57 protein-coding genes (1 of these 57 only partly in view) are annotated in these 55,282 nt (G+C 68.1%); 31 read left to right on the top strand and 26 right to left on the bottom strand.

The genetic code is table 11. The features are described from left to right. Positions 1-275 carry the 5' portion of a hypothetical protein gene (locus AVR91_RS04720; protein WP_228709125.1) on the bottom strand. It extends 361 nt beyond the left edge of the window, so only the first 275 of its 636 coding nucleotides appear in the window; the start codon lies at positions 273-275; the stop codon falls past the left edge of the window. A gap of 169 nt (positions 276-444) precedes the next feature. On the opposite strand from AVR91_RS04720, the gene AVR91_RS04715 reads away from it, so the two are divergent. Then, a complete protein-coding gene (locus AVR91_RS04715; RefSeq protein WP_016334642.1) occupies positions 445-849 on the top strand; it encodes a hypothetical protein in 405 nt (134 codons plus the stop codon). On the opposite strand, the gene AVR91_RS04710 is transcribed toward AVR91_RS04715, so the two are convergent. Further along, the gene (locus tag AVR91_RS04710) at positions 827-1,381 is read right to left on the bottom strand and encodes a hypothetical protein (protein ID WP_063271779.1); all 555 of its coding nucleotides are present in this window, start codon (positions 1,379-1,381) and stop codon (positions 827-829) included. The genes AVR91_RS04715 and AVR91_RS04710 overlap by 23 nt on opposite strands. Positions 1,382-1,525: 144 nt before the next feature. Between AVR91_RS04710 and AVR91_RS04705 the strand changes: the two genes are divergently transcribed. Beyond that, positions 1,526-2,869: an MFS transporter gene (locus tag AVR91_RS04705; protein WP_063271780.1), complete on the top strand. Its 1,344-nt coding sequence runs from the start codon at positions 1,526-1,528 to the stop codon at positions 2,867-2,869. A 152-nt stretch (positions 2,870-3,021) separates the two neighbouring features. Further along, positions 3,022-4,275 carry an HNH endonuclease signature motif containing protein gene (locus AVR91_RS04700; protein ID WP_063271781.1) on the top strand — a complete coding sequence of 418 codons (1,254 nt, stop codon included), beginning with the start codon at positions 3,022-3,024 and terminating at the stop codon, positions 4,273-4,275. A 163-nt stretch (positions 4,276-4,438) separates the two neighbouring features. Here AVR91_RS04700 and AVR91_RS44230 read toward each other — a convergent pair whose 3' ends face one another. From AVR91_RS44230 to AVR91_RS04665, 8 genes are all read right to left on the bottom strand, one after another. Continuing rightward, positions 4,439-4,567 (bottom strand): hypothetical protein, encoded by a 129-nt coding sequence (locus tag AVR91_RS44230; RefSeq protein ID WP_267284091.1) that lies wholly within the window; start codon positions 4,565-4,567, stop codon positions 4,439-4,441. Between the two features lie 70 nt (positions 4,568-4,637). Further along, complete coding sequence (locus AVR91_RS04695; protein WP_063271782.1) at positions 4,638-5,576, bottom strand: hypothetical protein; 939 nt, start codon at positions 5,574-5,576, stop codon at positions 4,638-4,640. A gap of 10 nt (positions 5,577-5,586) precedes the next feature. Beyond that, on the bottom strand, positions 5,587-6,354 hold the full coding sequence (locus AVR91_RS04690; protein ID WP_063271783.1) for an HpcH/HpaI aldolase family protein: 768 nt from the start codon (positions 6,352-6,354) through the stop codon (positions 5,587-5,589). Then, entirely contained in the window at positions 6,339-7,124 is a 786-nt protein-coding gene (hpaH, locus tag AVR91_RS04685; protein ID WP_063271784.1) for a 2-oxo-hept-4-ene-1,7-dioate hydratase, read from the bottom strand. Before hpaH ends, AVR91_RS04690 begins: the two co-directional genes overlap by 16 nt. Positions 7,125-7,133: 9 nt before the next feature. Then, a complete protein-coding gene (gene hpaD, locus AVR91_RS04680; RefSeq protein WP_143253885.1) occupies positions 7,134-8,228 on the bottom strand; it encodes a 3,4-dihydroxyphenylacetate 2,3-dioxygenase in 1,095 nt (364 codons plus the stop codon). A gap of 33 nt (positions 8,229-8,261) precedes the next feature. Further along, entirely contained in the window at positions 8,262-9,767 is a 1,506-nt protein-coding gene (hpaE, locus tag AVR91_RS04675) for a 5-carboxymethyl-2-hydroxymuconate semialdehyde dehydrogenase (protein WP_063271786.1), read from the bottom strand. Positions 9,768-9,780: 13 nt separating this feature from the next. Then, complete coding sequence (locus tag AVR91_RS04670; protein ID WP_063271787.1) at positions 9,781-10,452, bottom strand: GntR family transcriptional regulator; 672 nt, start codon at positions 10,450-10,452, stop codon at positions 9,781-9,783. After that, positions 10,434-11,906 (bottom strand): fumarylacetoacetate hydrolase family protein, encoded by a 1,473-nt coding sequence (locus AVR91_RS04665; RefSeq protein ID WP_063271788.1) that lies wholly within the window; start codon positions 11,904-11,906, stop codon positions 10,434-10,436. The genes AVR91_RS04670 and AVR91_RS04665 overlap by 19 nt, the downstream gene beginning before the upstream one ends. A gap of 92 nt (positions 11,907-11,998) precedes the next feature. Between AVR91_RS04665 and AVR91_RS04660 the strand changes: the two genes are divergently transcribed. Next, entirely contained in the window at positions 11,999-13,372 is a 1,374-nt protein-coding gene (locus AVR91_RS04660) for an MFS transporter (RefSeq protein WP_063271789.1), read from the top strand. A gap of 398 nt (positions 13,373-13,770) precedes the next feature. Here AVR91_RS04660 and AVR91_RS04655 read toward each other — a convergent pair whose 3' ends face one another. Then, on the bottom strand, positions 13,771-14,460 hold the full coding sequence (locus AVR91_RS04655) for an IclR family transcriptional regulator (RefSeq protein ID WP_063271790.1): 690 nt from the start codon (positions 14,458-14,460) through the stop codon (positions 13,771-13,773). Between the two features lie 59 nt (positions 14,461-14,519). Between AVR91_RS04655 and AVR91_RS04650 the strand changes: the two genes are divergently transcribed. From AVR91_RS04650 to AVR91_RS04625, 6 genes are all read left to right on the top strand, one after another. After that, the gene (locus AVR91_RS04650) at positions 14,520-15,053 is read left to right on the top strand and encodes a flavin reductase family protein (RefSeq protein WP_063271791.1); all 534 of its coding nucleotides are present in this window, start codon (positions 14,520-14,522) and stop codon (positions 15,051-15,053) included. A gap of 30 nt (positions 15,054-15,083) precedes the next feature. After that, on the top strand, positions 15,084-16,544 hold the full coding sequence (hpaB, locus tag AVR91_RS04645) for a 4-hydroxyphenylacetate 3-monooxygenase, oxygenase component (RefSeq protein WP_063271792.1): 1,461 nt from the start codon (positions 15,084-15,086) through the stop codon (positions 16,542-16,544). A 289-nt stretch (positions 16,545-16,833) separates the two neighbouring features. Beyond that, positions 16,834-17,535 (top strand): hypothetical protein, encoded by a 702-nt coding sequence (locus AVR91_RS04640; RefSeq protein WP_076857260.1) that lies wholly within the window; start codon positions 16,834-16,836, stop codon positions 17,533-17,535. Further along, positions 17,528-18,583: a thiamine-phosphate kinase gene (gene thiL, locus AVR91_RS04635; RefSeq protein ID WP_228708270.1), complete on the top strand. Its 1,056-nt coding sequence runs from the start codon at positions 17,528-17,530 to the stop codon at positions 18,581-18,583. The genes AVR91_RS04640 and thiL overlap by 8 nt, the downstream gene beginning before the upstream one ends. After that, positions 18,580-19,347, top strand: a complete 768-nt coding sequence (locus tag AVR91_RS04630) for a hypothetical protein (protein ID WP_063271795.1) — start codon at positions 18,580-18,582, stop codon at positions 19,345-19,347. The genes thiL and AVR91_RS04630 overlap by 4 nt, the downstream gene beginning before the upstream one ends. Beyond that, the gene (locus AVR91_RS04625) at positions 19,338-20,003 is read left to right on the top strand and encodes a class I SAM-dependent methyltransferase (protein ID WP_063271796.1); all 666 of its coding nucleotides are present in this window, start codon (positions 19,338-19,340) and stop codon (positions 20,001-20,003) included. The genes AVR91_RS04630 and AVR91_RS04625 overlap by 10 nt, the downstream gene beginning before the upstream one ends. Here the strand turns inward: AVR91_RS04625 and AVR91_RS04620 are convergent. Continuing rightward, positions 19,965-20,390, bottom strand: coding sequence for an HIT family protein (locus AVR91_RS04620; protein WP_228709124.1), 426 nt, complete (start codon positions 20,388-20,390; stop codon positions 19,965-19,967). The genes AVR91_RS04625 and AVR91_RS04620 overlap by 39 nt on opposite strands. Before the next feature lie 102 nt (positions 20,391-20,492). Next, entirely contained in the window at positions 20,493-21,140 is a 648-nt protein-coding gene (gene cmk, locus AVR91_RS04615) for a (d)CMP kinase (RefSeq protein ID WP_158077384.1), read from the bottom strand. Positions 21,141-21,731: 591 nt separating this feature from the next. Between cmk and AVR91_RS04610 the strand changes: the two genes are divergently transcribed. Further along, positions 21,732-22,163 (top strand): Fur family transcriptional regulator, encoded by a 432-nt coding sequence (locus tag AVR91_RS04610; protein ID WP_063271825.1) that lies wholly within the window; start codon positions 21,732-21,734, stop codon positions 22,161-22,163. Between the two features lie 32 nt (positions 22,164-22,195). Next, positions 22,196-24,430 (top strand): catalase/peroxidase HPI, encoded by a 2,235-nt coding sequence (gene katG / locus AVR91_RS04605; protein WP_063271799.1) that lies wholly within the window; start codon positions 22,196-22,198, stop codon positions 24,428-24,430. A 54-nt stretch (positions 24,431-24,484) separates the two neighbouring features. On the opposite strand, the gene AVR91_RS42375 is transcribed toward katG, so the two are convergent. Next, positions 24,485-25,045 (bottom strand): DUF4383 domain-containing protein, encoded by a 561-nt coding sequence (locus AVR91_RS42375; protein WP_228709123.1) that lies wholly within the window; start codon positions 25,043-25,045, stop codon positions 24,485-24,487. A gap of 55 nt (positions 25,046-25,100) precedes the next feature. On the opposite strand from AVR91_RS42375, the gene AVR91_RS04595 reads away from it, so the two are divergent. Next, positions 25,101-25,853, top strand: coding sequence for a ZIP family metal transporter (locus AVR91_RS04595; protein ID WP_063271800.1), 753 nt, complete (start codon positions 25,101-25,103; stop codon positions 25,851-25,853). A 15-nt stretch (positions 25,854-25,868) separates the two neighbouring features. Here AVR91_RS04595 and AVR91_RS04590 read toward each other — a convergent pair whose 3' ends face one another. From AVR91_RS04590 to AVR91_RS04580, 3 genes are read right to left on the bottom strand one after another with little or no spacing between them, the layout of a single operon-like run. Continuing rightward, a complete protein-coding gene (locus tag AVR91_RS04590) occupies positions 25,869-26,324 on the bottom strand; it encodes an ester cyclase (protein ID WP_063271801.1) in 456 nt (151 codons plus the stop codon). Then, positions 26,321-27,217, bottom strand: a complete 897-nt coding sequence (locus AVR91_RS04585) for a hypothetical protein (RefSeq protein ID WP_063271802.1) — start codon at positions 27,215-27,217, stop codon at positions 26,321-26,323. Before AVR91_RS04585 ends, AVR91_RS04590 begins: the two co-directional genes overlap by 4 nt. A 12-nt stretch (positions 27,218-27,229) precedes the next feature. Next, positions 27,230-28,240, bottom strand: a complete 1,011-nt coding sequence (locus tag AVR91_RS04580) for an SdiA-regulated/phytase-like domain-containing protein (protein ID WP_063271803.1) — start codon at positions 28,238-28,240, stop codon at positions 27,230-27,232. A 191-nt stretch (positions 28,241-28,431) separates the two neighbouring features. Between AVR91_RS04580 and AVR91_RS04575 the strand changes: the two genes are divergently transcribed. From AVR91_RS04575 to AVR91_RS04560, 4 genes are read left to right on the top strand one after another with little or no spacing between them, the layout of a single operon-like run. Next, the gene (locus AVR91_RS04575; protein ID WP_063271804.1) at positions 28,432-29,832 is read left to right on the top strand and encodes a fatty acid desaturase; all 1,401 of its coding nucleotides are present in this window, start codon (positions 28,432-28,434) and stop codon (positions 29,830-29,832) included. Then, positions 29,829-30,023: a ferredoxin gene (locus AVR91_RS04570; RefSeq protein WP_063271805.1), complete on the top strand. Its 195-nt coding sequence runs from the start codon at positions 29,829-29,831 to the stop codon at positions 30,021-30,023. Before AVR91_RS04575 ends, AVR91_RS04570 begins: the two co-directional genes overlap by 4 nt. 2 nt (positions 30,024-30,025) lie before the next feature. Further along, entirely contained in the window at positions 30,026-31,234 is a 1,209-nt protein-coding gene (locus AVR91_RS04565) for an NAD(P)/FAD-dependent oxidoreductase (protein ID WP_063271806.1), read from the top strand. A 1-nt stretch (position 31,235) separates the two neighbouring features. After that, positions 31,236-31,862, top strand: coding sequence for a TetR family transcriptional regulator (locus tag AVR91_RS04560; RefSeq protein WP_063271807.1), 627 nt, complete (start codon positions 31,236-31,238; stop codon positions 31,860-31,862). Here AVR91_RS04560 and AVR91_RS04555 read toward each other — a convergent pair. Next, positions 31,836-32,417, bottom strand: a complete 582-nt coding sequence (locus AVR91_RS04555) for an AAA family ATPase (RefSeq protein ID WP_063271808.1) — start codon at positions 32,415-32,417, stop codon at positions 31,836-31,838. The two genes, AVR91_RS04560 and AVR91_RS04555, sit on opposite strands and share 27 nt — an antisense overlap. 56 nt (positions 32,418-32,473) lie before the next feature. Here AVR91_RS04555 and AVR91_RS04550 point away from each other — a divergent pair, with 56 nt between their 5' ends. After that, complete coding sequence (locus tag AVR91_RS04550; protein WP_063271809.1) at positions 32,474-32,776, top strand: DUF1905 domain-containing protein; 303 nt, start codon at positions 32,474-32,476, stop codon at positions 32,774-32,776. 3 nt (positions 32,777-32,779) lie between these two features. Here AVR91_RS04550 and AVR91_RS04545 read toward each other — a convergent pair whose 3' ends face one another. Continuing rightward, positions 32,780-33,760, bottom strand: a complete 981-nt coding sequence (locus tag AVR91_RS04545) for an ArsR/SmtB family transcription factor (protein WP_228709122.1) — start codon at positions 33,758-33,760, stop codon at positions 32,780-32,782. A gap of 66 nt (positions 33,761-33,826) precedes the next feature. Between AVR91_RS04545 and AVR91_RS04540 the strand changes: the two genes are divergently transcribed. Beyond that, the gene (locus AVR91_RS04540) at positions 33,827-35,011 is read left to right on the top strand and encodes an MFS transporter (protein ID WP_063271811.1); all 1,185 of its coding nucleotides are present in this window, start codon (positions 33,827-33,829) and stop codon (positions 35,009-35,011) included. On the opposite strand, the gene AVR91_RS04535 is transcribed toward AVR91_RS04540, so the two are convergent. Beyond that, a complete protein-coding gene (locus tag AVR91_RS04535) occupies positions 34,998-35,219 on the bottom strand; it encodes a hypothetical protein (RefSeq protein WP_063271812.1) in 222 nt (73 codons plus the stop codon). The two genes, AVR91_RS04540 and AVR91_RS04535, sit on opposite strands and share 14 nt — an antisense overlap. 24 nt (positions 35,220-35,243) lie before the next feature. Next, entirely contained in the window at positions 35,244-37,274 is a 2,031-nt protein-coding gene (locus AVR91_RS04530; RefSeq protein WP_063271813.1) for an MMPL family transporter, read from the bottom strand. A gap of 100 nt (positions 37,275-37,374) precedes the next feature. Between AVR91_RS04530 and AVR91_RS04525 the strand changes: the two genes are divergently transcribed. Together AVR91_RS04525 and AVR91_RS04520 are read left to right on the top strand one after the other, a co-directional pair. Continuing rightward, entirely contained in the window at positions 37,375-37,848 is a 474-nt protein-coding gene (locus AVR91_RS04525) for a MarR family transcriptional regulator (RefSeq protein ID WP_063271814.1), read from the top strand. Between the two features lie 12 nt (positions 37,849-37,860). Beyond that, positions 37,861-39,333 (top strand): SDR family oxidoreductase, encoded by a 1,473-nt coding sequence (locus AVR91_RS04520; RefSeq protein WP_063271815.1) that lies wholly within the window; start codon positions 37,861-37,863, stop codon positions 39,331-39,333. Positions 39,334-39,634: 301 nt separating this feature from the next. Here AVR91_RS04520 and AVR91_RS04515 read toward each other — a convergent pair whose 3' ends face one another. Continuing rightward, positions 39,635-40,645 (bottom strand): LacI family DNA-binding transcriptional regulator, encoded by a 1,011-nt coding sequence (locus AVR91_RS04515; protein ID WP_063271816.1) that lies wholly within the window; start codon positions 40,643-40,645, stop codon positions 39,635-39,637. Positions 40,646-40,734: 89 nt separating this feature from the next. Between AVR91_RS04515 and AVR91_RS04510 the strand changes: the two genes are divergently transcribed. The 8 genes from AVR91_RS04510 to AVR91_RS04475 all read left to right on the top strand — a co-directional run bounded on the left by AVR91_RS04510 (position 40,735) and on the right by AVR91_RS04475 (position 50,658). Then, positions 40,735-41,664 carry a carbohydrate ABC transporter permease gene (locus tag AVR91_RS04510; RefSeq protein ID WP_083715263.1) on the top strand — a complete coding sequence of 310 codons (930 nt, stop codon included), beginning with the start codon at positions 40,735-40,737 and terminating at the stop codon, positions 41,662-41,664. After that, a complete protein-coding gene (locus tag AVR91_RS04505) occupies positions 41,664-42,527 on the top strand; it encodes a carbohydrate ABC transporter permease (protein ID WP_063271817.1) in 864 nt (287 codons plus the stop codon). Before AVR91_RS04510 ends, AVR91_RS04505 begins: the two co-directional genes overlap by 1 nt. Before the next feature lie 23 nt (positions 42,528-42,550). Continuing rightward, entirely contained in the window at positions 42,551-43,879 is a 1,329-nt protein-coding gene (locus AVR91_RS04500; protein WP_063271826.1) for an ABC transporter substrate-binding protein, read from the top strand. Positions 43,880-43,882: 3 nt separating this feature from the next. Then, complete coding sequence (locus AVR91_RS04495; protein WP_063271818.1) at positions 43,883-45,427, top strand: alpha-N-arabinofuranosidase; 1,545 nt, start codon at positions 43,883-43,885, stop codon at positions 45,425-45,427. Further along, a complete protein-coding gene (locus AVR91_RS04490; RefSeq protein ID WP_063271819.1) occupies positions 45,420-47,183 on the top strand; it encodes a glycoside hydrolase family 35 protein in 1,764 nt (587 codons plus the stop codon). The genes AVR91_RS04495 and AVR91_RS04490 overlap by 8 nt, the downstream gene beginning before the upstream one ends. Positions 47,184-47,408: 225 nt before the next feature. Beyond that, a complete protein-coding gene (locus AVR91_RS04485) occupies positions 47,409-48,086 on the top strand; it encodes a response regulator transcription factor (RefSeq protein ID WP_063271820.1) in 678 nt (225 codons plus the stop codon). Then, positions 48,079-49,473 carry an ATP-binding protein gene (locus AVR91_RS04480; RefSeq protein ID WP_063271821.1) on the top strand — a complete coding sequence of 465 codons (1,395 nt, stop codon included), beginning with the start codon at positions 48,079-48,081 and terminating at the stop codon, positions 49,471-49,473. Before AVR91_RS04485 ends, AVR91_RS04480 begins: the two co-directional genes overlap by 8 nt. Positions 49,474-49,530: 57 nt before the next feature. Beyond that, positions 49,531-50,658 carry an acyltransferase family protein gene (locus AVR91_RS04475; RefSeq protein WP_076857259.1) on the top strand — a complete coding sequence of 376 codons (1,128 nt, stop codon included), beginning with the start codon at positions 49,531-49,533 and terminating at the stop codon, positions 50,656-50,658. Between the two features lie 9 nt (positions 50,659-50,667). On the opposite strand, the gene AVR91_RS04470 is transcribed toward AVR91_RS04475, so the two are convergent. Beyond that, positions 50,668-52,116: a DHA2 family efflux MFS transporter permease subunit gene (locus tag AVR91_RS04470; RefSeq protein ID WP_063273500.1), complete on the bottom strand. Its 1,449-nt coding sequence runs from the start codon at positions 52,114-52,116 to the stop codon at positions 50,668-50,670. A 395-nt stretch (positions 52,117-52,511) separates the two neighbouring features. Here AVR91_RS04470 and AVR91_RS04465 point away from each other — a divergent pair, with 395 nt between their 5' ends. Then, a complete protein-coding gene (locus tag AVR91_RS04465; protein WP_063273499.1) occupies positions 52,512-53,006 on the top strand; it encodes a MarR family winged helix-turn-helix transcriptional regulator in 495 nt (164 codons plus the stop codon). Here the strand turns inward: AVR91_RS04465 and AVR91_RS04460 are convergent. Together AVR91_RS04460 and AVR91_RS04455 are read right to left on the bottom strand one after the other, a co-directional pair. After that, on the bottom strand, positions 53,003-53,602 hold the full coding sequence (locus AVR91_RS04460) for a DUF6506 family protein (protein ID WP_063273498.1): 600 nt from the start codon (positions 53,600-53,602) through the stop codon (positions 53,003-53,005). The two genes, AVR91_RS04465 and AVR91_RS04460, sit on opposite strands and share 4 nt — an antisense overlap. 79 nt (positions 53,603-53,681) lie before the next feature. Beyond that, entirely contained in the window at positions 53,682-54,065 is a 384-nt protein-coding gene (locus AVR91_RS04455; protein ID WP_063273497.1) for a winged helix-turn-helix transcriptional regulator, read from the bottom strand. A 95-nt stretch (positions 54,066-54,160) separates the two neighbouring features. Here AVR91_RS04455 and AVR91_RS04450 point away from each other — a divergent pair, with 95 nt between their 5' ends. Next, positions 54,161-54,568, top strand: coding sequence for a RidA family protein (locus AVR91_RS04450; protein ID WP_063273496.1), 408 nt, complete (start codon positions 54,161-54,163; stop codon positions 54,566-54,568). Between the two features lie 3 nt (positions 54,569-54,571). Here AVR91_RS04450 and AVR91_RS04445 read toward each other — a convergent pair whose 3' ends face one another. Beyond that, positions 54,572-55,051: a cupin domain-containing protein gene (locus AVR91_RS04445; protein WP_063273501.1), complete on the bottom strand. Its 480-nt coding sequence runs from the start codon at positions 55,049-55,051 to the stop codon at positions 54,572-54,574. Between the last annotated feature and the right edge of the window lie 231 nt (positions 55,052-55,282).

The raw sequence follows: 55,282 nt of genomic DNA, 5'->3' as shown, positions 1-55,282 counted from the left end.
GTTTGAGCAGGCTTGTCCTCCTGTTGTGGTGTGCCGGCGGCGCTTTGCGACGACGACCTGGAGTGCGTGCCCCGGTCGTCGGCGCCTTTCGCCGGCTGCGCACTGGTGTTGATGAGTGCCACGAGCACCGCGCCGATCAGGCCCACCATCGCGGTTATGACGGCCGCCAGAATTGCACCTCGTCGGCTGACAAGTGCCGCGGTCACCGCCGGATCCGAAGTTTTGTGATTTCCCGGCCGGTTGGTTTTCTTCCGGTCGCGATCATTGTTCGTCAAATGGTCTCCCCTGCGAAAAGATGCTGAAGGAGGCTACAGCAAGATCAAGGGCCAAGCGGTGTCGGAACACGTACGGGCGGCCGCTGTCCGGGTGATGTCGGACCGGGGCCGGGCTCTTCGTCCCGGCAGTCGCTAGTCTTGATCTTCGACTGCGAGGGAGACTGAATTCATGGCGGAATGGGCCGATCTGGTCGCGTTCGTACGGCACGAATATCGGGTGGTGAAGGACGAACCGGACGAAATTCGCATCCGGTTGTCCTACGGTGACGACGACTACGAGGAGCGGGCTCAAACCGTGGTCATCGCGCGGGAGATCTTCGACCGCCGCGAGGACTGGGTGCAGATCGCGACACCGTTCGCGCGGGTCAGCGAGGTCGACCTGACGACCGTGCTGACCGAGATCGGCAACACCATCGTCGTCGGGGGACTGGTGGTGATGGGGGAGCACCTGGTGCTGCGCCATTCCCTGCCGTTGGTGAATCTCGACATCAACGAGTTCACCGATCCGCTCGAACTCGTCGCGGGCTCGGCGGAGCTGCTGGAACAGCAGTTCACCGGACGCGACGACTACTGATCCCCGGGATCTCCTCGAGGGAGGTCACGCGTTCGCATTCCTCTTCGGTGAGCTTGTCGATAGCTGCCCGGTACGCCTGCGCTTGGGCCGTGCCGGGCAGTTCTCCGTCGAGGAGGAGCGGAAGCCCGAGTTCGAAACCGCAGCGGGCCCGTGCCCCATGGCGGTGCCGGGCGCGGGCGACCGCGGTGGCGACACGGAGCCCGTGCTCGGTGCCCGGTGGCGTCGCGGGACGGTCGATTTCGATGGCCGCGTACCGGAATCCGTCTGCCTGATCGCATTTCTCGCAGCCTGTGGGACCCGAGCCGAGCCGGCTGCCGCAGTCGGCGCAGGTCAACCTGTCGTAAGCGGCGTCGACCACCCGCCACTCGAACACGGAAGTGTCGGCGACGACCGACTCGGCGAGGTCGGTTTCCTCCGTCGTCCCGGCGGTGACACCGTATTCCGCGAGGAACAGTCGCCAACGGTCTTCGATACTCGCTTCGACGGCCGCCAAGGCCTCGGCAGGGCGCCCGCCGCGTGGAAGAGCGGTCATGGACGGGATTCTATTTCGGCCGGATCAGGGTGTCCGCGCCGTCTGGACAGGCCCCGCGAAAAGGCCGCGGCAACGAACCCACCAGCCACGCGCGACGGGCAGGATCCGTGGCCCTATCGTGATCGGTCTACCGGGCGGGGGCGAATGACATCTTCTCGATGGGGCGGCCTCGCCGCCCTGCTGGCAGGATTCTTCGTGCTCCTGCTCGACACGACGATCGTCGCCGTGGCGAGCCCGAGCATCCAAGCCGACCTCGGCGGCGACGTCTCCGCGCTGTTCTGGGTGACGGCGGGCTACCTGCTCGCGTTCTCGGTCCCGTTGCTGGTCGCCGGCAGGCTCGGTGATCTCTTCGACCCTAAGCGGGTCTACCTTTTCGGCATGGGAGGCTTCGCCGTCGCCTCCGCGCTGTGCGGGCTCGCGCCGTCGATCGGCTGGCTTATCGCGTTCCGGATTCTGCAAGGCTTGGCGGCGGCCGCTATGTCGCCTCAGCCGCTCACGTTGATCCGTCGGCTGTTCGCCGACGACGAGAGAGGCCGCGCTTTCGGTATCTGGGGCTCGGTGGCGGCCGCCGCCACCCTGCTCGGTCCCGTGCTGGGCGGACTGTTGACCGCGAGCCTGGACTGGCGCTGGATCTTCTGGGTCAACGTGCCGCTCTGCGCCGTGGCCGTCGTCGTGGGTGTCCGCCTGATTCCGGGCAGCCGAGGAGGCGCCGCCCGTTTCGACCTGCTCGGCGCCGCGCTGAGCACGGCGGGTTTGAGCCTTCTCGTCTGGGCTCTGTTGTCCTGGAGCCCGCTCTCGTTGCCTGCCGCCGCGCTCGCCGTCGTGCTGCTGGTCGTTTTCTGGTTCCAAGAACGAAGGCTAGGCGCGGACGCGCTCGCGCCCTTGCGCCTCTATCGCTCGTCCGGGTACTTGTCCGCGAGCCTCGCGATGGCGTCGCTCGGCGCGACAGTGCTCGCGATGGCACTCCCCACGATGCTGTACATCCAAGAAATGCGAGGCTTCGGGCCGATCGAGGCCGCGATGGTCCTCGCGCCGGACGCCATTGTCGCGATCCTGCTGTCGCCACCGGCCGGCCGCTGGGTCGACCGAGTGGGTGGGCGACGACCGGCGATCCTCGGCATGAGCCTGCTCGCGACGAGCCTGCTGCTCATCGGGCTGGTGGTGGTGCTGAACCTGAATCCGTGGTGGATCTCCGTGGGCGCCGCGCTGCTCGGTGCCGCCAACGCGATGGCTTGGTCACCGCTTTCGGCCATCGCGATGGCGTCGGTCGACCCGGATGCCGCGGGTGGCGCTTCGGGTCTGTTCAACACGGTGAGGCAGGTGGGTGCGGTGGGCGGTGTTGCGGCGACCGGGGCGATTCTGGCGGGGCTGGAAGGTCGGCCGGGGTTGGGTTTTGTCGTGGTGTTCGGGTTTGTGGGGCTGGTCGCGGTCGGTGGGGTTGTGGCGGCGTTTCGGCTTCCGGGGGTTGTTCGTGTTGAGGTCGGCTGATTCGGTTGCCGTTCCGTAATTGCGGGAACGCGAGGGTGACTGAGTGGGGCGAGCTGATTTAATCAAATCACTCTTCAGTGTGGTTCGTGCGATTTGGTTTGTTGCCTAAAATTACGAACACGTGTGCGATAGATTTGCGGTATTATTGAGGGGTGTCCGAGACCTTCCTCCCCGAGTTGCCGCAGGAGTTGTGGCGCGCCGGCAAGCTGGAGCTTGCGCATGGTGTGCAGCAGTTCTTGCAGGTGATTCGCATGGCCTCTGCCGGGTTGGGGCAGTTTCTGGCGGAGATCGAGAATCGGGGCGCGAAAGACTTGTATGGGCATGGCAGTACGGCGAGTTGGTTCGCGGAGATGGCCGGGCTCTCGCGCGGTGAAGCGGGCGCGGTGGTGAAGCGGGCTCTCGCGTTGAATCCCACCCGGGCCTTGGATGGCACGGAGGTTCCGCCTGTCGCTCCCGCCACCGCCGCTGTCGCTGCTCAGGGGTTGGTCGGGGATGAGCGGATCGATCAGATCCTGGAGATCTTGAAACGGCTCCCGGCCGACACTTCTGTTGAGGATCGGGCGGTCGCGGAGAAGATCCTGGGTGAGCTTGCCCCGAACGCCGGTCCCCGGCAGCTCGTCGAGGCTGAGGCGAAACTGCTGGGTTGGCTCGACCCCGACGGCAACGAGCCGAAGGATCCCGAGCCCAAAGAACCACGTCGCGAGATCACCCTGGAGCGCCGCAAGGACGGGTTCTGGAAGCTGACCGGTCTGCTGGATGACGAGACCGGGGCCCGGACCGCGGCCGCGTTGGAGGCGCATGCGCAGCCACGGCCGGTGGACGAGTTCGGGCAGGCGGATCTGCGGATGAAGTGCGAACGCATGGGCGACGCCTGGGTTGAACTCCTGGATATGGCGATCGCCTGCCCGGACCAGCCGGGAACCAGTGGTTACCGGACCTTGGTGCACGTCACCGTCGGGCTTGAGGAACTCAGATCGGGTCTCGGGACCGCGTGCCTGGACTTTGTCGGGACGATGACCGCGCGGGAAGCACGACTGGCGGCCTGCGACTGCTTGATGTTGCCGGTGGTGATGAGCGGCTCGGGTGAGCCGCTGGATATGGGGCGGCTGCGAAGATTTGTCACGCCCGGCCAGAGACGGGCACTGAACATCCGCGACGGTGGTTGCGCGTTCCCCGGCTGTCATCGGAGGCCGAAGAACTGCCACGCTCATCATATCGAGCACTGGGCAGACGGAGGTCCCACCGATCTCCGGAATCTCGTGCTGCTCTGCGGTTTTCATCATCGGCTGATTCACCACGGTGACTGGGAAGTACGGATGGCGGCCGACGGGCTACCGGAGTTCATCCCACCCCAATACCGGGATCCGCTCCGACATCCCTGGCGCAACACGCTTCATCACGTCTAGGCCCGAGGAGCCCGCCAGCCAGCCAGGCGACGGGCCCCTCGGCATGCCCGGCGCCGGTGACCGTGTGGATTTCGGGACATCTGACGTCCCAAAACCCACACAGTCCATCACCAACGGACCGATCACGGTCGAGGGCCGAGCACCTCCCGGCAAAAGCCGAAGCTCAGTTCACGCGGCCGGCCATCGCGGGCGGCGTGGAAGCACCGGACGACGAAGGCGGAGCGGCGATCGAAGAAGTGGCCGCCACCGGCTTGATCCCGATCCCGTCGGCCGGGTCCCCCGGCGTGGCCACTCGTCTGCTAAACCCGAATCCGCCGCTCACGGCCGACAGGACCGATTCGGTGCTGACCCGCAGCCCAGACCTAAACCGCCGAGTCCCACCAGCTCAGCACCCGAGTCCCATACAACGTCAGCCACTTCGAAGGCTCACCCGCCGCGACATCGACCTCGAACCACACCCGCCCGGAGTGCCGGTGGGCCTGAAGCCAGGTCCCGTCCGGCTGCCGTGCGGCACGGATGACCTCGACGGCCTCGGCCATCCGCGGGTCCGGCGCCGTCCCGTCGTGCAGCGAGGCCTCGCGGAAGTAGTCGGCCGCGTTCAGCACGTCGTAGAACCAGCGGAACGGATAAGCGAAGACCGTGATCCACGGCGCGATGACCGAACCGGTCGACAGCCGCCGGAACAAGCCGCGCTCCAGCAGGTATTCCTCACCCGAGTGCCGCGAGGCACGTGAAGCCGCAGTTCCGCCGGTCGCGATGTCGAAGGCGAGCAGGCCCTTGAGCGAGTTCAGCGTCGAATGCACGGACGAACGCCGCGATCCCGAGACCCATTCGCAGTTCCAGCCACCGTCGGGCTGCTGGTGTGCCGGGAACCACGAGGCGAGCGAGGTGACGTCGGCGCCGAGCCACAGGCCGTTCGCGAGGGTCCACGCGTTGATGCAGCAGTCGACCTCGCCGCCCCAGTACGGGAGATCGTCGTACTCCCACCGGCTGTTCTCGGCGAGGAGTTCGGCGGTCCCGCGCAGGACACCTGCGTCCACGCCCCATTCCCGCAGGGTGTTCAGCGACCACGTCGTCGCCGTCCACGGCTGCCCGTCCTCCTGGCCGGTGAATCCGGCGGGGAAGAACGCGCCGCCCGCCCACTGACCGTCCGGGTCCTGGTGGGCGAGCAGACGCGCGCCGAAGCCTTCGGTCGCGATCCGTGCCCGCGTCGCCTCCCACACCTCGGGCGGTTCGTGCGCGAGGTCGCGTTCCACCTGCCATCGCAGGGCGGGATCGGAGTCGAGCAGCCACGGGATCATGCCCAAGACCTTAGGCCTGATGCCGCCGCGCGAGCGCCTCCGAACCTTGGGCGAGCAGCGTGACATCGGCGCCGACCAGGACGAACGAGGCGCCGGCGTCGAGGTAGCGCTGCGCCTGCGCAGGGTCGAACGCGTTGACTCCTACTGGTTTTCCCACAGCAAGGACGGCCTCGAAGGTGCGCATGACGGCCGCCGTGACATCGGGATGCGTCTGCTTCCCCAGCAGGCCCATCGAGGCGGCCAGATCGGACGGTCCGACGAACACCCCGTCGACGCCGTCGACCGCGGCGATCTCGGCGGCGGCTGCGACCCCCGCCGTCGACTCGATCTGGACGAACAGCGACGTGAACTCCTCGGCCTTCGCGAGGTAGTCCTCGACGCGGTTCCAGCGCGCGGACCGGGAAAGTGCGCTGCCGACACCACGCACGCCTCGCGGCGGATAGCGGACGGCCCGCACGACGGCCTCCGCCTCCTCCGCGCTGTCGACCATGGGCACCAACAGATTCTGTGCGCCCAGGTCGAGCAGCTGTTTCAGCGCGACCGCGTCGCCGGACGGAGCGCGCACCACCGGCGTGATCGGATAGGCGGCGATCGTCTGCAGCAACGATTGAACGGTCTCCAGCCCGGCGGGGGAGTGCTCGGTGTCGACGAGCAGCCAGTCGAGCCCGGAGCCCGCGCAGATCTCGGCGACGACCGGACTACCCGAGGTGACCCACATGCCGATCCGCGGCCGCTCGCCCAGCTGGTCCCGGAACGGCGGGTCTAGACGAAGCGACATGTGATCGCCCCCAGGTCCCGGTAGTCGGCGGTCACGGTGTCGCCGGCGTGCACCCACATCGGCCGCGTGAACGATCCGGCCAGCACGATGTCGCCCGGGTCGAGCTTGTCACCGTGCTGGGCGAGTTTGTTCGCCAGCCAGGCGACACCGGTCGCGGGATGGTTCAGCACCGCGGCGGCAACCCCGGACTCCTCGATGGTCTCGTTGCGGTACAGCAGCGCAGAAACCCACCGCAGGTCGACGGCGTCCACGGCGACCGGATTGCCGCCGTAGACCATGCCGCCCATGGCCGCGTTGTCGCTGATCGTGTCCACGATGGTCCGGCCCGCCATTTCGATCCGCGACGACAGGATCTCCAGCGCGGGCACGACGTACTCGGTCGCCCGCAGGACGTCGAACACCGTGGTGTCCGGTCCGGCGAGGGAATCACGGAGCACGAAGGCCAGCTCGACCTCGATGCGCACGTTCGAGAACCGGCTGTGCTCGATCACGGAACCGTTCTCGAACACCATGTCCGCGAAGATGGCGCCGTAGTCGGGTTCGGTGATCCCGGTGGCGGCCTGCATGACCTTCGAGGTGAGCCCGATCTTGCGGCCGACCGGACGGCGGCCCGCCGCGATGCCCCGCCGTCGCCATTCGTTCTGCACGGCGTACGAGTCCTCGACGGTCATGTCCGGATACCGCGCCGTCAGCAGCGGGATCGTCTCCCGCGCCTCCTCCGCGGCCGCCAGTTCGTCGGCGATCGCGGTGATCGTTTCCTGTTCGAGCATGTCCCCGCCTCAGAGCTGGTTGCCGAGTTTGTACTCGCCCTGTTTCCAGGCCGGCAGTTCGCCTTCGTCGTCACCCTTGCGGGTGTAGGAGAAGCCGTCGGCGCCGATGGTGACCTCGAGTTCGCTGTCGTCGGTCCGCGCGACGACCGGCTGCGGCTTGCCGTCGAGGTCGAGCACCAGCGAGGCGTCGGTGTACCAGGACGGGACCACCGGCGTGCCCCACCAGTCGCGACGCTGGTTGTCGTGTACGTCCCAGGTGACGACCGGGTTGTCCGGGTCGCCGGTGTAGTAGTCCTGCGTGTAGATCTCGACGCGGTGCCCGTCGGGGTCGCGCAGGTACAGGTAGAACGCGTTCGACACGCCGTGCCTGCCGGGCCCGCGCTCGATGTGGTCCGACATCCGCAGCGAGCCGAGTTTGTCGCAAATGGACAGGATGTTGTGCTTCTCGTGCGTGGCGAAGGCGACGTGGTGCATCCGCGGCCCGTCGCCGCCGGTCATCGCGGTGTCGTGCACGGTGGGCTTGCGGCGCATCCAGGCAGCGTAGGTGGTGCCCTGGTCGTCCTGGATGTCTTCGGTGACCCGGAAGTTGAGATCTTCCATGTGCTTCACCGCGAGCGGGACGTCCGGGGTGACCTGGTTGAAGTGGTCGAGCCGCACCAGCGCGCCCGGGACGTGCAGGTCGTAGCGCCAGCTGAGTCTGTCGACGTGCTCGACGTCGTGGAAGAACTCGAGCGGGAAGCCGAGCGGGTCCTGCACCCGCACCGAGTCCCCGATGCCCTTGGTGTAGCCGTCAGCGCGACGTTCGACCCGGCAGCCCAGCTCCGTGTAGAAGGCGACGGCCTTGTCCAGGTCCTCGGGCGATCGCACCCGGTACGAGAACGCCGCGACCGCCGCGACCGGTCCCTGGCGCAGCACGAGGTTGTGGTGGATGAACTCGTCGATCGTGCGGAGGCTGACCGTGGTCTCGTCCTCTTCGGTCACCGTCAGGCCGAGCACGTCGGCGTAGAAGGCACGCGACCGCGCCAGATCGGTGACGACGAGTTCCATGTACGCGCAGCGCAGGACGTCCGGCGGCGGCGATTTCGGAGTGGGGATCGGCTTCATTGCGTCATCCTTTGTGGACAGTGGAGGGTGGGCTCAGCCCTTGCCGAAGGCGGGGTTGTGCACCTCGCCGAGATTGATGTGCACCGCCTGCTGGTCGGTGTAGAAGTCGATCGAGCGGTAGCCGCCCTCGTGCCCCAGCCCGGACGCCTTCACCCCGCCGAAGGGCGTGCGCAGATCGCGGACGTTGTTCGAGTTGAGCCACACCATGCCCGCCTCGACGGCCTGCGCGAAGTTGTGCGCCCGCTTGAGGTCGTTGGTCCAGACGTACGCCGCGAGCCCGTACTTCGTGTTGTTCGCGAGCGCCAGTGCTTCGTCTTCACTGTCGAACGGCGTGATCGCGACGACCGGGCCGAAGATCTCCTCCTGGAAGATCCGGGCGTCCGGTCTGACGTCGGCGAACACCGTCGGCGCCACGTAGTTCCCGGTCGGGAAGCCGTCCGGACGACCGCCACCGGCGACCAGCCTGCCCTCGGTCTTGCCGATCTCGATGTACTTCATGACCTTGTCGTAGTGCTCGGGGTGCACCAGGGCGCCGACTTCGGTCTTGGGGTCGCTCGGGTCACCGACCACGACGCGCTTGGCCTGCGCGGCGTAGCGCTCGACGAACTCGTCGTAGATCGCGCGCTCGACCAGGATCCGGCTGCCCGCGGTGCAGCGTTCGCCGTTGAGCGAGAACACGCCGAAGATCGTCGCGTCGATCGCGGTCTCCAGATCGGCGTCGGCGAAGACGACGGCGGGCGACTTGCCGCCCAGCTCCATCGACAGTCCTTTGAGGAACGGCGCAGCATTGCCGAAGATGAGGCTGCCGGTGCCGCTCTCGCCGGTGAACGAGATCAGCGGGACGTCCGGATGCTTCACCAGCGCGTCGCCGGCATCCTCACCGAAGCCGTTGACGAGGTTGAACACCCCGGCAGGCAGCCCGGCCTCCTCGAAGATCTCCGCCCACAGCGACGCGGAAAGCGGGGTGAACTCCGCGGGTTTGAGCACCACGGTGTTGCCGGTCGCCAGCGCGGGCGCGAGCTTCCACGACTCCAGCATGAACGGCGTGTTCCAGGGCGTGATCAGCCCGGCGACGCCGATCGGCTTGCGGTTGACGTAGTTCACCTGGCGGCCTGGCACCTTGTAGGTGTCGTCGGCCTGCGCGACGATCAGGTCGGCGAAGAACCGGAAGTTCTCCGCGGCCCGCCGTGCCTGGCCCAGCGCCTGCGAAATCGGCAAGCCCGAGTCGAAACTCTCCAGCGCGGCCAGCCGCTTGTCCCGCGACTCGACGAGATCGGCGATGCGGTTGAGCACACGCGAACGCTCACGCGGCAGCAGCTTCGGCCATGGGCCTTCGGTGAACGCCTTCCGCGCGGCGGCGACGGCACGATCGATGTCGGCCTTCTTTCCCGCGGCGGCCTGGACGTAGACCTCGTTGGTCACCGGGTCGATCACGTCGAAGACGGCGCCGTCGGCCGAATCGACGAGTTCGCCGCCGATGTAGTGCCGGATCCGCTCCGGGACACCGTCCGGGATCGGCCGGGGAGTCGTGCTGGTCAAGATTCCTCCTCAGTCAGCGCTTGGCGCGCTCTCGAGCGTCCAAAAAGGCCTGCATGGTGGCCCAGCGGTGGTTGCGCGCGGCGAATTCGATGTCGAGCGGGTCGGCCTTCTCGGTGATCAGCCGGAGGATCTCTTCGTGTTCCTCGACCGACCGGTGCGCGCGGTCGGGGACGAACGCGAACGTGGAGTCGCGCAGCCCGGACAGCCGGGTCCAGCCCTGGTGCACGAGGTCGAGGATCTGCGGGTTGGGGCAGCATTCGAAGAGCAGCGAGTGGAACTGCTGGTTCAACGCGGTGAACTCGTGCGCGTCGAAATGGTCCAGCAGGGCGATCATGCGCTCGTTCACCCGCCGAGCCCGCGCGATGTTCTCTTCGGACAGCTGCGGTGCGGAGAGCGCGGTGGCGACGCCTTCGACGACGCCGAGCGTCTGCATCGCGTGGACATACTCGTTCTGGTCCACCATCGCGACACGCGCGCCGACGTTGCGTTCGAAGGTCACCAGCCGTTCGGCCTCCAGCCGCCGGATCGCCTCGCGCACCGGAACGACGCTCATGTCGAGCGCGCCGGCGATCTCGGCGAGCACCAGCCGGTAGCCGGGTCCGTACTCGTGCCGGGCGATCCGCTCACGCAGCCACTCGTAGGCGAGTTCGGATTTGCTGGTCGTCTTCACTGCTTCTTCTGCCATGCCTCATACCTTTCCCGCCACAACGGGTTCAGCGGGAAGAGCCCCTCGATCGGGCGGCCCTGTCCGACCTGCTCGGCGATCCAGGAGTCTTCGTCCTCCTGAACGAGCGCCGCGTCGGCGATCTCTTCGGCCAGCGACGGCGGGATGACCACCACGCCGTCGTCGTCGCCGACGACGATGTCGCCGGGCAGCACGGTCGCCCCGCCGCAGGCGACCGCGACGTCGGTGTCCCACGGCACGTGCTTGCGCCCGAGCACCGCCGGATGCGCGCCCTGGGAGAACACCGGGAGCCCGGTCGCGGCGACGGCGTCGAAGTCGCGGACCCCGCCGTCGGTGATCACGCCGGCGGCGCCGAGGTAGCGCGCCCGCAACGCCAGGATGTCGCCGAGCGTGCCGGACCCCTTGTCACCGCGGGCTTCGACGACGATCACCTCGCCGGCGCCGACCGAGTCGAAGAGGCGCTTCTGGGCGTTGTAGCCGCCGCCGTGGGATTTGAAGAGGTCCTCGCGGTTCGGGACGAAACGCAAGGTCCGAGCCGTGCCGACGACTTTCGACCCGGGCAGATTCGGACGCACACCGTCGATCGCGACGTTGTTCAGCCCGCGCTTGCGCAGCTGGGCGGACAAACCCGCGACGGGCGCACGCAGCAGCTTGGCGCGGAGCTCTTCGCTGAGCGAGGGAGCCTTCTCTTCGGCAGGTTCTTCGACGGGCGTTCCCCAGGCTTCCGCGCGCTGCTTGTCGTCGACCTCGGGCAGGCTGCCGATGTCCGAAAAGGCCCGGATGCCCTGGGAAACGGTGGTGTGGAGCCGTCCGCTGCTCAGCGAGGTGCCGGGAACGTCCACTTCGACCACGACGACGTCGCCGGGGGAGACCACGGTCGATCCGGCCGGGGTGCCGGTGAGGATGACGTCGCCCGGTTCGAGCGTGAAGTGCTGGGAGAGATCGGAAACGAACTGCCGCAAGGGGAAGATGAGCCCGGCCGTGGTGTCCTCCTGCACCAGATCGCCGTTCACCCAGGTGCGGACGCGCAGCGACGACGGGTCGACGTCGCGTGCGTCGATGAGGCCGGGGCCGAGCGGGGTGTAGCCGTCGCCGCCCTTGGACCGGACGTTGGAGCCCTTGTCCGCGGTGCGCAGGTCGTAGAGGCCGAAGTCGTTCGCGGCGGTGACCGCGGCGACGTGGTCCCACGCCTGGTCCGGTTTGACCCAGCGGGCCGTGGTGCCGATGACCAGCGCGATCTCGCCTTCGAAGGCCAGCAGTTCGGTGCCGGACGGGCGTTCGACGGTGCCGCCGGACGTGCCGATCGAGCTCGACGGCTTGAAGAAGTACGACGGGTTCGCCGGACGCCGTCCGCGCTGCTCCGCGCGTGACGCGTAGCTGAGATGGACGGCGATGATCTTGCCCGGCCGGGTCTCCAACGGACCGGACGGCGATGTTGCCTCGTAAGTGCCCATGTTCCCCTGAATTCTCGACCCTTGCTTCGTATCTAATAACGTATATGATTCCGTGCCACAGTGGCAAGGTGGCCGACGACAAAGGAGTCCACGTGTCGAACCCAGCCCAGGATGAACGCATATCCGGCCGGACCGCCCCACCGTCCTCCGACCGGCGCCGGGTCGCCTTCGCGACCGTCGTCGGTACCACCGTCGAGTGGTACGACTTCTTCGTTTACGCGTCCGCGGCCGGTCTCGTCTTCGGCAAGCTGTTCTTCTCCGGCCTCGGGGCGAACAGCACGCTCGTTTCCTTCGCCACGGTGGGCGTGAGCTTCCTGTTCCGCCCCCTCGGCGCGTTCCTCGCCGGGCACTTCGGCGACAAGTACGGCCGCCGGGTGGTCCTGGTGCTCACCCTGATCCTGATGGGCGCCGCGACCACGCTGATCGGGGTGCTCCCGACGTTCGACCAGATCGGGGTGCTCGCGCCGGTACTGCTCATCCTGCTTCGGATCCTGCAGGGGATCTCGGCGGGCGGGGAATGGGGCGGCGCCGTCCTGATGGCCGTCGAACACGCGCCGTCGAAGCGACGGGGACTCTTCGGCGCCTCGCCGCAGATCGGTGTCCCGCTCGGTTTGCTGCTGGCTTCCGGTGTGCTGGCGCTGACCAGCCTGCTCGTCCCCGGGCAGGCGTTCCTCGATTGGGGCTGGCGGATCCCGTTCCTGCTCAGCGTCGTGCTGATCCTGGTCGGTCACTACGTGCGGCGCCGGGTCGAGGAGAGCCCGGTCTTCCGGGAGATCGCCGAACGCCGTGAGCGGACCCGGACCCCGATCATCCAGCTGTTCCGCAAGCACGCCGTGCTCGTGGTGGTGGCCGCGCTGGTGTTCGCGGGCAACAACGCCGTCGGCTACATGACCACCGGCGGCTACATCCAGAACTACGCGACCAACCCGAAGGGGCCGCTCGGACTCGACCGCGGCCCGGTGCTCTGGGCGGTGACCGCGTCCGCGGCGACCTGGCTGATCTCGACGTGGGCGGCGGGCGCGGTCTCCGACCGGATCGGCAGGCGGCGCACCTACGTCGTCGGCTGGATCGCCCAGCTCGCCGGCGTCGCGCTGCTCTTTCCGTTGGTGGACACCGGGAACATCGTGTTGCTGGCGCTGGGGTTGATCATCCTGAGTGTCGGGCTCGGGTTCACCTACGGCCAGCAGGCGGCGTTCTACGCGGAACTGTTCCCCGCGTCCATCCGGTTCTCCGGCGTCTCGATCTCGTACGCGCTGGGCGCGATCCTCGGTGGCGCGTTCGCACCGACGATCGCCACGGCGCTGGTCGACGCGACCGGAACTTCGGTGTCCGTCGCCGTCTACCTGGGCGGGATGACCGTCATCGGCCTCATCGCCACTTTGTTGCTGCGCGACCGGTCGGGCATCCCGCTCGGGCCCGACCACGAAGCCGAGCAGGCGGTCAGCCCGCTGCGCTTCTCCAAGTGAGGTCAAGCCGAACGTGGCCTGGTCGGTGCGGGTGGTCACGAGGGTTCAGCATCGGCGGTGTCCGTGATTGACCGGACGACACGGTGATCCGGCGGACGACACGCGTGACTGGGTGGACGACACGAGCGCGGGCGGGGTTTCACCGAGAGGCGTCCGTCCGAACACGCGTGTCGTCCGTCCAGTCACGCGAAACCGCCGTAAGAAACCGGTCCGCGGCCAATCTTTTCGGGAACCAGTAGGTACCTAAAACAGCCTTGGCCCTAACCCGAAACGGCACTCACGACCCACCCTTGACCGGGAATGAAGGCTCCTTTCACCGCATCAGGCGCGGCGAAGGGAGCCTTCATCCCACCGTCAGCCCGCTGCGCTTCCCCAAGTGATCCCGCCGTCCGTGACGCTCACCCGCCGAGAGCGTCACGGACGGCCTTCGCCGCCGCCTTGAGCCGCTCCGCGAGCTCGGCGGGGGTACGTGTGCTGGACAGATAGACGACCGCGAGGGCCGCCGGGGCGTGCCCGCGCAGGGGGAGTGGCACGGCCACCGAGCTGAGGTTCTCGATCACCTCGCCGTGGCTGTCCGCGTAGCCGCGGCCTGCGACTTCCTCGATTCCCGCCGGCCAGTTCTCTTCCGGAAGCTGGGAAAGGATCGCGCGGCCTGGTGCGCCCGCGGTGAACGGATGCCTGGACCCCGGGCGCTGCGCGACGGACGCGACGGCGTGCCGGGGTTCCACGCTGACCAGGGTCACGCATTCCTCGCGGTCCATCACCGCCACGAAACACGTCATGCCGAGCTCGTTCGCGACCGCGGTCAATTCGGGCAGCGCCGCGGCCTGCAGATCGTGTTTGATCCCCGCCGCCAGGGCCGCCAATCGCGCACCGAGTTCGTATTTCCCGGCGGGGTCCCGGGTGAGGAGTCCGTGCTCTTCGAGCGTGCGGATGAGCCGGTACGCGATCGAGCGGTGCACCCCGAGCCGTTCGGCGATCCGGTCGACGCTGAGCGGTTCTTGGGCGTCGGCAAGGACTTCGAGGACGCGGATGCCGCGGCTGAGTGTCTGGGACGTGCTCGCGGCCTTGCGGGAGTCCGAAACCATCGTATACGATCCATTTCGATAGTTGAACTGGCTGTTCGATTATAGAACAGGAACAGACGATGATGTCACGCGAAACCAGTTTTCCGCCGGGATCGAGCCTCTATCGGCCGCCGGCGCAGTTCTTCCGGGGCTGCCTGGGCCGGTTCGCGACGGGTGTCGCGGTGGTGACCTTCGACGCCGCGACGAAACGGCACGGCCTGACGGTGAACTCCTTCACCGCGGTCTCGATGGATCCGCCGCTCGTCCTCGTTTCGATCCAGCGCACCGTGAAGAGCCACGACCTGCTGGCCGACCGTCCCTTCGCGGTCAACGTCCTCGGCGCCGAGCAAGAGGCGCTGGCGATGAACTTCGCCGGCCGCCCGACTCCCGAAGGCGCGCCGACGTGGGTCGAAGGCGGGCACGCGCCGCGACTCGCCGGCGCCCTGAGCTGGTTCGACTGCACGCCGTGGGCCGCCTACGACGGCGGCGATCACACCCTGTTCCTCGGTGAGGTGCGGGAGTTCGACTACCGCTCCGGTGACGCGCTCGGCTTCGTCGACGGGCGGTTCTCGACGATCCACGAATCCGCGCAAGGTCACGAATCCCTGTTCTGACAACGACGTCCACCCGAGAAGGAGCACGACATGGGAGCCCGTACCGGACAGCAGTACCTCGACAAGCTCAACGCGATGACACCGGAGCTGTACGTCGACGGCGAGAAGGTGACCGCCAAGGTCGCCGAGCATCCGGCCTTCCGCAACAACGCGCTGACCTACGCGAAGCTGTTCGACCTCCAGCACGACCCGGCGCACCGCGACGTCCTGACCTACGAATCGCCGGCCACGGGGGAGCGGGTCGGAATGTCGTTCCTGGTGCCGCGCAGCGAGGAGGACCTCAAGCGCCGCCGCGCCGCGTTCTCCGTGTGGGCCGAGTACTCGAACGGATTCCTCGGCCGCACCGGCGACTACATGAACTCGTCGCTCACGGCCCTCTCGGCTGCGAAGAAGTTCTTTTCCCAGGCCGATCCTGTCTACGGCGAGCGCATCGAGAAGTACTACGAGATGGCGCGCGAGAACGATCTGCTCGCGACGCACACTTTGATCCCGCCGCAGGTCAACCGTTCGGTGTCGGGCAGTCAGCAGGGCGGTGGAAACCTGTCGGCGAAGGTGGTCGAGGAACGGGAGGACGGCATCGTCGTCCGCGGTGCCCGGATGCTCGCCACGATCGCGCCGATCGCCGACGAACTCCTGGTCTTCCCGTCGACCGTCCTGCGCGGAACTCCCGAGGACGCCCCGTATTCCTACGCTTTCGCCGTCCCGAACGACGCGCCCGGGCTGAAGTACTTCTGTCGCGCCGGGCTCGACCACGGCCGCTCGACCTTCGACGAACCGCTGGCCTCCCGGTTCGAGGAGATGGACGCGGTCGTGGTCTTCGACGACGTCTTCGTCCCGAACGAGCGCGTCTTCCTGCTGGGGCATCCGGAACTGTGCAACGCGTGGTACTCCGAGACCGGCGCCGGCGCGCTGATGACCCACCAGGTCGTCACCCGCACGCTGGCCAAGACGGAGTTCTACCTCGGGCTCGCCAGTGAGATCGCCGCCGCGATCGGGATCGGCGGCTTCCAGCACATCCAGCAGGATCTGTCGGAGCTGATCTCCTACGTCGAGATCGAGAAGGCCGTGCTGCGCGCGGCGGAGGCCGACGGCAAGCTCAGCGAGGACGGCGTCTTCCTGCCCAAGTGGGAGGTCCTGAACGCCGCCAGGAACTGGTACCCCACGAAGGTCTCGCCGAGGCTGACCGAGATCATCCGCAAGTTCTCCGCCTCCGGCCTCATGGCGCTGCCGGGTGAGGCGGACTTCGAGGCGGAGGGCCGCCCCGACATCGACACCTATCTCCAGTCGGCCACCCTGCCGGCCAAGGACCGCGCGCGGCTGTTCAAGCTGGCGTTCGACGCGTCGGTCTCGAGCTTCGCCGGGCGGGAGTCGCTGTACGAGTACTTCTTCTTCGGCGACCCGGTGCGGATGGCCGGCGCCCAGGTGAACGCGTACCCGAGGGAGGCGCTGCAGGAACGGGTCCGGGAACTCTTGGCACGCGAAGACGGCTGAGTGCGGATTTCGCCGAAATCGCCGTGAATTCGAACGGATAGCGACAGTCGGAAAGCGTCCGTCATCCACCGGGTGACGGACGCTTTTTCACGTCGTGCGGCAGGCGAGTATGTATCGGCCATGATGTGTCCTGCTTTTGTCCAAATTCCCGTCGTCACGAATCCGTGAGCGGGTTACGACGTTCGAGCTAATCTCCGCATTGACCGTTCAAGTCCGCCATGACCGTGCGCAAAAATCCAGGTGCTCTGCTCGGCGAAGGCCAGGACGAAGCGAGGCGGCAGGGGGAGACATGATCGAAACCATGCAGTGCGCGGGTGCGGACTTCTGCGAAGAGCTTTCGGGTTCTGCTGACACTTCCTTCGCCCGTTTCTACGAAGGCGACCCACCGTCCCGGCTAATACATTCGACGGAAAACTTGACGCTGCTGGCCGATATGTCGCCGCTCGTGCTCGGACATCTCCTGCTGCTGCCGTCGAATCACCACTTGTCGTTCGCCCAGGTGCTTTCCCTTCATCAGGACGAGGTGTGCGGCCTTCTCGACGAGTTCATGCCGCTGTACCGGGAGACCTTCGGCGAGCCGCTGATCCTCGAACACGGTTCGAGTGCCGGACAGGAGAGCCACGCGTGCATCACGCACGCGCATCTGCACTTTCTCCCCGTCGACGGAGACGCCGTTGACGACCTCCTGATCGGGGACGGCCTGTTCCACCGGGACCTGGATTCGCTCGGGGAACTCACGCTCGCGCCTTGGCCGTCTTCGGCCTATTTCCTCCGTGTGTACCGGGAGAAAGTCCGGGTTTACCTGCCGACCGGTGCGCAGAAAAGGCAGTATCTCCGCTCGATCGTCGGCGCCGTGCTGGCGATCGAGGATCCGGAATGGGACTACGCGGTGGTGATGCGGAAAAGGGATCTTCGCGAGACCATGCGAATGGTGGATTACTGGCCTGGGAAACTCAGTGGCGACGAGGTGGAGCTGCCCTGTGGTGAGTGAGAAATTCTCGGACGAACCGACGAGACTGGCCACGGCCATCGTGCCGTTGTTCGCCCGGCAGGCAAGCGAGTTCGTCCCGGTTTCGTTCCCGGACGGTGGCCGGGTGGACCTGACCGCGGGAGCCGACGCCCAAGACGACTGCGCGGTCTTCCGGCTGGCGGGCGAGCACGACCTCGTGGTGGGCTCCGATTACGTCCGCGGGCCCAAGTTCAGGCTGTACGAGATGGGACACCTCGACGAATACGACCTGGGGTACTACCTGGTCGCCGCGAATCTGAGCGACATCGCGGCGATGGGCGCGAAGCCGATCGGGCTGCTTTCGGTCGTGCGGTATCCGGCCGAAATGGACGACGCGCTGTTCGGTCTCGTCATGCGCGGCATCCGCGACGCGTGCGCCGCCTTCGGCTGCCTCAACGTGGGTGGCGACATCGGTGGCGCGGAACGCCTGATCCTTTCGGCGTCGGCTCTCGGGGTGTGCCCGGCGGGCCGGGCGCTGCTGCGGTCCGGCGCGAAACCCGGTGACGTCGTCTGCCTCACCGCGCCGACCGGACCCGCCGGAGCGGCGATGGCGTACCTGCGCTCGGGCGTCCCGGACCTGGTCATCGACAGCCTGGTGCCGTCGTTGCTTTCCGCCTGGAAACGACCGGTGGCCAGAGTGGACGAGGGACTCGCGCTCGGCGCCAGCGGAGTGGTCACGAGTTGTCTGGACACCTCCGACGGGCTGAAGGCGGCCTTGCTGAGCATCGCCGAGTCGAGCGGAGTCGGGATCGACGTCGACGAGCGGTCCATTCCCGTCCCCAAGGCGGTGGCCGCCGTGGCCGCTCACGTGGATGTGGAGCCGTTGAGCCTGGTCATGGGCGACTCGGTCGACTTCGAACTCGTCTTCACCGTGCCGCCCACGCAGGTGGACGACCTTGCCGAAGCGCTGAGCTTCCATCGGATCGGTGTGGTCACGGAGCGGCCCGAAGTGGTCATGACCGGGAATAACGGCGAGCGGGCGGACCTGCCGGGCGAGGCGTGGCGGCACCAGCGCGACGGAAAGGCATGAGCCGGAAGGCGGCCAAGATCGCGGACAAGGCGATCCTGCTGTCGGCGACGCTCTTCCTGGCGGGCAAGGCGTACAACGTACCTGCGAAGGCCTTCTGGGACGACCTCCTGCACGACCGCTCGTACCTGCTGCTGGTCGCGCTCGTCACGGCCGGGGTGTTCGGTGCTTTCGCACCGTTCGAAAGCTGGCAACGACGGGCCTTCGTGGACCGGAACGTCATGATGCGCCGTCGCGTGTTGTCCACGTTCGGCAGGTTGCTCGAGATCAGCGCGAAGATCGATCCGCCGCTGGACACCGGCGACCTGGCGCTCCACGTGTGGCGGAAGACGCGCACACTGAGGCATCCGATCCGCGGGGTCCTGAAACGACTGTCCTCCTACCGGATGTCCTCCTTTCCGGCGACGCGGAGTTTCGCGCCGGTGCGGGGCATCGGCGCGGTGGGACTGTGCTGGCAGCACGATCGCGAGGTGACGTTCGATGTCGCACCGTTGGCGGCCTGCCTCACCGACGAGGCGAAGTTCGACGACCACGTGGCGCGCTTCGGTGCGGAATCGGTGATGAACCTGACGTGGGAGGAGTTCCAGGCCCTCAAACACCGGACCGCGCTGTTCGTCACGCCGATCAGAAGCGGGCGCAACAAGTTCGTCGGCTGTGTGAGCGTCGACGCCGGCCGGGGTTACGAGGTGCTCGCGCGGCGGGAACTGCTGGAGGAGATGACCAATCTGGGCATGGCCATCGGTCGCGAGGACTTCGAATGCACCTGAACGACAAGAACCTTCGCGCCTTGGTGTCGAGTACTCGCCGAGCCTACGACGAGAACGCCGCGGTGTACGTCCGGGCCACCGGCACACTCGACCTGTTTCCCGGCCTGGACCACGAACTGGACCGATTCTTCGATGCCCTGCCCGGAAGTTCGGTGCTGGACCTCGGTTGTGGCGCGGGCCGGGACGCCGAATATCTGATCGGACGCGGCGCGGCCGTGATGGCGGCCGACCTCAGTGAGGAGTTGCTCCGGCACACCCGAAGTCGTTGCGCGGTGGACGGTGCGGTGCTCTGCGATCTCTTGGCCCTGCCGCTGGCCGCCGGAGTGTTCGACGGTGTCTGGGCCTGTGCCAGCATCGTGCACTTACCGAGCGAGGCGCACCCGCGCGTCTTCTCCGAAATCCATCGAGTGCTCGCGCCCGGCGGTGTCACGGCGATCAGCCTCAAGGAAGGGGACGGCGAAGGGTGGGCGCGCAGTGCCCGGATGCCGTCGCCGAGATGGTTTTCGTTGCGCAGACGGGAAGTCGTGGTGGACGAGCTGGCCGCCGCCGGCTTCGTCTCGGCACGGGTATGGCCGAGCGGACGCGGCAGCTGGTTCGTCGTGGAGGCGAGGAAAGGGCTACCGGCCGAGCCACTCGTCGGGGTTGGTCCCCGGTAGTACATGACGGATACCGCCTCGCGGATCCGCCACGTCGCCCTCGTAGCGGGGGATCAGGTGGATGTGCAGGTGGTCGATCGTCCGGCCCGCCGCTTGCCCTTCGTTCACGCCGATGGTGTAGCCGTCCGGCTGGAACTGGTCCTGGATCCGGCGCCAGGCCTGCTTGATCAGCGCATAGACTTCGGCGTGCTCGCTCGCCGTGAGCGAGAAGTAGGACTCCACGTGCCTTTTCGGGACGACCTCGACATGTCCCTTGGCGGCGGGGAAGTTGTCCCACCGAACGTAGATCTCGTTTCCGTCGACCAGTACGTCATTCACCGATGCGTCATCGAAATGACAAAAGAGGCAATCGGTGTTCACCGGTTCGGCTACGTTTTTCTTCGCCATCGCCGGTCTCATAACCAATACTCCTCGTCATTGATCGATCACTTGAAGTCATACCCATGGTCAACTTAGCTTCGTCGCAGACAAAGCAGAAGCGTACTCGCACTAACGGTTGATCTCTAATCCTCTGTCGCGACACGCCGATGTCATCAGCCGCAGTACCTGCTCGACGGTGAGGTCGGTGGTGTCGATTCTGATGGCGTCCTCGGCGGGGACCAACGGCGACGTCGCCCGGGACATGTCGGCCTCGTCCCGGCGGATCACGTCGTCGAGAACGTGTTCGTAGGAGGCCGAGCGCTCTTGCCGTACACGCCGCATCGCCCGGACTTCGGGCTTCGCGGTCAAGTAGAACTTCACGGTCGCGGCGGGGAAAATGGTGGTGCCGATGTCCCGGCCCTCGATGACGCAGCGAGGCTGTGCGCCGGCCCAAAGCCTGATGAGGCTGGTGACCCGCTGGCGGACCTCCGCGATCTTGGCGACCGCCGAAACGGCGACGTTGACCCGGGTGGCGCGAAGGTTGTCCGGGGCGTAGCGGTCGGAAGTCAGCAGGCTCGCGGAACGGCTCGCCGTGATCAATTCGTCGCAGAGGCAGGTGACTTTCGTGGCGTTGTCGACCGGAATGCGGCGCTGAAGTGCTTCGAAAGCGATGATGCGGTAAGTCTTGCCGCTTTCGAGATAGCGCAGGTCGAATGATTTCGACAGTGCCAGACAGGTGGTGGTCTTGCCCGCCGCCGCTGGGCCGTCCACCGCCACGACGGTGCCGAGACCTTGTTCGGGCATGATTTTCCTTGCTGGTGGGTGAAGCCGGACTATGGGGAGCAGGGCGCAGACGCTATCACGCGGGACATGCGTCGTGGGGCGACTATGCGAGTTGCCTCGGAGCAGCGAAGATGCCGGGAATCACGCTCTGGCAACGGATTGCGGCCTCCGGATGAAGGTGAACGTGGTCGCCGCGGCCACGCTCCGGCATGGCCTCTCACTCGTCCAGGGCATCGCGGGTGCACCGGTTTGTGTTTGGAGTACGCGGAAAACCCGCTGTGGCAGTGGAGATTCCCTTTCGGGGGTGCAAGTTTCATCCGAATTTCGCACCTTCGGGTGGGCAAGCGGTTATCGCGAGCCACTTCACATCGCGTTTTCACTCGATTGTCGACGAAGGGCGAAAATCTTGACGAGAATCCGTAACGAACGTCACGGAGCCGACGTCGTCAACGGTGACCGCCCATCCCGGATCACGCGAGTCCCGGCGCCGGGCACGCGCGTGCGGTGCCCGGGCATGCGCGTGCGGAGACACGCCCGGGATCCTGCGAACTTGATTCATTCCAGAAAATGGGCCAGACTGCGGCCGTGCCCACGACCCAGGAGTTCGAGCGGATGCTGCGCGGGGCCTCCCTGCGCGTGACGCGTCCGAGGGTGGCCGTGCTGACAGCGGTACGCGATCACCCGCACGCCGACACCGACTCGATCATCGGTGCCGTGCGTACGGAGCTCGGCGAGGTCTCTCACCAGGCCATTTACGACGTGTTGCGGGCACTGACCGCCGCGGGTCTCGTACGGCGGATCCAGCCGTCGGGGTCCGTGGCACGCTACGAGTCCCGGGTCGGGGACAACCACCACCACGTCGTGTGCCGAACCTGTGGTGCCATCGCCGACGTCGACTGCGCCGTCGGTCCCGCACCCTGTTTGACCGCGTCGAACGACCAAGGCTTCCTGATCGAAGAAGCCGAGGTCATCTACTGGGGCCTGTGCCCCGACTGTGCGATCGAACCCCGTTCTTGAGCCCTGCAGTTCTGATTCCCGGAAGGATTCCCGTGTCTGACAGCCCGGACGCCGTCATCGGCGAAATGAACGAAGAGAGCGCGGGCGGCTGCCCCGTCTCGTCGGGCCGCCGCAACCACCCCACCGAAGGCGCGGGCAACCGCGACTGGTGGCCGAACCAGCTCAACCTGAAGATCCTCCGGAAGCACTCCGCGGCTTCCGACCCCATGGACGCCGGGTTCGACTACGCCGCCGAGTTCAAGACCCTCGACCTCAATGAACTCGCCAAGGACGTCGACGCCGTCCTGACGACTTCGCAGGACTGGTGGCCCGCGGACTTCGGCCACTACGGCGGCTTCATGATCCGCATGGCGTGGCACAGCGCCGGTACCTACCGGATCGAGGACGGCCGCGGCGGCGCGGGCGCGGGCATGCAGCGCTTCGCCCCGCTGAACAGCTGGCCGGACAACGGCAACCTCGACAAGGCCCGCCGCCTGCTCTGGCCGGTCAAGAAGAAGTACGGCCGCAAGATCTCGTGGGCCGACCTGATGATCTTCACCGGCAACCGCGCGCTGGAGACCATGGGCTTCAAGACCTTCGGCTTCGCCGGTGGCCGCGCCGACGTCTGGGAGCCGGACGAGGACGTGTACTGGGGTCCCGAGCGCACCTGGCTCGGCGACGAGCGCTACAGCGGTGACCGTCAGCTCGAGGGCCCGCTGGCCGCCGTGCAGATGGGCCTCATCTACGTGAACCCGGAAGGCCCGAACGGCAACCCGGACCCGCTGGCCGCGGCCCGCGACATCCGCGAGACCTTCGGCCGGATGGCGATGAACGACGAGGAGACCGTCGCGCTGATCGCCGGTGGCCACAGCTTCGGCAAGACTCACGGCGCGGCCGACCCGGACAAGTACGTCGGGGCCGAGCCCGAGGGCGCTTCGATCGAGGAGCAGGGCCTCGGCTGGAAGAACAGCTTCGGCAGCGGCAAGGGACGCGACGCGATCACCAGTGGCCTGGAGGTCACCTGGACGCCGACCCCGACCCAGTGGAGCAACTGGTTCTTCCACAACCTCTTCGAGTACGAGTGGGAGCTGACCAAGAGCCCGGCGGGCGCCCACCAGTGGACGCCGAAGGACGGCAAGGCCAAGAACACCGTCCCGGACCCCGAGGACGGCAAGCTCAACCGCGCGCCCGGCATGCTCACCACCGACCTGGCGCTGCGTTTCGACCCGGTCTACGAGCAGATCTCGCGCCGGTTCTACGAGAACCCGGACCAGTTCGCGGACGCCTTCGCCCGCGCCTGGTTCAAGCTGACCCACCGCGACATGGGCCCGATCCAGCGTTACCTGGGCCCGCTGGTGCCGCAGGAGACGCTGATCTGGCAGGACCCGGTGCCCGCCGTCGACCACGAGCTGATCGACGACGCGGACATCGCCTCCCTCAAGGAGAAGCTGCTCGCTTCGGGCCTGTCGGTCTCGCAGCTGGTCTCGACCGCGTGGGCGTCGGCCTCGACCTTCCGCGGCAGCGACAAGCGCGGTGGCGCGAACGGTGCCCGCATCCGCCTCGAGCCGCAGCGTGACTGGGAGGTCAACGACCCGCAGACGCTGTCTCAGGTGCTGCGGACCCTCGAAGGTGTCCAGGAGGCCTTCAACGGCGCCCAGACCGGCGGCAAGAAGGTCTCGCTCGCCGACCTGATCGTGCTGGGCGGCGTTGCCGCCGTCGAGCAGGCGGCCAAGGACGCCGGCCACGAGGTCACCGTGCCGTTCACGCCGGGCCGCACCGACGCGACGGCGGAGCAGACCGACGTCGAGTCGTTCGCGCCGCTGGAGCCGACCGTGGACGGGTTCCGCAACTACCGGGGCAAGGGGCACCGTCTCCCGACGGAGTACCTGCTCATCGACCGCGCGAACCTGCTGAACCTGAGCGCGCCCGAGATGACCGTCCTCGTCGGCGGTCTGCGTGTCCTCGGCGCCAACGCCCAGCAGTCCCAGCACGGCGTGTTCACCGAGAAGCCGGGGGCGCTGACCAACGACTTCTTCACGAACCTGCTCGACATGGGCGTGCAGTGGACGGCCACGTCCGCCGACGCGGAGGTCTTCGAAGGCCGCGACTCCGCGACCGGCGAGGTCAAGTGGACCGGTACCCGGGCCGACCTCGTGTTCGGGTCGAACTCCGAGCTTCGCGCGGTGGCGGAGGTCTACGCCAGCGACGACGCCAAGGAGAAGTTCGTCCGCGACTTCGTGGCGGCGTGGGACAAGGTCATGAACCTCGACCGCTACGACGTGGCGTGATCAAGGTCTGAAAGAGTCCGGGCCCGTCGCTTCCGCGGCGGGCCCGGACCCTTTTCACTGGTGCTGCAGATCCGGTTCCGGATAGTCGCCCGCCTTGCGTTCGAGCGCGGTCGTGAAGACACCGAGCGCCATCATGCCGACGCCGAGGCCCAGATGCAGCCAGTTGTCGGCGACGTTGAACGGGAGGAAGTTCCCCGGGCTGCTCTGCGGGATCGCCAGGCCGACGATCCACAGGAGCAGGTAGATCCCGCCGCCGACCATGAGGAAGACGCGGGAAGCGGCGCGTTTGCGCGCGGCGAGCACGCCCACGACGCCGAACAGCAGGTGCACCAGGTTGTGCAGGATCGACACCGCGAAAACGCCGAACAACCGGGCTCCGGAATGGTGTCCCGCGAACTCCAGGCCGTCGTAGCCGGTGGTGATGCCCGGAATGAAGCCGAGGACGCCGACAAGCAGGAAGGCCGCGCCGACGACGAGCGCGCCACCTGCGGCGGACGCCGCGCGGCGCTCTTGCGTTGCTCCGCCGGGTGGGAACCACGCGCCGTGTCTTCTCGTTCCATGGCGGCCGGATACCCCGGCTGCGTTGGCGTAATCCTCCGGCGCGCGTCCGGCCACCGGGGCGTCCAGACTGAGGTGCGTCCGGGTTTCGAGCGGTGAGCGGGAGGAACGTGTGCCGGATCTGCTGGCGGCGGGTGGCTGGGGTCTCCTGGCCGGATCGGCCTTGCTACTCGGCGCCATGGTCGGTTTCCTGATCCGGATCCCGGGCCGGGCCGTCGCAGGCGTCATGGCTTTCGGAAGCGGCGTGCTGATCTCAGCCGTCTCCTTCGAGCTGATCGCCGAAGCACACGAAAAGGGCGGTTTCCTGCCGACCGCGCTCGGTGCGCTCGGCGGTGCCCTGGTCTACACCCTCGCGAACGTCGGACTCGCCCGGCGAGGTGCCCGTCATCGCAAACGCTCGGGTGACCAGCAGCCGTCCGAAGCCGATCAGGCAGGCTCCGGCACCGCCATCGCGCTCGGCGCCCTGCTGGACGGCGTCCCCGAATCGATGGTGATCGGCACCAGCCTGCTCGGCGGCGGAAGTGTCAGTGTCGTGACCGTGGCCGCCGTGTTCATCAGCAACGTCCCGGAAGGGCTGTCCAGCGCCGCCGGGATGAAGCGGGCGGGCCGGAGCCCGCGCTATGTCTTCGCGCTCTGGGGCGGAATCGCCGTGATCAGCGGTGTGGCGGCGTTGCTCGGCTACGGCGTTCTCGGCGAAGCGTCCGGTGCCGGCCTCGCGGTGATCACCGCGATCGCGGGAGGCGCGATCCTCGCCATGATCGCCGACACGATGATCCCCGAGGCGTTCGAAGACGCTCAGCTGTGGACCGGGTTGATCACGGTGACGGGTTTCCTCACCGCGTTCGGTCTATCCCGCCTCGGGTGATCATCGGCCTGCCGGTCAGACCTCGCCCGACGCCAGCAAGGTCAGCAGTTCGGCGTGCCCGGCCTGGGTGATCAGGCTGGCGGCGTCGAAGTAGATGCGCTCGTTGGTGATCCGGTCTTCGTCGAAGAAGAACACCGCGATGATCGGCACCCGGAACGCCTTGCCGGTCGGCGGACGGCCGTAGAACTCGCCGAGGTTGGTGCCGAGCAGGTCGAATTCGACGATGACCGACTCGTCGGCGAAGTGGTAGCGGACGTTGTCGTGCCGCTGGTCCGGGAACGCCGTGCGGGTCATGCGGTAGTACGCCATGACCTCTTCGCCGCCGTCGAAGATCTGCCCGGTCGCCATGATCTCGTAGTGCGGATGGCCGTTGAAGGTGCCCAGCGTCCGGTCGAACTCGTGGGCCACCTCGGTGTCCATGTGCTCTTCGATGATCTTGTGGCGGCGCTCGCGCAGGTCTTCGCTGATCACTGGTCCTCCGGCTCGTTCCTGGTCGCGATCCGGAGCCTACCGCCCGCGGCCTCGTCGTCGGTGCCGTAGAGCAGGCTGCGGCACGAGCGCGAGAGACAGGTCAACGCCTCGATCTTGTGGCCGGGGAAGTCGCCGATCCTCACCGGGACGGGGGAGAGCGCGATCGACCCGTCGGAGCGGAGCACGCCCGCTTCGTACACGGCCGAATCGAACGGTCCTTCGTCGCCGGGGTCGGAGGCGGCCGAGACCAGGACGCGGTCGTCCGCGGTGATCTCGACGTCCGAGGTGTGCCGGACGTCCGTGGCCGGGTACGGGACCCGGAACGGGATCGACTTCGGCTTCTTGAAGGACAGCTTCGAGACCGAGAACTCCGCGGAGTACAGCGTGGCGGGCCGGGCGTCCTGCCCGCGGTCCGCCCAGACCGCGAACAACCGGTCATTCACCTTTTTCAGTGCGAAACCCTCGTAGTTGTCCTTCGGGTCGCCTTTCGGTACCTGGAAAGTGCCGAGCACCTTCAGGTTCCGGTCCTTCAGCTTGAAGTGAAAGCCCTTGCCGTCGCTGGCCAGTGCGATGAACTCGCCGGTCTTCCCCGGCACCGGTTCGGCGGCTTCCAGGTCGACCGGGAGCTCGCCCGGCCAGTCGATCGAGTCCACCTTGGACACTTTGCCGTGCTCGAGCCGGACCCGGACCGCCCGGTTCTCTCCGGGTTTCTTGTTGTCCCGCAAGACAAGCGCGTCGACCCGGTCGTCGCCCTTGTCGAGGACGGCGATGCCGCTGGCGCCGGAGGTCATGCCGGTGCCGATGGATTCCCAGCCGTCGCCGGCGAGTGCCGCGGACGGCAGGAACAGGGGAATGGTCAGTGCCGGGAGAATCGCGAGGGAGGCGAATTTCATGTCGTGTCCCGTTCAGCCGCAGGAGAGGGTGCCGGCGCGGAGCGCGTGGCCGCTTTCGTTGCCGTCGTCGGCCCAGACCACCTGCTTGGTCCCGGAGGCGCACGTGGCCGAAATCGCGAAGCCTTCGTTGTTGTAGTCCGGCATGCCGCTGGGACGGTCGTACGTGGCCGTGACGGCGAACGCGCCCTGCGCGCCGACGGCGAGCGTCGCCGAATCGCCGCCGCAGTTGTCGTCGCAGACCGCCCACAGCTTGCCGGTGGAAGCCTCGTACTCGAGTTCCATGATCGAGTCGAGCCCGCTCGCGAAACTCGCGACCCGGGTGTACTTCCCGCCCGCCTGGTCGAGCGCGTAGGCGTAGATCATCCCGTTGCTCTCGAGACCGACGAGGTAGAGGCCGGTCCCGTGGCCGGGGTAGCTGCCCGGGTTGTACGGCGCCTTCGTGCGCTGGTCGACGAACCCCTTGGCGGTGAGGGCGCTGTCCGGGATCCACGAGACGGCTTCGAGGCCGTCGTTGGCCGAGACCTTCGGCAAATCCGGGGTCAGATCCCATTCGGCCTTCGCGCTGAGGGTTTTGGCCGTACCGGAGACGTCGTACCGGAGCACCTTGAGCGAGCTCGTCTTGCTGTTGTCGCCGTCGCGTTCGGTGGCCGCGACCACGCCGTCCGGGGTCGCCACGACGGCTTCGGCGTCGGGGTCGCCGCTGCCGCCGCGGTAGCGCAGCTGCTTGCCCGACGACCAGCCGTTTGCGGTGTCCGGCTGCCATTTCGAGCCGTTGCGCACGAGGCGGTAGAGGGTGCCAGGGCCGTTCTTGACCGCCCAGAGGACGTCGGGGCCGCTGAACGACAGGCCGCTCATATTGCCGCCGAGGACGTTCGAACCGTCGGCGTTCGTGACGGCGGAACCGCCCGGCCACGGGCTGTTCGCCGTAGTGGTCGCGGTGGCGGCGGTGGCGGGGAGGACCAGCAGGGCGGCGGCGACGGTGGCCACCGCGGCGGGTCGCATCCGGCGAGGTGATCTGGGCATTCGCGCTCCTTCGGGCGGACGAAGTGGGTCGCGGCGTGTCGTCACAAGTTAAGTAAGTTTCCTTACGAACACAAGATATCGCCAGATTCTCACGAAATGAAGCAACGCTGGGTTTACAAAAGGTGGCATCTTGTCAAATCAGGTGTACATCACCTATGGTTTTGTAAACCCAGCCAACGGAGGAGGGTGCGATGAGCGAGATGACGGGCACGATCCCGGCGGGCTCGACCGAACGCTGGACCGACGGCAAGCGATATCTGTGGCTGATCGGCCTGGTGGTGCCTTCGCTCGCGTTCCTGGCCATCGGCCTGCACGCGGCCACCGGCTGGGGGGTGTGGTTCTGGATCGGGCCGATCGTGATCCTGGTGATCGTGCCGCTGATCGACCTGGTGGCCGGGCTGGACCGCAGCAATCCGCCCGACGACGTGATCGAGCGGCTGGAGCGGGATCGCTACTACCGGTGGATCACCTTCGCGTTCCTGCCCATCCAGTACGCGGGTTTCGTGGTGGCGTTCTGGCTGATCGCCCGCGGCGACCTGTCCGTCGCGGACAAGATCGGCCTGGCGATCTCGATCGGCTGCATCGGCGGGATCGGCATCAACACCGCGCACGAACTCGGGCACAAGAAGGAGAGCCACGAGCGCTGGCTGTCGAAGATCGCGCTGGCGCAGAGCTTCTACGGCCACTTCTACATCGAGCACAACCGCGGCCACCACGTCCGGGTGGCCACTCCCGAGGACCCGGCGAGCAGCCGGGTGGGGGAGAGCTTCTACCGGTTCTGGCCGCGCACCGTGTTCGGCTCGCTGAAATCCGCGTGGGGGCTGGAGCGCAAGCGCTACGCCCGGCGCGACCGGCATCCGTTCCGGATCGGCAACGACGTGCTCAACGCCTGGCTGATGTCCGCGGTGCTGTGGGCGGCGATGGCCGTGTGGCTGGGGCCGGGGATCCTGCCGTACCTGGTGATCCAGGCGGTGGTCGGTTTCTCGCTGCTGGAGGTCGTGAACTACATGGAGCATTACGGCATGTGCCGGCAGATGGTCGGGCGGGCGAACCGCCGCCGGTACGAACGCGTGGACCCCAGCCACAGCTGGAACTCCAACAACATCGCCACCAACGTGCTGCTCTACCACCTGCAGCGGCACAGCGATCACCACGCCAACCCGACCCGCCGCTACCAGACGCTGCGTGATTTCGCGGAATCGCCGGTGCTCCCGACGGGCTACGCCGGGATGATCGTGCTGGCGCTGGTCCCGCCGGTCTGGCGGCGCGTGATGGATCCGCGGGTGCTCGCCCATTTCGACGGCGACATCTCCCGCGCCAACATCCAGCCGTCGAAACGGGCCAAAGTGCTGGCGCGGTACGGAACGCGGGTCACCGCGCCGTCGCGGCACGTCGCCGACACGCACGGCGACGCTACCGAGGGCGGGATGTGCCCCGGCTGCGGCTATGTGTACGACGAGAAACTCGGCGACCCGCGGGAGGGTTTCCCCGCCGGGACCCCGTGGTCGGCGATCCCGGATTCGTGGTGCTGCCCGGACTGCGGGGTGCGGGAGAAGGTCGATTTCGTGGCACCGGGAAGGGTTGGAGCATGATGAAGATCGAGGCTGACCGCACGAAATGCGACGGGCTGGGCATGTGCGAGGCGATGGCGCCCGACTTCTTCGAGGTGGGCGACGACGGCACGGTCGTGGTGCTCGACGAGCAGCCCGGTGAGGAACACCGCCAGGACCTGTCGGCCGCCGTCGACGCCTGCCCGGTCCTCGCCCTCAAACTGCGGGGCTGATCGTGACACTGGTCGTCGTGGGCGCGTCACTGGCCGGGTTGCGCGCGGTGGAGGCGGTGCGCCGGGACGGATACCGGGGCCGGATCGTGCTGATCGGCGCGGAGGACCACCCGCCCTACGACCGGCTCCCGCTGTCGAAGTCGTTCCTCGACGAGGAAGGACCCGGCAAGGTCGAGCCGTTCCACGGCGAGGACGCGTTGCGCGACGACTTCGGTGTCGAACTGATGCTCGGGGCCGCCGCGGACGGACTCGACACCACCGCCCGCGAGGTTTCGGTGGCGGGGACGATGGTTCCGTACGAGGCACTGGTGATCGCGACCGGCGCCACCGCGCGGCGGCTGCCCGGCAGCGAGGGGATCGCCGGGGTCCACACGTTGAGGACCGCCGAGGACGCGCTGGCGGTCCGTGCCGCGCTCGACGCCGGGGCACGCACGGTCGTGATCGGCGCGGGTTTCATCGGCTCGGAGGTCGCGGCCGCGGCACGGAAGCGCGGGCTGTCGTCGACGATCGTCGAGACACTCGACGTCCCGCTCACCCGGTCCGTCGGCGCCGAGGCCGGTGCGGTGTGCGCCGCGCTGCACCGGGCGGCGGGCACGGAACTGCGGTTGTCCACCACGGTCACCGGCCTGGAGTCCGACGGCGGCGTGGTGACCGGCGTCCGGCTTTCGACCGGCGAGGTGCTGCCCGCGGATCTGGTGGTCGCCGGCATCGGCGTCGTCCCGGCCACCGGCTGGCTGGCCGGCAGCGGGGTGCCGCTGCACGAGTGCGACGGCGGTGTGGTGTGCGACGCCACGCTCGCGACCGGAGTGCCCGGCGTGTACGCCGCCGGCGACGTCGCCCATGCCGCGAACCCGCTGTTCGACGGTGAGCTGATGCGGCTGGAGCACTGGACGAACGCCGCGGAGCAGGGTGCCGCGGCCGCTCGTCACGCGCTCGCCTCGGAAACGGCGAAGGCGCTGTCGCCGGTGCCGTACTTCTGGTCGGACTGGTACGACCACCGGATCCAGTTCGTCGGCACCCCGCGGGCGGACGAGGTGGTGACCGCCGTCCCGGAGTCCGGTGGTTTCACCGCGCTGTACCGGCGTGGGGACCGGATCGTCGGCGCGCTGACCGTCGACCGGCCGCGCGAGATCATGAAGTACCGTCGCCACATCGCCGGGCGGGCGCCGTGGCCCGAGGCGCTGGCGTTCGCCGCCGAATCGGCCGCCTAGAATGACGATCATGAGTGAGGCACCGGCTACGGGAGGTCCGTACCGTCAACCGATCGTCGCGTCGGCGATCGAGCTGACCGTGCGCTCCGGCTGGTCCTCGGTGACGATGAGCAAGCTCGCGGAGATCGTCGGCGTCAGCCGCCAGACCGTCTACAACGAACTCGGCTCGAAGACCCAGCTCGCCGAAGCGATGATCTCGCACGAACTCGGCCGGTTCCTCGCGGTGGTCCGGGACGCTTTCGAACGGCATCCCGAAGACCTCGTCGAGGCGATCCACGACGCCGTTCGCGGTGTCCTCGAACTCGCCGACGACAATCTCCTGCTGCGCGCCATCGTCTCGGCCACGCACGGCGCCGACACCGAGTTGCTGCCGCTGCTGACGGTGCGGGCCGGGAGCCTGCTGAGCGAAGCGACCGTGATGCTGCGTGGCCGTGTCCGCGCCTACGGCCCGCCGCTGGACGCCACGCAGCTGGATGTGGCGATCGACGTCGTGGTCCGGACCGTGCTGAGCCACGTCATGCAGCCGTCGGACACCCCGGCACGTACGGCCGACGCGCTGGCGTGGATGGCTTCGCGGGTGCTCGGCGCGACGACGACCCGGTCACTGCGGCATCTTTCGGAGAATTAAGGCCGCGGTCTCCGCCGGGTTCGAGCGGGTGTTGTCGATGCGCACGTGATCGTGCCGCTCGATCAGGTCCTGGGCATGGGTGCGCCGCGTGTCTTCGGTGTTCATGACGTAGTCGCGGTCGAATTCGAGCAGATTGGCGCGGGAGAAGTCGAGGTCCCGCTTGCTGGGCTTGCGGTCGAGGCGGAGCTCGGTGGTGTTCCGCTCGAGGCGCTCGTCGAGATCCGCGTACAGCTCGACGAAACGCGTCCTGCCTCCCCGCGACCGGACGATGTCGACGTACGAGGCGATGAGGTCGGTGTCCTCGGGGAGATCGAGGCCCCAGACGTAGGTGAAGACGAGGCCGGGAAGCGCGGCGTCGGCCGCCTCCTCGATGACGCGGCGGCGGAACTCGTTGACGAGTTTGCCGAAAGGCGGCGAGCCGAACGGGAAGATGCCGAGCACCGGCTCGATGGCCATGTGGTTGTGGAACAGCTTGAACCCGGTGAGCTTGCACAGTTCCTCGCCGACGGTCATCTTGCCGACGGCGGGTGGTCCGAAGATCACGACGAAATCCACTCGGCCACGGTAGCGGGGCGCGCGGAATTGTCGGTCCCGTATGCGACGCTCCACCGATGATCGTCGTGTTCGATGCCGAGCTCTGGGTCTGGGACGCCCGCCGTGGGGAGACCTGGACCTTCGTCAGCCTGCCCCAGGACATCTCCGAGGAGATCCGCGAGATCAGCGACGGGCCGCGCCGCGGGTTCGGTGCGGTCCGTGTCCAGGTCGGTATCGGCGGCAGCAAATGGAAGACGTCGATCTTCCCGGACTCCAAACGGGGTGCGTACGTGCTGCCGGTCAAGAAAGCGGTCCGCATGGCGGAGGGAATCGAGGAAGGTGATGTGGCGAAAGTGACCGTCGAGCTGATCGACCTCTGACCGTCAGAGCAACCGTTCACCGAGCGGCGTCGTCAGGTAGAGGACGCTGCGGCCGGAGCGTTCGCGTGCGACGAGTCCGCTGTCCCGCAGGACCTTGAGGTGCTGGGAGACGGCGCTCGGTGTCACGCCCAAGGCGCGCGCGAGGTCGGTCGTGGTCGCGGGGGAGGACAACGAGCTCAGGAGAGTGGCTCGCATCCGCCCAAGGAGTCGTACGGCGCTGGACTTGGCTGCACGTGTCCCGGCAGCCCACAGTGCGCCGGTTCCCCGCGCCGGATAGCGGATCGTGGTCTGGGTCGACGTGTTCTTCTTGATCAGGACATACGGCGAGCCGAGGACGACCGGCATCAGCACGAGACCGCCAGGTCCTCGTGTGACGACACTGTGCCGATTCCGCCAGCGCTCACCGGCGAGCGTCACCCGGTCGGCGCACCAGCGCAGATCCGGATGCAGATCCGCGAACAGACGCTCGGCACCGCCCGCGGTCAGTTGCCGCGCGCGGAATCCGACGTCGGCGTCCAGTACCGCTCGCATCCGCGGCCAATGCGGTGAGACGAGGCGATCGTGGGCTTCGCGCAGTTCGTCGGCGATTTCTCGCAGGCCGGATCGAGGATTGCCGGCCAGTGCGGCTGCGGCGCGGGGAAGCTTCGTGCCGAAGACCCGGTCGAGGCTCGCCCTTACCTGGGCTTCAGGGGTTCGCCGCACCGCGTCGAGGTCTTTTTCGAGCGATGCGCCCGAACCCCGAGGAGCGGGGACGAGGAACTCGGGCCAGCTGAGCCTGCCGTTGACGAGCAGTGGCCAAGTCCGGGGAAGATCGAGCGGCGCGCGATCGAGTTCTTCCCGCGCCCACCGCAGCCAGGGCAGATTGACCGGATTCGGATCGAGACCGGCGATCTGCAGCAGACAGGCCACGGTCTCGGACAGCGGCGAGATCGCGAACCGGGTCGCGGCCAGTTCGGCGACACCCAGCTCGATGGTCATCGGCATCGTCCGAGTATGTAGCCCAGACCTAAATGGTGTCCCCGGAACATCGGGCGCCGCCACGATCCGGCCATGCCCGACCTACCCCGCGCCTACCGACGGCTTTGGTGGGCCACCGGGATCGACAGTCTCGGCAACGGCGTCTTCACGGCGGCGTTGCCTCTGCTGGCGGTGACGGTGAGCCATGACGCCAGAGACGTCGCCCTGGTCTCCGCCGCGACGTACCTGCCGTGGCTTCTGCTGTCGCTCACCGCCGGCTCCGTGGTCGACAGGGTCGACCGGACGACGCTCATGTGGCGGACGCAGGCGCTCCAAGCCCTGATCGTCGGCGTGCTCACCGCGCTCGTCGCGGCAGGGGCCATCACCGTGCCCGTGCTCGTCCTGCTCGCGTTCGCGCTGGGGGCGTGCGACGTCTTCTATGACAACGCGGCGCAGACGGCGGTTCCGGATCTCGTCCCGAAAGGCTTGCTGCACCAGGCGAACGGCAGGCAGCAGGTGGCGATGATCGTGGGCAGGCAGTTCCTGGGCCCGCCTCTCGGGAGTCTCTTCTTCGCACTCGCCTGGACGTTGCCGTTCGCCGTCGACGCCCTGTCGTTCGTCGTCGCCGCGGTGCTCCTCGCGAAGCTGCCCAGACGAGGTGGTCAGGCGGAAAGCGTGAAAGTCCTCGACGGACTCCGGTGGCTGATGAGACACCGCCTGCTTCGTACTCTCGCGGTGCTGTTGGGCATCAACACCTTCTGTGGTCAGCTCGGGAACGCGACGCTCGTCCTCTTCGTGACCGACGTGCTGCACCTCGGCGAGGGAGTGTTCGGTCTGCTGCTCGCCGGTGCGGCGATCGGCGGCGTCGTGGGCGGGCTGGTGATCACTCGGCTGGTCGCCTGGCTCGGCGACCTCCGCGCGCTGCTCGTCTCCCTCGCCGTGAACGCCGTCGTTTTCGCCGGAATGGGGTTCAGCCCGAACATCGCCGTACTCGGTGGGTTCTGGGCGGTGAGCAGTTTCGTGACGACCATTTGGAACGTGGTCACCGTCGGCGTCCGGCAACAGGAGGTTCCGCCGGCTCTGCTCGGCCGGGTCAACAGCGTCTACCGGCTACTCGGCTGGGGACTGATGCCGCTCGGCGCGCTGACCGGCGGGCTGCTCGCGCACAGGTTCGGGCTTCGCGTTCCCTATCCCGTCGCGGGCGTCGCGCGCGGTCTCGCGCTCCTGGCCGCGCTTCCGGTGCTCATCCCGGCTATGCGGGGCACTACTCCTCGGTGAGCTCGGCCAGCTGATCCGCGGCGTCCTGGTTCCCGCCTGCGGCCAGCCGACGTAGCTCGTCCAGCGCGCCCAGTTCGGTCGCCGTTTCGATCAGCTGATCCACCGCGTCGCTGCTGCCGGCGTCGGCCAGCCGCCGGAGTTCGGCCAGGTCACCGCGTTCGGCGGCGTCCTGGATCTGCTCGTCGACGGCGTCCTGGTCAGCGCTCATGGTCACCAGGTTACGGGCAAGGCGTCATTCCCGGCCGGTCTTTGCCAGTTTCGACGGCCACCAGATCTTCCGTCCGACGTCCACCGTCAGAGCCGGGACCAGCAGCGAACGGACCAGGAGCGTATCGAGAAGGACGCCGAACGCGACGATGAAAGCCAGCTGTGCCAGGAAGAGGATCGGCAGGACCGCGAGGGCGGCGAAGGTCGCGGCCAGCACCACGCCGGCGGACGTGATCACGCCGCCGGTGACACGCAGACCCCGCAGCGTCCCGTCCCGCGTGCCGATCCTGCCCGCCTCTTCGCGGACCCTCGTCATCAGGAAGATGTTGTAGTCGATCCCCAGCGCGACAAGGAAGACGAAGCCGAACAGCGGGACGACTGGGTCGGCACCGGGGAAGTCGAAGACGTGGTTGAACACCAGCGCCGACACTCCCATCGTCGCGGCGAAGGACAGCACCACCGTGCCGATCAGCAGGAGCGGCGCCAGCAGTGATCGCAACAGCAACGCGAGCACGAGGAAGATCACGACCAGGACGATCGGGATGATCACCATCCGGTCGTGCTCCGAGGTATCCCTTGTGTCGAGCAGCGTCGCCGTGGGCCCGCCGACCTTGGTGCCGTCGACGGTGTGCACGGCGTCGCGGATCCGTTGCACCGTCGCGACGGCCGCGTCGGAGTCCGGGGGATCGGCGAGCACGGCGTCGATCTTCGCGAGCCCGCCCGCTTCGGGGCCTTGCCGGACGTCGGAGACGCCGGGGACACGCGCCAGCGCGGTGACGGCCTGAGCCTGGCCGGCGGGGGTGATGATCACCGTCGGCGAGCCGGAGCCACCGGGGAAGTAGCGCGAGAGGACTTCTTGTCCCGCGACGGAATCGACCGGTGTGAGGAAGACGTCGGACTGCGCGGTGCCGGACGCCTTGAGCTGGGGGAGGAACGCGCCGCCCGCGAGCAGGACGACGGTCGTGACGATCCAGATCGTGCGCGGTGCGCGGGCGACCAGGCCCGACACGCGTGCCCAAAGTCCGCCGGTCTCGTCGCGAGGCGGGGTCACCGCCGGGCGGAAGGGCCAGAAGGCGTTGCGCCCGCACAAGGCCAGCACGGCGGGCAGGAACGTGATGGTCGTGATGAACGCGGCACCGATGCCGATGGCGGCGACCGGGCCGAGCCCCTTGTTGGAGTTCAGATCGCTGAACAGCAGGCACAGCACGCCGAGGATCACGGTCCCGGCGGAGGCCGCGATCGGCTCGATGGTCGAGCGCCAGGCCGTGCGGAGCGCGGTGCGGGCGTCGCCGGTCGTCCGGAGTTCTTCGCGATAGCGCGAGATCATCAGGAGCGCGTAGTCGGTGGCGGCGCCGAAGACGAGAATGAACAGGATCCCCTGGCTCTGTCCGTTCAGTGCCAGCACGTCGTGATCCGCGAGCAGGTACACCGCGAGACTCGCCGTGCCCAGCGCGAACACCGCCGACAGCAGGACGAGCACGGGAAGGAGCGGGCTGCGGTAGACGATGACCAGGATGACCGCGACCACCGCGCCCGCGACCAGGAGCAGCAGCCCGTCGATCCCGCCGAACGCCTCCTTGAGGTCGGCGACCTGCGCGGCGGGGCCGGTCACCAGCACTTTCAACCCGTCCGGGGTGTCGCGGGCGAGCGACTCCCGCAGTGTCTCGACGCCGTCGCCGGGGTCGGTCGTGGCGTCCAGGAGTACGACCACCTGCGCGCCCGCGTCGCTCTGCGGGGCAGGCACGAGCCGCGCGTTCGACGTCCGGTCGGCGAGGAACCGCTTGTCGGCCTCGGTCAGGCCGGACGGCCGCTCGGCGACGACGATCGCCGGGATGACAGCGGCACTGGAGAACTGTTTCTGGAGTTCGCCCACTTCGGTCGCTTCGGCCGACGCCGGCAGGAAACTGCTGCTGTCGTTCTCCGTGACCTGGCTGAGCTTGCCCGCGTACGGGCCGCTGAAGCCGCCGAAGATCAGCCAGGCGACCGCCACCAGGGCCGGGAGCAGCCACCGCAGACGTGACCGCGTGCGGGCGGGACGTTCGACTTCCGAGATCATGGACGGATGGCTCCAGTGCTACTTCGACGAGTGAATAGTTCGACCATCGAAATAGTAGAGTGGTCACCCGGACGGGGCAACGTGAGGGGAGCTACCCGACATGGCTGAGGACGCCGGACAGGTCACGGACGACCTGCTCGTACTCCTGCTGCGGCAGCTGACCGTCGAAGCGGACCGGTTCGCGGAAATGTTCGGGGAGAAGCACGGCCTGCACCGGACCGACCTCAACGCGCTCGCGGTGATCATGGACGCCGCCAGGATGGGGGCGCCGATGAGTCCGAGCACGCTCGCGAGCGCGTTGCACCTGAGCGCGTCGGCGACGACGGCGGTGCTGGACCGGCTGGAGCGGGCCGGGCACGTCCATCGCGACCGGAGCGCGACCGACCGGCGCAAGGTCGAGCTGCGGATGCACGAGAAGGCGCGGGAGATCGGCGCCGAGTTCTTCCTGCCTCTCGGAAAGCGCTACGCCGAAGCGTGGCGGGAGATGGGGGAGGACGAGCGTCGGACGGTCGCCCGGTTCCTTCGGGGCACCATCGCCGCGACTGTCGAAGTGCGGGGCCGGCTGGCACCGTGAACACTCGGGAGCATGCGATGTGTGGTGCTCGGGGCGACGGGTTATGTCGGCGGACGGCTGGTGCCGCAACTGCTCGAAGCGGGTCACGAGGTCCGGGTGGTGGCCCGCTCGCCGGAGAAGGTCGCCGAGGAACCGTGGCGTGACCGTGTCGAGGTCGAACGAGGGGACGTCACGGATCCGTCCTCGATCGAGACGGCCCTGACCGGCTGCGAGGTCGTCTACTACCTCGTGCATTCGTTGGCGCGCAAGGACTTCGTCGACGTCGACCGCGAGGGGGCGAAAACCGTCGCCGAGGCGGCCAAGACGGCGGGCGCGCGGCGGCTGGTGTACCTGGGCGGCATCGTGCCGGACGACGAGGAGTTGTCGCCACACCTGGCGTCGCGCGCCGAAGTGGGCCGGGTCCTGCTCGACTCCGGGGTGCCCGCGATCGTCCTGCAGGCCGCGGTGATCATCGGCTCCGGCTCGGCGAGTTTCGAAATGCTGCGCTACCTGACGGAGCGGCTCCCGGCGATGGTCACGCCGCGCTGGGTGCGCAACCGCATCCAGCCGATCGCGATCCGGGACGTGCTGCACTACCTCGTGCACGCCGCGGACCTGCCCTCCGACGTGAACGGTGCCTTCGACATCGGCGGGCCCGACGTGCTGACCTATTTGGACATGATGCGCCGTTACGCCGTCGTGGCGGGCTTGCCGAGGCGTGCCGTCGTGCCGGTGCCGGTGCTGACCCCGTGGCTGTCCGCGCAATGGGTCAACCTGGTCACGCCCGTGCCGAAGGCGATCGCGGTACCGCTGATCGAGTCGCTGGTGCACGAGGTCGTCTGTCACGACCACGCGATCGCCGAGCACATCCCCGACCCGGAAGCCGGGTTGACCCACTACGAGCGCGCCGTCGAACTGGCGCTGTCCCGGATCCGGAACGCCGACGTGCCGACCCGCTGGTCGGACGCGTCGGGTGACGTGGCGCCCTCGGATCCGCTGCCGAGCGATCCGGACTGGGCGGGCGGGACCGTCTACGAGGACAAACGCGAGCAGCGGACGGACGCCTCGCCGGAGGCGCTGTGGGACGTCATCGAGTCCATCGGCGGCGAACACGGGTGGTACTCGTTCCCGCTGGCCTGGTCGGTCCGCGGCTGGGCCGACCGGCTGGTCGGCGGCGTCGGGTTGCGGCGCGGCAGGCGGGATCCGCGACGGCTGCATCTCGGCGAGGCACTGGACTGGTGGCGCGTCGAATACCTCGACCGGCCGCGGCTGCTGCGGTTGCGCGCGGAGATGAAGCTGCCGGGCCGCGCCTGGCTCGAACTCGGCGTCGAGTCCGATGAGGACGGTCGGACGATCTACCGGCAGCGCGCGGTGTTCGAGCCGCACGGGCTGGCCGGGCACGCGTACTGGAAAGGGATCGCGCCGTTCCACGGTGTCGTCTTCGGTGGCATGGTCCGCAACATCACCGGTGCCGCGCAAGGAGAAGCCGGTGTATCCGGGAGCTGACGGGGACTTCGAACCGGTGCGGCGTCGTGGCCGCTGGGTGTTGTTGTGGCGAGTGGGGCATCGGGCTTACCTATTGAGAGGGAAGGCGAACGTATCGTCGTGAGCCGATCACGATGTCGATGGTCCACAAGGACACGTTGGCTACCTACCGGCTTCCGGCCTACGGTCCGTGGACGTGCTGGAGGTGTGTCGCCTGGGTGGTACCGGGCTCGGCCACGGCCGACGTTGCGAAAGCCACTTTCGCAACCTTCAACGTTGCGAAAGTGGCTTTCGCAACCCCCGCGCGCGTATAGGCTCGCCTTCAGTGAGCTGGTGGGGCGGTGCTGGAGCGCACGACGAGTTCGGTCGGGACGCTGATCGCCTCCGTCGCCCCCGCCTCGGACATCCCGGCCAGAAGGGCAGCGACGGCTCGCTTCCCGACCTCGCCGAACGACTGCCGGACGGTGGTGAGCGGCGGCCAGAAATGGGCGGCCTCGTCCATGTCGTCGAAGCCGACGACGCTCACCTCGCCAGGAACGGACCGGCCCTTTTCGTGGAGCGCTCGCAACAGCCCGAGCGCCATCTGGTCGTTGGCGGCGAACACGGCGGTGACGGCGGGATCGCCCGCCAGCCGGACGCCGTGTTCGTACCCGGACCGCGACGACCAGTCGCCGGTGAGCGGTGGCGGCACGTTCCTTCCCGCGTCCTCCAAGGTCTCCTGCCACGACTTCCGGCGGCGTTCGGCCGCGTAGGACTCGGGCGGTCCGGCCACGTGCCAGACGGTCTCGTGGCCGAGGTCGAGCAGATGCCTGGTCGCGGCGGTGGCGCCGGAGGCCTGGTCGAAGTCGACCACCGGATGGTCGCGCCGCCCGCCCGCGTCGATGACGACGACCGGGAGCCCGTGGGGGAGTTCGATCTCGCTCTGGTCCAGTTCGTGTTGTTCGATCAGGATGATGACGCCGTCGACGGCCTGCTCGTCCAACCTGCTGAAGGCTCCCGACACCTCGCCTTGGGACGGCCTGCTCACCGGCATGAGGACGATCGAGAACCCTTCGACGGCGGCCGCGGACGCGACGGCGTCGAGGGTCCGGCTGTTGCCGAACGTCGAGAGCGCGGAGATGATCACGCCGATGCTGCGGAAGCGGCCGTTGCGCAGCGCGCGGGCGGCGCTGTTGGGGCGGTAGCCCACCCGGCGCATGGCGGCGAGCACGCGTTCGCGCGTCGCCTCGTCGACGTTCGACCTGCCGTTCGCGACCCGGGAGACGGTCTGGCCGGACACGCCGGCTTCCCTGGCGACGTCGGCCATCGACGGCCCGCGGCCGCTCCTGGACATGTTCACGTCAACACGATAGCCTCCGCCGGTCTGATGTTGACGTAAACATCTCACGAGCCGCGCCATTCTCGCCAGAATCCGGAGGGACGATGACGTCCACAGCGGTCGCGCCGACGCCGGCGCCGCCCCGCCGTGCGGCCCCCGCGCGCCGCGCCCGCCGCGACTGGCGAGGCTGGCTTTTCGTCGCACCGTTCATGCTGGTGTTCGCCCTGACCTTCCTGGCCCCGATCGGCTACGCGTTCGTCCTGAGCCTGTTCCGTGATCAGGCCTTCTTCGGGGGCACGAAGTTCGTCGGGGTGGACAACTACGCGCAGGTGCTGGCCGACCCGAAGTTCTGGGACTCCTTCCAGCGGGTGCTGGTGTTCCTAGTCGTTCAGGTGCCGATCATGCTGGTGCTCGCGCTGATCGCGGCGCTGGCGATCGACAGCGCCCGGCTGCACGCCGCCGGTTTCTTCCGGGTCGTGATCTTCCTGCCCTACGCCGTGCCCGCCGTGGTCGCCGCGCTGATGTGGGGATTCCTCTACGGCGACCATTTCGGGCTGGCCGCCGACCTGAACCACCTGCTCGGCCGCGACGTGGTGAAACCGTTGTCGGACAACTGGATGCTCGCTTCCATCGGCAACGTCGTCACCTGGGAGTTCGCCGGGTACAACATGCTCATCTTCTACTCCGCGCTGAAGGTGATCCCCAAGGAGCAGTTCGAGGCCGCGGCGATCGACGGCGCCGGCGCGTTCCGCACCATCCTGAGCGTGAAGCTGCCCGCGCTGCGTGGGGCGATCGTCATCGCGACGATCTTCTCGATCATCGGCAGCTTCCAGCTGTTCAACGAGCCGAACATCATGCGCACCCTGGCGCCCAACGTGATCGGCACCTTCTACACGCCGAACATGTACGCCTACAACCTTTCCTTCGGCGCGCAGCAGTACAACTACTCCGCCACCGTGGCGATCGTGATGGGCGTCATCACCGCGATCATCGCCTATGTCGTGCAGCTGCGCGGATCCCGGAAGGGGATGTGATGGCGACGTTCTCGGTGACGCGGCCACGGAAGTCGCGTGTCCTCACCGCCGTCATGGCGCTGTACCTGATCTACACGCTCGTGCCGCTGGTGTGGCTGGTGATCAACGCGACCAAGACGCAGCCCGCCCTGTTCACCACGTCGGGCCTGGCGTTCGGCGGGCCGTTCGCGTTGTTCGACAACATCGGCGAGACCTTCACCTACGACAACGGGATCTTCCTGCGCTGGCTGGGGAACACGCTGCTCTACGTCGTGGCGGGTGCCGGGGGAGCGACCGTCCTCGCCACCGCGGCCGGATACGGCCTGGCGAAGTACCGTTTTCCCGGCCGCCGTGCGGTGTTCGCGGTCGTGCTCGGCGCGGTCGCGGTCCCCGGTACGGCGCTCGCGGTGCCGACCTTCCTGATGTTCAGCGAACTCGGCCTCACCAACACGCCGCTCGCGATCATCATCCCGTCGCTCATCAGCCCGTTCGGCCTGTACCTGATCTGGGTGTACGCCTCCGACGCGATCCCCGACGAACTGCTGGAAGCGGCGCGGATCGACGGCGCGGGGGAGATCCGCATCTTCCTCACCGTGACACTGCGCCAGCTGGCGCCGGGGATCGTCACGGTGGCCCTGTTCACCGTGGTGTCCACTTGGAACAACTACTTCCTGCCGCTGATCATGCTCAGCGAGCCGAAGTGGTATCCGCTCACCGTCGGCCTCAACCAGTGGAGCGCCCAGGCCTCCGGTGCAGGCGCCCAGCCGGTGTACCACCTGGTGCTGACCGGTTCGCTGCTCACCATCGTCCCGCTCGTCATCGCCTTCCTGCTCATGCAGCGCTACTGGCAGTCCGGCCTGAGCGCGGGCAGCGTCAAGCAATGATCACCGTCCCGAAAGGACATTCGATGTCGCGAATCCACAGACGCGTCAAGGCAGCGGTCGCCGTCGCCTTGGCCGCGGCACTGGCCGTCGGTTGTTCGTCCGGCGCGGAGGGCCCGGTCACCGGGTCGCAGGACTCGGTCGACGCCGCGCTCAAGGCGGGCGGCACGATCACCTACTGGAGCTGGACGCCGTCCGCGAAGGACCAGGTCGCCGCGTTCGAGAAGGAGTTCCCGAACGTCAAGGTCAACTACGTCAACGCCGGTACCAACAAGGAGCAGTACACCAAGCTGCAGAACGCGATCAAGGCGGGCTCCGGGGCGCCGGACGTCGCGCAGATCGAGTACTACGCGTTGCCGCAGTTCGCGCTCACCGATTCGCTGGCCAATCTCGATCAGTACGGCTTCGGGGCTTTCGAAAAGGACTACACGCCCTCGACCTGGTCCAGCGTCCGGGTGAATAACGGCCTATACGGCCTCCCGCAGGACTCCGGTCCGATGGCGTTGTTCTACAACAAAGAAGTCTTCGACGCCCACGGCATCGCCGTGCCGAAGACCTGGGACGAGTACGTCGCCGCGGCCAAGAAGCTGCACACGGCCGACCCCGGCAAGTACCTCACCTCCGACACCGGCGACCCCGGCTTCGCCACCAGCATGATCTGGCAGGCGGGCGGGAAACCGTTCACCTCCGACGGCCGGAACGTCAAGGTCGACCTGGCCGACGCGGGCACCAAGAAGTGGACGGCCACCTGGAACCAGCTGGTCGAAGGCAAGCTCCTCGCCCCGATCAAGGAGTGGTCCGACGACTGGTTCCGCGCACTCGGTGACGGCACCATCGCCTCGCTGGTCACCGGCGCCTGGATGCCGGGCAACTTCAAGTCCTCGGTGCCCGGCGGCGCGGGCAAATGGGCGGTGGCGCCGATGCCGACCTACGACGGGCAGCCGGTCACCGCGGAGAACGGCGGCAGCACGCAGTCGGTGCTGAAGCAGAGCGGCAACCCGGCGCTGGCGGCGGCGTTCGTCCGCTGGCTCAACCACGGCAACGGGGTCAAGCCGTTCATCGCCAGCGGCGGCTTCCCGGCGACGACGGCCGACCTGGGCTCGCCGGCCTTCCTCGATCAGGCCGATCCCTACTTCGGCGGCCAGAAGATCAACCAGGTGCTCAACGACGCGTCGAAGAACGTCGCGAAGGGCTGGAGCTACCTGCCGTACCAGACCTACGCCAACAGCGTCTTCAGCGACACCGTCGGGAAGGCCTATCTCGGGGGCACCTCGCTCGACGCCGGACTGAACGCCTGGCAGCAGGCGATCGTCGACTACGGCAACCAGCAGGGCTTCACCGTCAGCGCGGGGTGAGGCGTGGGCATCGAGATCGAAGCCGACGTCTCCGACGTGATCGGGCCGGTGCCGCGACGGCTTTTCGGCTCCTTCGTCGAGCACATGGGCCGGTCCGTCCACACCGGGATCTTCGAACCCGGACACTCCACTTCGGACGGTCAGGGTTTCCGTGGCGACGTCCTCGGGCTGGTCCGCGAGCTGGGGCCGTCCGTGATCCGATATCCCGGTGGGAACTTCGTTTCCGCGTACCGCTGGGAGGACGGCGTCGGACCGGTGGAAAGCCGGCCCGTCCGGCTCGATCCCGCGTGGCACAGCATCGAGTCGAACCGCTTCGGGCTGCACGAGTTCGCGGCGTGGGCGGGGGCCGCGGAGGTCGAGGTGATGTACGCGGTCAACCTCGGCACCCGCGGTGTCCAGGAGGCCGCCGACGTCCTCGAGTACTGCAACCACCCCGGCGGAACGGAACTGAGCGAGCGGCGGCACGCGAACGGCGCCGACCGCCCGTTCGGTTTCCGCCTGTGGTGTCTCGGCAACGAGATGGACGGGCCGTGGCAGGTCGGGCACAAGACCGCGGACGAGTACGGCTGGCTTGCCGCCGAGACCGCGCGGCTCATGCGGATGATCGACCCCGGTGTCGAACTCGTGGTCGCGGGGAGTTCGAACAGCGAGATGCCGACGTTCGGCGAGTGGGAGCGCACCGTCCTGGAGCACACCGCGGGGCTCGTCGACCATCTCTCACTGCACGCCTACTACCAGGAACACGACGGCGACGTCGCCAGTTACCTCGCCAGCTCCGCCGCGCTTGACGGCTACATCCGGACCACCGGCGGGATCATCGACGACGTCCTGGCGAAGGCCGGGCTGGACAAGAAGATCGGCATCAGCGTCGACGAGTGGAACGTGTGGGATCAGCGCCACTGGAACGAAGTCGAGCAGCGGGAACTGATCGACGGCGGCTGGCGTGAACAACCGAGGATCATCGAAGACGACTACACCGTCACCGACGCGGTCGTCGTCGGATCACTGCTCGGCTCCCTGCTGCGCAACGTCGACCGCGTCACGATGGCCAACCAGGCGCAGCTGGTGAACGTCATCGCGCCGATCCGGACCGAACCCGGTGGCCGGGCGTGGCGGCAGTCGACGTTCCACCCGTTCAGCCTCACCTCGGCGCTGGCCGTGGGGAACAGCCTCTGGCTCACCGTCACGGGTGACACCGTCCACACCGGACTTCGCGGCCGCGTGGACGTCGTCGACGCGGCGGCGACCTTCGACGAAAACGGCCGCTGTGCCGTGTTCCTCACCAATCGCGCGACCGGCTCCTCGACCGACGTCCGGCTGCGTATCCGCGGCGCGCGACTGGCGCTCGCGGAGACCTGGACCATCGCGGTCCCGGACGGACACGACCGTCATCTCACGAATTCAGCCGACGCGGAGCCGGTCCGGCCCGTCCCGTTGCCCGGCGCGACAGCCGCGCACGATCCGGAAGGAACCATCATCACCGTCACCCTCCCACCCCTTTCCTGGACCGCGTTCCGGCTGACCTCGGAGGTGGTCCGGGATGCCTGAGTTCGCCATCGGGGAGACCGACTTCCTGCTCGACGGGAAACCGTTCCAGATCATCTCCGGGGCGCTGCACTACTTCCGTGTGCATCCCGACCTTTGGGCCGATCGGATCGACAAGGCCCGCCGCATGGGTCTCAACACCATCGAAACCTACGTCGCCTGGAACGCGCACTCGCCGGAGCAGGGCGAATTCGATGTCTCCGGCGGCCTCGACCTCGACCGGTTCCTCCGGCTGATCGCCGAGGCCGGGATGTACGCGATCGTCCGGCCCGGGCCGTACATCTGCGCGGAATGGGACAACGGCGGCCTGCCGACCTGGCTGCTGCGGGACCCCGAACTCCGCGTCCGCGAGTTCGAGCCGCGCTACCTCGCCGCCGTCCGCGGCTATCTGGACGACGTCTACCGCGTGGTGGCGCCGCACCAGATCGACCGCGGCGGGCCGGTGCTGCTCGTGCAGGTGGAGAACGAGTACGGCGCCTTCGGTTCCGACAAGCGGTACCTGACCGCGTTGACCGACCACACCCGCGCCGCCGGGATCACCGTCCCGCTGACCACGGTGGACCAGCCGACCCACGAGATGCTGGCGAACGGCGGTCTCGACGGGGTGCTCCACCGGACGGCGTCGTTCGGTTCGCAGAGCACGGCACGGCTCAAGACCCTGCGGGAGCATCAGGCGACGGGTCCCTTGATGTGCAGCGAGTTCTGGAACGGCTGGTTCGACCATTGGGGCGCGCACCACCACACCACCTCGGTCGAAGAGTCGGCGGCGGATCTCGACGCGCTGCTCGCGGCCGGTGCCTCGGTCAATCTCTACATGTTCCACGGCGGCACCAACTTCGGGCTCACCAACGGGGCCAACGACAAGGGCGTCTACCAGCCGCTTGTCACCTCGTACGACTACGACGCCCCGCTCGACGAAGCGGGCGACCCGACGCCGAAGTACCACGCCTTCCGCGAGGTGATCGCGCGCTATCACAAGGTTCCCGACAGCGTTCCGCCCGAGGCACGGCCTGCTCCGGCGCCGGTCGCGGCCCTGAGCGACCCCACGCGGCTGCTCGACTCGCCACACCGCTGGGGGACCGCGCAGGAGCACGAGAACCTGCCCACCTTCGACGAACTGACCCCGGCCCCGCGCCTGGCGTTCCTGCGGACGACCGTCGACGCCGGGCAGCCCGGCGTGCTCACCTTCGGCGAGGTGCGGGACCGGGCGACGGTGTTCTTCGAAGGTGACCGCCTCGGCACCCTGCTCCGCGAGCACCACGATCGCGCGATCCCGTTGCCCCGGGCTCGCGGTGAGCTGGTGGTGCTGGTGGAAGACCAGGGCAGGGTGAACTACGGGGAGCGGATCGGTGAGGCGAAGGGGATCATCGGCGGCGTTCAGCTGCACGGCGAACCCCTGACGGGCTGGGAGGTCATCCCCGTCGACGTGCCCGCGCTGCCGGATCTCCTGCCCGAGGTCACCGTGGCCGAGCGCCCGGCGGGGCCGTTGGCCGGGCCGGTGACCGTGCGGGGCGGCTTCGATCTCGACGAGCCCGCCGACCTCTTCCTGGACACCGGGCACTGGGGCAAGGGGATGGTCTGGGTCAACGGGTTCATGCTCGGCCGATACTGGCGTCGCGGTCCACAAAGGACGCTGTACGTGCCGCGGCCGGTGGTCCGGGCGGGGCGCAACGACCTCGTCGTGCTGGAGCTGGACACGATGCTCGAACCCGAGGCGAGGTTCGTGCCGCGGCCGCTGTTGGGGCACACGGAGGCCTGAACCTCGCGAGTGGTAAGTCCGTGAAGGCCTCCTTGAGGGACTCTGGGTCCCTCAAGGAGGCCTTCACGGACTGGGCACGCAGGGCGCAGCGTGAGTGAAGGCGTGACTCGCGTGATCAGGGACGTGACTCGCGTGATCAGAGGCGGAACTCGTGTGTTCCGGCTCCAATCACGCGAGTTCCGCCTTCGATCACTCACGAGCGGGGCCGTATGGGATCGTGAGCGGATGAGGATCTTGCTCGTGGAGGACGAGCGACGCCTGGCCGAGTCGCTCCGGGCGGGATTGAGCGCCGAGGGCTACGCCGTGGACGTCGCGCACAACGGCCGCGACGCGCTTTGGTACGCCGCCGAACATCCGTACGCCGCGATGATCCTCGACATCATGCTGCCCGGGCTGAACGGGTATCGCGTGTGCCGGAGGTTGCGCGAGCGGGGCGACACCACCCCGATCCTCATGCTGACCGCGAAGGACGGCGAGGACGACGAGATCGAGGCGCTCGACACCGGCGCCGACGACTTCCTCCCGAAGCCGTTCTCCTACGGCGTGCTGCTCTCCCGGCTGCGGGCGCTGATCCGGCGCGGGGGAGCGATCCGGCCGGGCACGCTGCGGCTCGGCGATCTCGAACTGGACCAGGCGAGTCGCATCTGCCGTCGCGGTACCGCCGAGATCCCGTTGACCACCAAGGAGTTCGCCCTGCTGGCGTATCTGATGCAGCGGCAGGGCGAGGTGGTCACCAAGGCGGAGCTGCTGGAGAACCTCTGGGATTTCGCGGCTTCGGCGACGGCGAACCTGGTGGAGGTCCACGTGAGCGCGTTGCGGCGGAAGATCGACGTGCCGTTCGGCGCGGAGACGATCCGGACGGTGCGCGGCGCCGGCTACCACGTGGTGGGCTCCGGTGCCTAAGGCGTGGCGGTCGACTCGCTTCCGGGTCGCGCTGACGTCGTTCGTGACGTCCCTTGTCGCGCTCAGCGTCGTGTCGGCGTGGCTGGTGCTCGACGCCCAGAACCGGCTGGGCAACGGCGCCGCGCAGGTGGCGAGGGAGCGCGCGGCCGCGGTCGTCCACGTGCTGAACACCGGGGCCGCCCCGGCTGATCTAGGGTTCCTTGTGCGGGCTTCGATCTACGAGGTGACCACCCAGACCGGCGAGCGGGTCGCGTCTTGTCCCGGCCTGCGTTCCAGGGCGATCGTCCCGGACGGAGGTTTCGCGTACGGCGACGCCGTCCAGGAGCTCAAACCCGGCGACATCGACCTCGCCAGCCGGGAATCCGTCGGCTGCGCGCGTGAGCTCGGGGAAGATCCGGAGAGGAACGGGCTCCGGCTGCACGTGGCGGTCACCGTGAGCGGGGACAGCAAGTACCGGATCTACGGCGCCGCCATCGTCGACGAGTCCGGACAGGCCGCGCTCGATTCGGTGCGGGTGACGCTGCTGGTGGGTGTCCCGGTGATCGCGCTGCTGATCGGGGCGATCGCGTGGTTCGCGGTCCGCCGGTCACTGCGCCCGGTCGAGGCGATCCGGTCCGAGGTGGCGGAGATCGGCGCGCACGACCTCTCCCGCCGGGTCCCGGCCCCGGACAGCGCCGACGAGATCGCGAAGCTCGCCGAAACGATGAACACGATGCTCGCGCGCCTGGACACCGCGGTCACCCGGCAGAGCCGGTTCACCTCGGACGCGTCGCACGAACTGCGCACCCCGCTGGCGTCCCTGCGGACGCAGCTCGAGGTGTTGCTCGCACATCCGGACCGGCTGGACTGGCGCGACGCCTGCCGCAACGCGCTCCTCGACATCACACGGCTGCAGGACCTCGTCGCCGACCTCGTCCTGCTCGGCAAGCTCGACAACGCCGAGCCGGAGCGGGCCACCCCGGTGCGGCTGTCCGAAGTGGTGGAATCCTGTCTGTCCGGGCGGCAGGGCGTCCGCGCCGAGATCGAGGACGATCCGACGGTTCTTGGCGATCGCGGCAGGCTCGAACGGCTGCTGCGGAACCTGGTGGACAACGCGCAACGCCATGCCAGGACCGATGTCGAGGTGCACACGTCCACTGTGGACGATCTCGCCGTGATGACGGTGACCGACGACGGGCCCGGCATCCCCGCCGCGGACCGTGAGCGGGTGTTCGACCGCTTCGTGCGGCTGGACGACGGACGTGCCCGTGACGAAGGTGGCGCCGGCCTCGGGCTGGCGATCGTGGCCGAGATCGCCCATGCGCACGGCGGCACCGTCGAGGTCGCCGAGTACGACGGAGGCGCCCGTCTGGTCGTCCGCCTTCCGTTGGCGGAAGCGCGAAGCTGAAGACGTCTTCAGCTTCCTTAAGCTTCGGTTCAGCGTCCCGGCCCGACCCTTCGGGCCATGTTCGCTCCTTCGCTCCGCTCTTGGTGGCGGCCCCTCGGCCACGCCGACTACCTGGCCTCGTCGTGGTTCCCCGGCCTCACCGGAGTGCGTGCGCTCGCCGCCGTGGCCGTCGTGTTCTTCCACTACGGAGGCCCCGTCGTGGACCGCCTCCAGGGCTGGATCGCCGTGCAGTTGTTCTTCGTGCTGTCCGGGTTCCTCATCACGACACTGGCCCTGCGCGAGGAGGACCGCGACGGCCGGATCTCGTTGCGCGGGTTCTACCTGCGCCGGGTCTTCCGGATCATGCCGGTGTACTTCCTGCTCCTGGCGCTGACCACGATCGCGGTGACGATCGGCGGGACGTATCAGAGCAGCAGGCTCGCCGACGCCATGCCGTACTACCTCGTCTTCGGGAACGAACTCGTCGACTTCAACACGCCTTATCCGACGTCGTGGTCGCTGGGGGTGGAGGAGAAGTTCTACCTGGTGTGGCCCGCGTTGCTGGTGCTGACGTCGTTCGCGCGAAACGGGAAGACCGCCTTGCGGCTACTGCTGGGCGCCTCGGCCGTTCTCGGTGTGGTGCTGTTCGCGCTGCCGCTGGCGCCGTCACACACCTGGGCGAGCCTCTCGGTGCACTACTGCTCGCTGGTCGTCGGCTGTCTCCTGGCGATGACGCTCCACCATCCGCGCGGGTTCGCCCTGGTCCGACCGCTGACCAGCCCGGCCGTCGCCACGGTGACCGGCTGCGGCTTCGTCGTGCTGCAGTTCTCCGTCGGCCCGCTGGCGAAGGCAGTCGGCGGGCATTGGCAGTTCGTGGTCCCGGTCTACGCGGCGGGCTCGGCACTGTTGCTCGTCGCCGTCGTCTCACCGGGCCCGGTGCGGACACTGCTCTCGTGCAGGCCGATGACCTTCGTCGGCGATCGTTCGTACGCGCTCTATCTTGCCCAGACCGGTGCCGCCGGGGTTACGGGCTGGCTGCTGCCCAGCGGACTGGCCAAGGCCGCCGCGACCACCGGCGTCGCGTTGGTGTTCGCCTGCGCGCTGCGCCGCTGGGTCGAGCTGCCCGCCATCGCCTACGGCCGGAAGGTGGTCGAACGACGCGCGCCCGCCGAGCCCCGGGTGGAGGCCACGACGGGCGCGCGGTGAAGCGGTGGATCAGTGGTGAGCGGCCACCGAGGTGCCGCCGGCGCTCTTCTTGACGAACAGCGAACCGACGAACGCGGCCAGCCCGACGCAACCGGCGACCATGAACGTGGTGCGGATACCCGCCGAGTCGGGGCTGGCCGCCCCGGCCGTGGCCGTGCTCGCCGTGGCCACCGCGATGAACACGGCGGTGCCGAGCGCGCCGGCGAGCTGCTGCAGGGTGGCGAGGATCGCGCTGCCGTGTGAATAAAGGTGCTCGGGCAGCGACCCCAGCGACTCGGTCATCAGCGGCGTCATCATCAGGCCGAGCCCGCCCATCAGGAGGACGTGGATGGCGATGGCCGCGATCAGCGGCGACTCCGGGCCGAGCAGCGCGAACAGCCACAGCGAGACCGCCATCGCGGCCGCGCCGGGGATGACCAGGGGCCGGGGGCCGAAGCGGTCGTACAACGCGCCGACCGGACGGCCGAGCAGCCCGAGGACCAGACCGCCGGGAAGCACCGCGAGCCCGCTGACGAACGTGCTGGTGCGCAGGACGGTCTGCAGGTACAGCGGCAGCAGGATCGCCGCGGCGCCGAGCAGGCACATGAACAGCAGCGCCGTCAGCACCAGCGAGACGACGAAACTGCGGTGGGTGAACGGGCGCAGGTCCAGCAGGGCTCGATCTTCCTTCTGCAGGCGCAACTGGCGCCAGGTGAACACCGCGAGTGCCGCGGCCCCGATGACGATCGGCACCCACGGCGGCACCGGCTGATGCCCGCCGGCGGACTCGCCGGACACGGACAGGCCGTACAGGACGCCACCGAAACCGACGGCGGACAGGATCACCGACAGCACGTCCAGCGGAACCTTGCGGGTGTCGCTCTCCAGCCGCAGCTGGAGCATGCCGACCACCAGGGCCGCGATCGCGAGCGGCAGCACGATCCAGAACATCCAGCGCCAGCCGAGCGAGGAGAGCACGGCACCGCCGATGGTCGGGCCGATCGCCGGGGCGACCGCGATGACGATGGTGATCGTGCCCATCGTGGCGCCGCGTTTCTCGACCGGGACCAGGCGCATCACCGTCGTCATCAGCAGGGGCAGCATCACCGCGGTACCGCAGGCCTGGATGACCCGGCCGGTCAGCAGGAGGGCGAAGCCCGGGGCGAGCGCGCTGACCAGGGTGCCGGTGCTGAACAGGGTCAGCGAGGCGAGGAAGACCTGGCGCGGGGTGAACCGTTCGAGCAGGAACCCGGTGGTCGGGATGACGACCGCCATGGTCAGCAGGAAGCCGCTGGTCAGCCACTGGACGGTGGTGGTCGGGACCTTCAGGTCGACGGTCAGGTCACGCAGCGCGACGCTCAGGATGGTCTCGTTGAGGATCATCACGAACGCGGACAGGACCAGGACTCCGATCAGGAGCCCGGCTTTGGCCGGTGCCCGTTCCTGGTCGTGGGTGGTTTCGGGCAGGGTCTCGGTCATCAGTGAAGGGCTCCTGGAAGGGCGCGGGTCCGCGTGGGCCGCCTTCGACGACGGCAACGGTGACAGCGAAGGCGAGGTGAATTCGTCCTTCAGTCTGCCTGTGCCGGTCGGTGCCTGTCACGTGAATTTCCGTAGTGAGTACGGTCACTGCCCTTTTCGGGCGGCTCCGGGCCGCAAGCCGGAGGACCGGATTTTCGTTGGCAGCACGGTGAAAAGACGCCCGCGGGCAGATCCAGGTCGAAAGACCACTGTGGACACGGTTTCCGTCTTGAACGGCTTGGTGCTGCGGGACCTTCCCGAACGCGACCTCGGTCGGTGTGCTGAGCCATGACCGCGCTGACGGGCAAGGCCGTCGTCAGTGGTCCGCGGCCGAGGGGCACGGCTAGGCTTTCGCGGTGCCGAAGGATTCCATCGACCGCATGGTCGACGAGTGGGCCGCCAGCGACGGCGCGCTCGACGTCAGCGCCCTGCAGGTGGTCGGCCGGTTGTTCCGCGCCGCCGGGCACGGCCAGTCGGCCGTCGTCGAGGCGCTTCGGCCGTTCGGTCTCAGCTATGCCGATTTCGATGTCCTGAACACCCTGCGGCGCCGCGGCGACCCCGGAGGGACGCATCCGCGGGACCTGGCGGAGACCGCGTTGATCACCTCCGGCGCGATGACCGCGCGGCTCGACCGGCTGGAGCGGAGTGGCCTGGTGAAGCGCCACTCCGATCCCGAAGATCGCCGCGCGGTCCGGATCCGGCTCACCAAGGCCGGGACCGACCTCGCGGCGAAGGCGCTGGACGCCGTCCTCGTCGCCGACGAAGACATCCTGTCGCCGCTCAGCCCGGCGCAACGGCGGACGCTGGCGGCCCTGCTGAAGAAGCTCCTCCTGCACGCCGAAACCGGCTAATCGTTCTCCGCCTCGAACTCGGCCTTGTACGCGGCCGCGCGCTCGATCGAGTCGACCGGCCAGGCGACCAGGCTCACCGGTACCCGGTCGCTGACCGCCGCCGCGACGTCACGCGCGACGGTCAGTGAGGTGCCGCCGCAGATCTCGATCGCCCCGGTCCCGGCGTCGGCCAGTTCGCGGGCGATCCGGACCGCGGCGGGGGAGTCCGGCACCGAGACCACCGTCGTCCTGCCGCCGCTCGCGTGCTCGCGGACCAGGCGGTGCTTCGCCGGATCGGCGCTCGGATGCCCGACGAAGACGGTGGCGGAATCGCGGACCGGCCGGGCGGCCGGCACGCCGTACCCCGCGACACCGACCGCCGCCCGGCCGTCGACGGCCTCGATGACCTGAGCCGCCGATGCGAGGTCGAAACCGCGGTACAGCTCCATGAGCCGGGCGCCGTCGGCCACCGCCTCGGACGCGACCTTCGCGGCGGCGGCGCCGTCCGGAACCCAGACGAGCAGCGCCTCCGCGTCGCCGAGGTCCTGCACCACCCGGTCGGTCTCGGGGTCGGAACCCGGTTCGAGAAAAAGGAACAGATCGATGTTCTCGCTCATCGCACCCACCCAGTTAGCTTGGCATTGAACTACTTGATGCCAAGGTTAACCGGCCGGACTCGCGACGTATTCCGGAAGCTCAGGCGGGGGCGTCGAACCGGCGTCGTGAGTTCTCGATATGGCCGAGGAACCGGTGGGTCCAGTCGCACATCCCGTCGACCGTCGCGCGCAGGCCGTGGCCTGCCTCGGTGAGGGTGTAGTCGACGCGCGGCGGCACCGTCGGATGCACCGTCCGCTCGAGGAGGCCGTTGCGCTCCAGCATGCGGAGGTTCTGGGTGAGCATCTTGTGGCTGATGCCCTCGATGTCGTCGCGCAGCTCGGTGAATCGCCGAGTGCTGTCGCCGACCGTTTCGATGATCAGGAGCGCCCACTTGTTGGCGACGTCGGAGAAGATCTCGCGCGCCAGTGAGTCCGCCCGCAGGAGATCGGCGTCGTCCGAACCGTCGAGCTGCTTGGTCACCATCAGGTTCCCCAGTCACGAAAAAGTGCGTTCTTCCAGGTCGCCGCACACTCTCCTACGGTTTCTGGGTAACCACAAGTGACCTATGAGGAGTACGGATGAGCATCACCCTGGTGAATCCCGCGGGACTGCCGGAGATCCCCGCCTACCGGCAGGTGTCGATCGCGACCGGGTCGAAGCTGGTCTTCATCGCGGGGCAGGTCTCCTGGGACGCCGACGGTGCCCTTGTCGGCGAAGGCGACCTCGCCGCGCAGGTCGAGCAGTGCTACCTGAACATCGGCGCCGCGCTCGCCGGGGCCGGCGCCACCTTCGACGACGTCGCGAAGATGACCGTCTACGTCGTCGACTGGACGCCGGACAAACTCGCGCTGTTCCTCGAAGGCGTGGACCGGGCCGCCGCGAAACTGGGCGGTACCCCGGTTCCTCCGGGAACACTGATCGGTGTCGCGGCACTCGATGTGCCCGAGCACCTCGTCGAGATCGAGGCGACCGCGGTCATCGACTGACGCTCACTGGCCGCGCGCGGCACGCCAGACCGGGCTGTCGACGTAGTGGTTGTCGTACTGCTTCGCGGACGCGGCGATTTCCGAGGGGTCCGCTTCGCCGCGAGCGACCCGGTCGAGGAGCCGGTAGTAGTCGAAGCGGGCCATGCCCGGCGTGAAGGTGACCAGGACGTCGGCGTCCGATCCGGCGGCGGGCCCGAACGCGTGCGGCACCTTGGGCGGCACGGCGAGGAAGTCGCCCTTCTCCAGGGTGTGCAGGGTTTCCTCGACGAGGACCTGGAGCTTTCCTTCGAGCACGAAGAAGAACTCGGTCGCGAGGGTGTGGAAGTGGGCCGGGGTGCCGAAGACGCCGTCCTTCAGGGTCGCGCGGTTCGCGGTGAAGCCCCCGTCGGTGGTGTCCGAGTCGGCCAGCAGCGTGATCTCGCTGCCCGGCGCGTCGCTGACGATCTCGGCGTCGGCGGCCCGGAGGAGGATGGGGTCGAACATGGTGGCGTCTCCTTGGTTCTTCGTGTTCAGCGGCTCGCTGACAGAACCCAGCTTCTCCCGGGGGTGGCGGGTGATCAACGCGGAAAGTCGCCCTGATCGATAATGCGGAGGTTATCGATGCGGGGGACTTGCGATACCCGGAGCGGGAAGCGTTGAGCGATGGTCGCCACATGTGCCTCGCTTGCATCAGCAGTCGCAACTGCCGCGCGTGAAGGCCCCCTTTCCTCGGCT

Origin of the sequence: Amycolatopsis keratiniphila subsp. keratiniphila (assembly GCF_001620365.2) — a bacterium.
GTDB lineage: Bacteria > Actinomycetota > Actinomycetes > Mycobacteriales > Pseudonocardiaceae > Amycolatopsis > Amycolatopsis keratiniphila.
Note: the sequence above shows the minus strand (reverse complement) of the source record. Positions and strands in the feature narration are given on the sequence as shown.

What these genes read in the sequence shown, in the direction of transcription:
- AVR91_RS04715 (WP_016334642.1), top strand. Translation starts at nt 445, where the DNA reads ATGGCGGAATGGGCCGATCTGGTCGCGTTCGTACGGCACGAATATCGG.
- AVR91_RS04710 (WP_063271779.1), bottom strand. Translation starts at nt 1,381, where the DNA reads ATGACCGCTCTTCCACGCGGCGGGCGCCCTGCCGAGGCCTTGGCGGCC.
- AVR91_RS04705 (WP_063271780.1), top strand. Translation starts at nt 1,526, where the DNA reads ATGACATCTTCTCGATGGGGCGGCCTCGCCGCCCTGCTGGCAGGATTC.
- AVR91_RS04695 (WP_063271782.1), bottom strand. Translation starts at nt 5,576, where the DNA reads ATGATCCCGTGGCTGCTCGACTCCGATCCCGCCCTGCGATGGCAGGTG.
- AVR91_RS04690 (WP_063271783.1), bottom strand. Translation starts at nt 6,354, where the DNA reads ATGTCGCTTCGTCTAGACCCGCCGTTCCGGGACCAGCTGGGCGAGCGG.
- hpaH (WP_063271784.1), bottom strand. Translation starts at nt 7,124, where the DNA reads ATGCTCGAACAGGAAACGATCACCGCGATCGCCGACGAACTGGCGGCC.
- hpaD (WP_143253885.1), bottom strand. Translation starts at nt 8,228, where the DNA reads ATGAAGCCGATCCCCACTCCGAAATCGCCGCCGCCGGACGTCCTGCGC.
- AVR91_RS04670 (WP_063271787.1), bottom strand. Translation starts at nt 10,452, where the DNA reads ATGGCAGAAGAAGCAGTGAAGACGACCAGCAAATCCGAACTCGCCTAC.
- AVR91_RS04665 (WP_063271788.1), bottom strand. Translation starts at nt 11,906, where the DNA reads ATGGGCACTTACGAGGCAACATCGCCGTCCGGTCCGTTGGAGACCCGG.
- AVR91_RS04655 (WP_063271790.1), bottom strand. Translation starts at nt 14,460, where the DNA reads ATGGTTTCGGACTCCCGCAAGGCCGCGAGCACGTCCCAGACACTCAGC.
- AVR91_RS04650 (WP_063271791.1), top strand. Translation starts at nt 14,520, where the DNA reads ATGATGTCACGCGAAACCAGTTTTCCGCCGGGATCGAGCCTCTATCGG.
- hpaB (WP_063271792.1), top strand. Translation starts at nt 15,084, where the DNA reads ATGGGAGCCCGTACCGGACAGCAGTACCTCGACAAGCTCAACGCGATG.
- AVR91_RS04640 (WP_076857260.1), top strand. Translation starts at nt 16,834, where the DNA reads ATGATCGAAACCATGCAGTGCGCGGGTGCGGACTTCTGCGAAGAGCTT.
- AVR91_RS04630 (WP_063271795.1), top strand. Translation starts at nt 18,580, where the DNA reads ATGAGCCGGAAGGCGGCCAAGATCGCGGACAAGGCGATCCTGCTGTCG.
- AVR91_RS04625 (WP_063271796.1), top strand. Translation starts at nt 19,338, where the DNA reads ATGCACCTGAACGACAAGAACCTTCGCGCCTTGGTGTCGAGTACTCGC.
- AVR91_RS04620 (WP_228709124.1), bottom strand. Translation starts at nt 20,390, where the DNA reads ATGGCGAAGAAAAACGTAGCCGAACCGGTGAACACCGATTGCCTCTTT.
- AVR91_RS04585 (WP_063271802.1), bottom strand. Translation starts at nt 27,217, where the DNA reads ATGAAATTCGCCTCCCTCGCGATTCTCCCGGCACTGACCATTCCCCTG.
- AVR91_RS04580 (WP_063271803.1), bottom strand. Translation starts at nt 28,240, where the DNA reads ATGCCCAGATCACCTCGCCGGATGCGACCCGCCGCGGTGGCCACCGTC.
- AVR91_RS04575 (WP_063271804.1), top strand. Translation starts at nt 28,432, where the DNA reads ATGAGCGAGATGACGGGCACGATCCCGGCGGGCTCGACCGAACGCTGG.
- AVR91_RS04570 (WP_063271805.1), top strand. Translation starts at nt 29,829, where the DNA reads ATGATGAAGATCGAGGCTGACCGCACGAAATGCGACGGGCTGGGCATG.
- AVR91_RS04560 (WP_063271807.1), top strand. Translation starts at nt 31,236, where the DNA reads ATGACGATCATGAGTGAGGCACCGGCTACGGGAGGTCCGTACCGTCAA.
- AVR91_RS04550 (WP_063271809.1), top strand. Translation starts at nt 32,474, where the DNA reads ATGATCGTCGTGTTCGATGCCGAGCTCTGGGTCTGGGACGCCCGCCGT.
- AVR91_RS04545 (WP_228709122.1), bottom strand. Translation starts at nt 33,760, where the DNA reads ATGCCGATGACCATCGAGCTGGGTGTCGCCGAACTGGCCGCGACCCGG.
- AVR91_RS04540 (WP_063271811.1), top strand. Translation starts at nt 33,827, where the DNA reads ATGCCCGACCTACCCCGCGCCTACCGACGGCTTTGGTGGGCCACCGGG.
- AVR91_RS04535 (WP_063271812.1), bottom strand. Translation starts at nt 35,219, where the DNA reads ATGAGCGCTGACCAGGACGCCGTCGACGAGCAGATCCAGGACGCCGCC.
- AVR91_RS04530 (WP_063271813.1), bottom strand. Translation starts at nt 37,274, where the DNA reads ATGATCTCGGAAGTCGAACGTCCCGCCCGCACGCGGTCACGTCTGCGG.
- AVR91_RS04525 (WP_063271814.1), top strand. Translation starts at nt 37,375, where the DNA reads ATGGCTGAGGACGCCGGACAGGTCACGGACGACCTGCTCGTACTCCTG.
- AVR91_RS04520 (WP_063271815.1), top strand. Translation starts at nt 37,861, where the DNA reads ATGCGATGTGTGGTGCTCGGGGCGACGGGTTATGTCGGCGGACGGCTG.
- AVR91_RS04515 (WP_063271816.1), bottom strand. Translation starts at nt 40,645, where the DNA reads ATGTCCAGGAGCGGCCGCGGGCCGTCGATGGCCGACGTCGCCAGGGAA.
- AVR91_RS04510 (WP_083715263.1), top strand. Translation starts at nt 40,735, where the DNA reads ATGACGTCCACAGCGGTCGCGCCGACGCCGGCGCCGCCCCGCCGTGCG.
- AVR91_RS04505 (WP_063271817.1), top strand. Translation starts at nt 41,664, where the DNA reads ATGGCGACGTTCTCGGTGACGCGGCCACGGAAGTCGCGTGTCCTCACC.
- AVR91_RS04500 (WP_063271826.1), top strand. Translation starts at nt 42,551, where the DNA reads ATGTCGCGAATCCACAGACGCGTCAAGGCAGCGGTCGCCGTCGCCTTG.
- AVR91_RS04490 (WP_063271819.1), top strand. Translation starts at nt 45,420, where the DNA reads ATGCCTGAGTTCGCCATCGGGGAGACCGACTTCCTGCTCGACGGGAAA.
- AVR91_RS04485 (WP_063271820.1), top strand. Translation starts at nt 47,409, where the DNA reads ATGAGGATCTTGCTCGTGGAGGACGAGCGACGCCTGGCCGAGTCGCTC.
- AVR91_RS04475 (WP_076857259.1), top strand. Translation starts at nt 49,531, where the DNA reads ATGTTCGCTCCTTCGCTCCGCTCTTGGTGGCGGCCCCTCGGCCACGCC.
- AVR91_RS04470 (WP_063273500.1), bottom strand. Translation starts at nt 52,116, where the DNA reads ATGACCGAGACCCTGCCCGAAACCACCCACGACCAGGAACGGGCACCG.
- AVR91_RS04460 (WP_063273498.1), bottom strand. Translation starts at nt 53,602, where the DNA reads ATGAGCGAGAACATCGATCTGTTCCTTTTTCTCGAACCGGGTTCCGAC.
- AVR91_RS04455 (WP_063273497.1), bottom strand. Translation starts at nt 54,065, where the DNA reads ATGGTGACCAAGCAGCTCGACGGTTCGGACGACGCCGATCTCCTGCGG.
- AVR91_RS04450 (WP_063273496.1), top strand. Translation starts at nt 54,161, where the DNA reads ATGAGCATCACCCTGGTGAATCCCGCGGGACTGCCGGAGATCCCCGCC.
- AVR91_RS04445 (WP_063273501.1), bottom strand. Translation starts at nt 55,051, where the DNA reads ATGTTCGACCCCATCCTCCTCCGGGCCGCCGACGCCGAGATCGTCAGC.